Annotated in this window: 41 protein-coding genes and 6 pseudogenes; 15 read left to right on the forward strand and 32 right to left on the reverse strand. The window is 70.4% G+C overall.

The genetic code is table 11. The features are described from left to right. Positions 1-333: 333 nt before the first annotated feature. Complete coding sequence (locus ACWD6R_RS22330) at positions 334-1,332, reverse strand: Acg family FMN-binding oxidoreductase (protein WP_451820294.1); 999 nt, start codon at positions 1,330-1,332, stop codon at positions 334-336. A gap of 241 nt (positions 1,333-1,573) precedes the next feature. Here ACWD6R_RS22330 and ACWD6R_RS22335 point away from each other — a divergent pair, with 241 nt between their 5' ends. Continuing rightward, a complete protein-coding gene (locus ACWD6R_RS22335; RefSeq protein ID WP_451820336.1) occupies positions 1,574-2,062 on the forward strand; it encodes a sensor histidine kinase in 489 nt (162 codons plus the stop codon). A gap of 227 nt (positions 2,063-2,289) precedes the next feature. Here ACWD6R_RS22335 and ACWD6R_RS22340 read toward each other — a convergent pair whose 3' ends face one another. Both ACWD6R_RS22340 and ACWD6R_RS22345 read right to left on the reverse strand, forming a co-directional pair. Continuing rightward, on the reverse strand, positions 2,290-2,766 hold the full coding sequence (locus ACWD6R_RS22340) for a hemerythrin domain-containing protein (protein WP_451820295.1): 477 nt from the start codon (positions 2,764-2,766) through the stop codon (positions 2,290-2,292). 59 nt (positions 2,767-2,825) lie between these two features. Then, positions 2,826-4,103 (reverse strand): MFS transporter, encoded by a 1,278-nt coding sequence (locus tag ACWD6R_RS22345; RefSeq protein ID WP_451820296.1) that lies wholly within the window; start codon positions 4,101-4,103, stop codon positions 2,826-2,828. 324 nt (positions 4,104-4,427) lie between these two features. On the opposite strand from ACWD6R_RS22345, the gene ACWD6R_RS22350 reads away from it, so the two are divergent. Further along, complete coding sequence (locus ACWD6R_RS22350; protein ID WP_451820297.1) at positions 4,428-4,850, forward strand: pyridoxamine 5'-phosphate oxidase family protein; 423 nt, start codon at positions 4,428-4,430, stop codon at positions 4,848-4,850. Positions 4,851-5,358: 508 nt separating this feature from the next. Here the strand turns inward: ACWD6R_RS22350 and ACWD6R_RS22355 are convergent. The 6 genes from ACWD6R_RS22355 to ACWD6R_RS22380 form a co-directional block, all read right to left on the reverse strand. Then, a complete protein-coding gene (locus ACWD6R_RS22355; RefSeq protein WP_451820298.1) occupies positions 5,359-6,378 on the reverse strand; it encodes an Acg family FMN-binding oxidoreductase in 1,020 nt (339 codons plus the stop codon). A gap of 33 nt (positions 6,379-6,411) precedes the next feature. Then, positions 6,412-6,858: a hypothetical protein gene (locus tag ACWD6R_RS22360; protein ID WP_451820299.1), complete on the reverse strand. Its 447-nt coding sequence runs from the start codon at positions 6,856-6,858 to the stop codon at positions 6,412-6,414. Then, complete coding sequence (locus ACWD6R_RS22365; protein WP_451820300.1) at positions 6,858-9,473, reverse strand: multicopper oxidase domain-containing protein; 2,616 nt, start codon at positions 9,471-9,473, stop codon at positions 6,858-6,860. Before ACWD6R_RS22365 ends, ACWD6R_RS22360 begins: the two co-directional genes overlap by 1 nt. Then, a complete protein-coding gene (locus ACWD6R_RS22370; RefSeq protein WP_451820301.1) occupies positions 9,454-10,725 on the reverse strand; it encodes a TIGR04053 family radical SAM/SPASM domain-containing protein in 1,272 nt (423 codons plus the stop codon). The genes ACWD6R_RS22365 and ACWD6R_RS22370 overlap by 20 nt, the downstream gene beginning before the upstream one ends. Positions 10,726-11,479: 754 nt before the next feature. Beyond that, positions 11,480-11,980, reverse strand: coding sequence for a hypothetical protein (locus ACWD6R_RS22375; protein WP_451820302.1), 501 nt, complete (start codon positions 11,978-11,980; stop codon positions 11,480-11,482). Between the two features lie 46 nt (positions 11,981-12,026). Beyond that, positions 12,027-12,344: a DUF2249 domain-containing protein gene (locus ACWD6R_RS22380; RefSeq protein WP_451820303.1), complete on the reverse strand. Its 318-nt coding sequence runs from the start codon at positions 12,342-12,344 to the stop codon at positions 12,027-12,029. 454 nt (positions 12,345-12,798) lie between these two features. On the opposite strand from ACWD6R_RS22380, the gene ACWD6R_RS22385 reads away from it, so the two are divergent. The 6 genes and pseudogenes from ACWD6R_RS22385 to ACWD6R_RS22410 all read left to right on the forward strand — a co-directional run bounded on the left by ACWD6R_RS22385 (position 12,799) and on the right by ACWD6R_RS22410 (position 20,893). Then, positions 12,799-16,500 (forward strand): nitrate reductase subunit alpha, encoded by a 3,702-nt coding sequence (locus ACWD6R_RS22385; protein ID WP_451820304.1) that lies wholly within the window; start codon positions 12,799-12,801, stop codon positions 16,498-16,500. A 1-nt stretch (position 16,501) separates the two neighbouring features. Continuing rightward, a complete protein-coding gene (narH, locus tag ACWD6R_RS22390; protein ID WP_451820305.1) occupies positions 16,502-18,046 on the forward strand; it encodes a nitrate reductase subunit beta in 1,545 nt (514 codons plus the stop codon). Further along, positions 18,043-18,834 (forward strand): nitrate reductase molybdenum cofactor assembly chaperone, encoded by a 792-nt coding sequence (gene narJ / locus ACWD6R_RS22395; protein WP_451820306.1) that lies wholly within the window; start codon positions 18,043-18,045, stop codon positions 18,832-18,834. The genes narH and narJ overlap by 4 nt, the downstream gene beginning before the upstream one ends. Next, on the forward strand, positions 18,831-19,613 hold the full coding sequence (gene narI / locus ACWD6R_RS22400; RefSeq protein WP_451820307.1) for a respiratory nitrate reductase subunit gamma: 783 nt from the start codon (positions 18,831-18,833) through the stop codon (positions 19,611-19,613). Before narJ ends, narI begins: the two co-directional genes overlap by 4 nt. A 263-nt stretch (positions 19,614-19,876) precedes the next feature. After that, a pseudogene (locus ACWD6R_RS22405) lies at positions 19,877-20,143 on the forward strand (DUF6457 domain-containing protein); the annotation flags it as partial. Positions 20,144-20,308: 165 nt separating this feature from the next. After that, on the forward strand, positions 20,309-20,893 hold the full coding sequence (locus ACWD6R_RS22410) for an Rv1733c family protein (protein WP_451820308.1): 585 nt from the start codon (positions 20,309-20,311) through the stop codon (positions 20,891-20,893). Between the two features lie 141 nt (positions 20,894-21,034). On the opposite strand, the pseudogene ACWD6R_RS22415 reads toward ACWD6R_RS22410, so the two are convergent. From ACWD6R_RS22415 to ACWD6R_RS22430, 4 genes and pseudogenes are all read right to left on the reverse strand, one after another. After that, positions 21,035-21,295 (reverse strand): annotated as a pseudogene (locus ACWD6R_RS22415) (Acg family FMN-binding oxidoreductase); the annotation flags it as partial. 44 nt (positions 21,296-21,339) lie between these two features. Continuing rightward, a complete protein-coding gene (locus ACWD6R_RS22420) occupies positions 21,340-23,724 on the reverse strand; it encodes a phosphoketolase family protein (protein WP_451820309.1) in 2,385 nt (794 codons plus the stop codon). A gap of 1,184 nt (positions 23,725-24,908) precedes the next feature. Next, positions 24,909-26,270, reverse strand: a pseudogene (locus ACWD6R_RS22425) (NF041680 family putative transposase); the annotation flags it as partial. 504 nt (positions 26,271-26,774) lie between these two features. Continuing rightward, entirely contained in the window at positions 26,775-27,788 is a 1,014-nt protein-coding gene (locus ACWD6R_RS22430; protein WP_451820310.1) for a LacI family DNA-binding transcriptional regulator, read from the reverse strand. Positions 27,789-27,966: 178 nt separating this feature from the next. On the opposite strand from ACWD6R_RS22430, the gene ACWD6R_RS22435 reads away from it, so the two are divergent. Then, on the forward strand, positions 27,967-29,511 hold the full coding sequence (locus ACWD6R_RS22435) for an FAD-dependent oxidoreductase (protein WP_451820311.1): 1,545 nt from the start codon (positions 27,967-27,969) through the stop codon (positions 29,509-29,511). 121 nt (positions 29,512-29,632) lie between these two features. Here the strand turns inward: ACWD6R_RS22435 and ACWD6R_RS22440 are convergent, their stop codons facing one another. From ACWD6R_RS22440 to ACWD6R_RS22470, 7 genes are all read right to left on the reverse strand, one after another. Next, positions 29,633-30,163, reverse strand: coding sequence for a flavodoxin domain-containing protein (locus tag ACWD6R_RS22440; protein WP_451820312.1), 531 nt, complete (start codon positions 30,161-30,163; stop codon positions 29,633-29,635). A 27-nt stretch (positions 30,164-30,190) separates the two neighbouring features. Next, positions 30,191-30,913 carry a CBS domain-containing protein gene (locus tag ACWD6R_RS22445; protein ID WP_451820313.1) on the reverse strand — a complete coding sequence of 241 codons (723 nt, stop codon included), beginning with the start codon at positions 30,911-30,913 and terminating at the stop codon, positions 30,191-30,193. A gap of 13 nt (positions 30,914-30,926) precedes the next feature. Next, positions 30,927-33,617, reverse strand: coding sequence for a bifunctional acetate--CoA ligase family protein/GNAT family N-acetyltransferase (locus ACWD6R_RS22450; protein WP_451820314.1), 2,691 nt, complete (start codon positions 33,615-33,617; stop codon positions 30,927-30,929). 272 nt (positions 33,618-33,889) lie between these two features. Then, positions 33,890-34,759, reverse strand: coding sequence for a universal stress protein (locus ACWD6R_RS22455; RefSeq protein ID WP_451820315.1), 870 nt, complete (start codon positions 34,757-34,759; stop codon positions 33,890-33,892). 5 nt (positions 34,760-34,764) lie between these two features. Then, positions 34,765-35,787: a zinc-dependent alcohol dehydrogenase gene (locus ACWD6R_RS22460; RefSeq protein ID WP_451820316.1), complete on the reverse strand. Its 1,023-nt coding sequence runs from the start codon at positions 35,785-35,787 to the stop codon at positions 34,765-34,767. A 29-nt stretch (positions 35,788-35,816) separates the two neighbouring features. Beyond that, complete coding sequence (locus ACWD6R_RS22465) at positions 35,817-36,722, reverse strand: universal stress protein (protein WP_451820317.1); 906 nt, start codon at positions 36,720-36,722, stop codon at positions 35,817-35,819. A gap of 155 nt (positions 36,723-36,877) precedes the next feature. Then, a complete protein-coding gene (locus ACWD6R_RS22470; RefSeq protein WP_451820318.1) occupies positions 36,878-37,498 on the reverse strand; it encodes a hypothetical protein in 621 nt (206 codons plus the stop codon). 165 nt (positions 37,499-37,663) lie between these two features. On the opposite strand from ACWD6R_RS22470, the pseudogene ACWD6R_RS22475 reads away from it, so the two are divergent. After that, positions 37,664-38,293, forward strand: a pseudogene (locus tag ACWD6R_RS22475) (STAS domain-containing protein); the annotation flags it as partial. A gap of 13 nt (positions 38,294-38,306) precedes the next feature. Here the strand turns inward: ACWD6R_RS22475 and ACWD6R_RS22480 are convergent. From ACWD6R_RS22480 to ACWD6R_RS22505, 6 genes are all read right to left on the reverse strand, one after another. Beyond that, the gene (locus ACWD6R_RS22480) at positions 38,307-39,230 is read right to left on the reverse strand and encodes a carbamate kinase (RefSeq protein ID WP_451820319.1); all 924 of its coding nucleotides are present in this window, start codon (positions 39,228-39,230) and stop codon (positions 38,307-38,309) included. A 3-nt stretch (positions 39,231-39,233) separates the two neighbouring features. Next, on the reverse strand, positions 39,234-40,235 hold the full coding sequence (gene argF / locus ACWD6R_RS22485; RefSeq protein ID WP_451820320.1) for an ornithine carbamoyltransferase: 1,002 nt from the start codon (positions 40,233-40,235) through the stop codon (positions 39,234-39,236). Between the two features lie 21 nt (positions 40,236-40,256). Beyond that, positions 40,257-41,471, reverse strand: a complete 1,215-nt coding sequence (locus ACWD6R_RS22490; RefSeq protein WP_451820321.1) for an arginine deiminase — start codon at positions 41,469-41,471, stop codon at positions 40,257-40,259. Positions 41,472-41,519: 48 nt separating this feature from the next. Further along, complete coding sequence (locus ACWD6R_RS22495) at positions 41,520-43,010, reverse strand: APC family permease (RefSeq protein ID WP_451820322.1); 1,491 nt, start codon at positions 43,008-43,010, stop codon at positions 41,520-41,522. A gap of 167 nt (positions 43,011-43,177) precedes the next feature. Next, positions 43,178-44,929 (reverse strand): sensor histidine kinase, encoded by a 1,752-nt coding sequence (locus ACWD6R_RS22500; RefSeq protein WP_451820323.1) that lies wholly within the window; start codon positions 44,927-44,929, stop codon positions 43,178-43,180. Positions 44,930-45,092: 163 nt separating this feature from the next. After that, on the reverse strand, positions 45,093-45,785 hold the full coding sequence (locus tag ACWD6R_RS22505; RefSeq protein WP_451820324.1) for a response regulator: 693 nt from the start codon (positions 45,783-45,785) through the stop codon (positions 45,093-45,095). 369 nt (positions 45,786-46,154) lie between these two features. On the opposite strand from ACWD6R_RS22505, the gene ACWD6R_RS22510 reads away from it, so the two are divergent. The 4 genes and pseudogenes from ACWD6R_RS22510 to ACWD6R_RS22525 all read left to right on the forward strand — a co-directional run bounded on the left by ACWD6R_RS22510 (position 46,155) and on the right by ACWD6R_RS22525 (position 49,087). Further along, entirely contained in the window at positions 46,155-46,553 is a 399-nt protein-coding gene (locus ACWD6R_RS22510; protein ID WP_451820325.1) for a hypothetical protein, read from the forward strand. Positions 46,554-46,748: 195 nt separating this feature from the next. Beyond that, positions 46,749-47,366 (forward strand): CBS domain-containing protein, encoded by a 618-nt coding sequence (locus ACWD6R_RS22515; RefSeq protein ID WP_451820326.1) that lies wholly within the window; start codon positions 46,749-46,751, stop codon positions 47,364-47,366. 325 nt (positions 47,367-47,691) lie between these two features. Beyond that, positions 47,692-48,352, forward strand: a pseudogene (locus tag ACWD6R_RS22520) (bifunctional acetaldehyde-CoA/alcohol dehydrogenase); the annotation flags it as partial. Between the two features lie 282 nt (positions 48,353-48,634). After that, complete coding sequence (locus tag ACWD6R_RS22525; protein ID WP_451820337.1) at positions 48,635-49,087, forward strand: pyridoxamine 5'-phosphate oxidase family protein; 453 nt, start codon at positions 48,635-48,637, stop codon at positions 49,085-49,087. A 262-nt stretch (positions 49,088-49,349) separates the two neighbouring features. Here ACWD6R_RS22525 and pflA read toward each other — a convergent pair whose 3' ends face one another. The 3 genes from pflA to ACWD6R_RS22540 all read right to left on the reverse strand — a co-directional run bounded on the left by pflA (position 49,350) and on the right by ACWD6R_RS22540 (position 53,003). Continuing rightward, positions 49,350-50,129: a pyruvate formate-lyase-activating protein gene (gene pflA, locus ACWD6R_RS22530; protein WP_451820327.1), complete on the reverse strand. Its 780-nt coding sequence runs from the start codon at positions 50,127-50,129 to the stop codon at positions 49,350-49,352. Beyond that, the gene (pflB, locus tag ACWD6R_RS22535) at positions 50,126-52,387 is read right to left on the reverse strand and encodes a formate C-acetyltransferase (RefSeq protein ID WP_451820328.1); all 2,262 of its coding nucleotides are present in this window, start codon (positions 52,385-52,387) and stop codon (positions 50,126-50,128) included. Before pflB ends, pflA begins: the two co-directional genes overlap by 4 nt. 175 nt (positions 52,388-52,562) lie before the next feature. After that, complete coding sequence (locus ACWD6R_RS22540) at positions 52,563-53,003, reverse strand: pyridoxamine 5'-phosphate oxidase family protein (protein ID WP_451820329.1); 441 nt, start codon at positions 53,001-53,003, stop codon at positions 52,563-52,565. Between the two features lie 262 nt (positions 53,004-53,265). Between ACWD6R_RS22540 and ACWD6R_RS22545 the strand changes: the two genes are divergently transcribed. Next, positions 53,266-53,565: an STAS domain-containing protein gene (locus tag ACWD6R_RS22545; protein ID WP_451820338.1), complete on the forward strand. Its 300-nt coding sequence runs from the start codon at positions 53,266-53,268 to the stop codon at positions 53,563-53,565. A 470-nt stretch (positions 53,566-54,035) separates the two neighbouring features. Here ACWD6R_RS22545 and ACWD6R_RS22550 read toward each other — a convergent pair whose 3' ends face one another. The 3 genes and pseudogenes from ACWD6R_RS22550 to ACWD6R_RS22560 form a co-directional block, all read right to left on the reverse strand. After that, positions 54,036-55,109: a YVTN family beta-propeller repeat protein gene (locus ACWD6R_RS22550; protein ID WP_451820330.1), complete on the reverse strand. Its 1,074-nt coding sequence runs from the start codon at positions 55,107-55,109 to the stop codon at positions 54,036-54,038. A 63-nt stretch (positions 55,110-55,172) separates the two neighbouring features. After that, positions 55,173-56,672, reverse strand: a complete 1,500-nt coding sequence (locus ACWD6R_RS22555; RefSeq protein WP_451820331.1) for a Dyp-type peroxidase — start codon at positions 56,670-56,672, stop codon at positions 55,173-55,175. A 409-nt stretch (positions 56,673-57,081) separates the two neighbouring features. Continuing rightward, a pseudogene (locus ACWD6R_RS22560) lies at positions 57,082-57,291 on the reverse strand (hypothetical protein); the annotation flags it as partial. Positions 57,292-57,671 lie beyond the last annotated feature (380 nt).

Genomic DNA, 57,671 nt, shown 5'->3' on the forward strand with positions numbered 1-57,671 from the left:
CCCCGCGACGGGACAGGCCAGCGTAGAAGTCGTTCCGGAAGTCGGATAACACGGACAAGGGGTGGACAGGGACGGAGGAGACGGGAAAGCTCATGACAGCGGCCGTTCTGTGGCATCTCGACGCTCAACACTTCGAGCATCACAGGCGGCCGCGCCTGCTGTCCGGCGCATGACGAACCCCGACAAGACACGATCTTGCCGGGGTTAAACGTCAAGCTCAGCCGACGTGCCATGCCTGGGCGATCGACAGTCCAGCGTGCGCCCTGCCATCAGCCCTCATCCAGGCGTGTGTCGCATCGACGGCGGCGGCAAAGACCTCGTCCGTCTCGTCTTCTACTGGACGATGTCGAGAACATCCCGAACCGGACGGCGGGGCGTGGAAGGTCCCTGGGGCCCGTAGCCCAGGCGCAGCACCATCTGGACGTGGCCCCTGCCCTCCACCGGATCGCGGGCCAGCAGGCGCAGGTCCGGGTTCTCCAGGGCGTGGGAGGTCAGGGAGGTTGCAAGCCCGGCGATGGTCGCCTCCAGCAGGACGCGTTCCAGTGCCTGGCCCGCCCGCAGCCAGTCGACGGGTGTGTCGCCCGGTGTACTCAGCAGGGCCAGGTGGGGGTTCTTCTCGAAGGCGGTAGTGCCGCGGTCGGCCACCGGACGGCGGCCGGCGAAGTCACGCAGAGGGGCCTTGCCGTCCCGCATTCGCGGCCCGAACGCGTACTCGGGGACGCCGTCGGTGGCGATGTCCGCCTCCGGACCGAGCCGGGTCCAGCGGTGCAGATCCTCCATGCCTTCGGGGTTCAAGGCGTCACGGCTCTCCGCATCGTGGACCAGTTCCAATACGGTTTCCATGTGCCAGGGTCCGGGGAACAGCAGCTCGGCTCCCTCCCGGCCGGCTGCTTTCCGCAACGCGACCCGTACATCCTCCGGCAGGTCCTTCTCGTCGAAGGGGTGGCGGCTGGTGTGCCGCTGACGGATCGCGGGGTGCAGCCGCGACAGATCGTCCTCATCCGGCGCCGAGGAGCGCGCCTCGTCCAGCTGGATTGCGGCCAGTAGCCCCGGCTCCGCAGGCTCCGGCAGCAGCCGGACAACGGGGGCGAACCCGGTGTGCGCGGCGGCGACGCGGAGATTGAACAGCGCCGCTCCGCAGCCGATGTGCAACGCTCGGTTGCCAGGGTCGGAGTGAGGCATGGCCCGGTCGAGATCGGCAAGCAGCAGAAGGACACGCTCGCTCGCCACAAAACGGAAGCGCCACGGCTGCGCGTTGTGCATGGAAGGGGCGGCCACGGCCTCGGCGACCAGTGCGGCCACCTTCTTCGCGTCCAACAGCTGTGTATCCATCGCATCCTCCTCACACACCACGCAGTCCCGGCGCACGTAGGCGAGTACCTCAGCTCCGCACGTGCACGTTCAATAACAGCGACGAAGGCGGCCGTCCTGACGTCGCGACTCGAGCAGCCCCGCCCTCGGTCAGCCAGTTTCCAGTATCCGACGGGCCGCGGTGGGTAGCTGTGCGGACTTCCTGGTAACACTCATCGGCATGCTGGTCCAATAGGACGTACCCGCCGGCCATGCCGAGCACCTGCTGGCTGTCCTGCGCGAGACACTCTCGAATAACTCTCGGCATGCACACGCCACCACAGTCAAGGTCACCGCCGAGACGGACGGCACCCGGCTCCAACTGCGCGTCGCCGACAACGGGACCGGAATCGATCCTGCCGTCACCCGCCGCAGCGGCCTGGACAACCTCCGTCGGCGCGCCACTGACCTGGGCGGTAGCTTCATCCTCACGCCGAACGATCCCACCGGCACCACGGTGGAACGGACGCTGCGCCTCCCCACGCAGGCCGAAGCCTCAGCGCCACGATCGGGCAGCTGGGGCGCCGAGGAAGGCCCTGCGGCGTTGGGCACGGACGGATGGGACAAGCGACCTGCACGACGTGGTCGTCGGGCTGGGCGGTGGCCCCGTTGGGGTCGGGGCGCAGACCTCGACCGGGCCGTCGGAGTCCTCGCTGACCAGGCCGTGGTAGACGGCAAAGAGCGGTCCGGACAGGTCGGCTTCCACCTATGACCCGCCCCACACGGCAGCCCTGGCCTGTAGCGGTCCGGGCGCGAGGGAGCTTGCTCCCGACGACTCCGGTCGCACCCGGTGATCCCGGCCGTCGGAGGGACCGTCGCGCGCGCTGGGCGGGCAGTCTGCCGCCGTGATGCGCGCACCCCAGTGGTGTGCCGGGCAGACGAGCGGCGGACCAGCCGGGTGTAGCGACTGGTCCGCCGTGGTGAGCCGTGAGTGAGCGGTCAGGCAGTCGGCCGGGACAGGGCACTGCCTGCCTCTGCCCGCACCTTCTCGACCGCTTCCCACTCCTCGGTGCCGAGGTTGGCGAGCGCGGCCGGGAAGACGCCGTCCTGTTCCTTGAGGATGTGGTTGCGCAGCATCGCCATCACCTCCATCAGGCGGTCGGCCCAGACCGGGTCAGTGGGCGTGGCGCCGTCGGCGGCCTCGGCCAGAACCGACTCGATGCGGCGGTGCTCGGCCTCCAGAGCGGCAATCTGCTCGGAGAAGTCCCCGGCCATCGCCGGGAACAGGCCGTGCTCCTCGACCTGCGTGTGGGGGCCGAGCACGGTCGCGATCTCGCGGGCGAGCTCTGCCATCCGGGCCACGTCTCCATCATGGTGGGCGGGACGGAGGTGGCTGATCAGGCGGACGATCTCATCGTGCTCACGGGTCAGCTCGTCGATGGACGCCAGGGACTGGCAGCCGCAGTACTCGCACACCGGTGTATCTCCTTGCCCGTTCGAAACCCGTTCGATCCGTCGTTCTCAGCCGCTCGTTCTCACACCGTTGTGTGCGCGCCGTGGTGCCGCCCACGGCCGGCACGCGGAGCCCGGTCACCGCCCTGGACGGCGGCCCGGACACCGGTGAGGGTGTAGCCCAGCGCCGCGGCGGCCACAACCGCGAGGAGGACGAGTCCGACCGCGTACGACCCGTACTCCCCGTACAGCGAGCCCATCACCAGCGGTGGCACGAAGCCGCCCAGGCCGCCCGCGGCGCCGACCACGCCGGTGACCGAGCCGACCTTGTTCGCCGGGGTCAGCAGGGCCACCAGGGCGAAGGTCGCCCCGCTGCCCGCGCCGAGCGCGCCGGCCATGGCCAGGAAGGCGAGGGTGCCCACCGGGGCCAGCGACGGGGTGAACGACTGCACCACCGCCCCGGCGGCCACCACAGCCAGCGACGCGGCCAGCACCCGGACCGGGCCGATACGGTCGGACAACCAGCCGCCGACCGGACGCATCGCCACGGCCAGCAGCACGAACCCGGCCATGCGGTTCGCGGCGTCCGCCTGGGTCAGGCCGTAGCCGGTCTTGAGGTAGGTCGGCAGGTAAACGGAGAAGGCGACGTAGCCGCCGAAGGCCACCGCGTACAGCGCGGACGCCTGCCAGGTGATGCCCAGCCGGGCGGTGGCGGCCAGGCGGCGCACCAGCGGCTCGGTCGGCACCGTGCGTCCGGGCGCGTCGCGCAGCAGCAGCGCCGCGGCCACGGCGTACACGGCAAGCACCGCGGCGGTGATCAGGAAGGGTGTCGACATGCTGTGCGCGTTGACCAGCTTGACGGTGGTCAGGGCGCTGATGGCGGTTCCGCCCATGCCGGCGCCGAAGACGCCGATGGCCATGCCGCGCCGCTCGGGTGGGAACCAGGCGTTCACGAAGGGCACCCCGACGGCGAAGGCGGTGCCGCCGATGCCGAGGAAGAATCCGCCGACCAGCAGTGCGGCGAGGGAGGAGTGTCCGGCCAGGCCGAGGTAGAGCACCGGCACGATGGTGACCGCCGACACGATCGGGAACATGACCCGGCCACCAAACCGGTCGGTCAGCGCGCCGACCGGGATGCGGCCCAGGGAGCCGACCACGACCGGCACCGCCACCAGCAGCGACTGCTGGAACGAAGACAGGTCGAGGGAGTCCTTGAAGCGCGGACCGAGCGGGCTGAGCAGCGCCCATGCCCAGAAGTTGACGGCGAAACCGATGGTGGCCAGGGCCAGCATCAGCCATGCCCGGCCGGGCACCGGCGCGCCCGAGACCGGCCTCTCGCTCTCCGTCGTCGGCTGGTTCATGTTGTCCGTCCCTTCCCTCTCACGTTGGTTCGGTGGCGCGGGGGGCGCATGGGAACCACAGGTTCGCTGCCCCACAGATCGGACGCCTCGCAGCCACTGTCCGCATCCGGGCGCCCGAGCGACATGGGCCATGGGTCCCTACGGCCGGGCAAAGGGTCCTCAAGGTCAGATCCGACCGCCCGCACCTCCTTGGACCCGTGCCCCAGATCGCCCGCACGACTCACTCCTGCGTCCGCGCGGCTGAACCCCGCTCCTGCGGAGACACAACAAAAGAGGGCCGACCGGCCCTACCCCCTTCCCAGTGCCCACAGGGACGATGACGTGATGTCCCCGAACGACGCCTTTCGCGCCCTCGACCGGCAGGAGTGCCTGCGCCTCCTGGCCAAGGTGCCGGTCGGCCGCGTGGTCTACACCCGACAGGCACTGCCCGCGGTCCTTCCCATCAACTTCTCCCTGGACACGGACGCCTCCGTCCTGCTGCGCACATCGCCGGACTCGGACCTCGTACACGCCATCGACGGCGTCGTAGTCGCCTTCGAGGCGGACGAGTTCGACGCGGCAACCCGGTCCGGCTGGAGCGTGGTCGTCACCGGACGGGCCACCGTGTTGACCGATCCCGCCGAGCACGAGCGGCTGTCGCAGACCGGCCCCAGCTCCTGGATGCCCCTGCGGGATGCGGTGTTCGTACGGATCGAGTCCGAGATGGTCACCGGACGCGAGCTCAGCGGAGCGCTCGGCACGCACTGAGGCGCAGCCCGCAGCGACCGCGGGCTCTGACTCCGGCCGCACAGACACAGGCGCGTGCCGACGGCGCGGAGTCACTCCGTCGGCCCGGTACCCATATGACCGACCGCCGACTGCACCCCGTGAGGGAACCAGGTCGTGGGACGTCCACAGCAGGCCGCCTGGGCATGGCGTTCGAAGCGCAGGGCGGACAGCCGTGGTGCGGGTAGCGCACCGGTGAGTCCCGCACCGGTGTCCGCCCGGATGCTTCCCGCGGACCCATGGCTGTGATCATCACCGGTAGCGCCACGGTCTGAACGGTCTGGCGGCGGAGCACGAAACGGCTGTCACGGACAGTCCGCGCCCCTGGGTAACAGCAGCGGACACCATGTTCATACGGATCGAGGCGGAGCTCGTCACCCGGCGCGAGCTCGGGGCTGCCTGCGGCGCAGGCTGACGGGCCGTCTTTGCGGCGGACAGGTGCGGCCCTGTCCGCCGTGTTCCTTGGACGGCGCCGGCAGAGACCGCGTCCTCAGCTCGTTTCGGTATCGGTGGCGGGCGTTGCTGCGGGACGAACAGGGCAGTGCCTGGGCGTTCGCGGGGTGCGGCCGCCGTCCGGTCCGTAGCCGAATCTGATCAGTATGTGCGGATGACACCGCTTGTGTCCCGGGAGGCCGGTCGCCGCCCGCAGGTCGGGCCATTCCATGGCCTGGTGCAGGAGTGACGTGCGCAGCCCGTGGGCGGTCGCCGTGAGCAGGACGTACTGCAGGGCCTGGCCCGCCCGCAGCCAGTCCTCCCGCCGGTCGTGGGACGTTGACAGCAGGGCCACCTGGACGTGGCGTTCGAACCACAGGGCGGGCAGGCGGAGGGCGGGCAGCGCGCCGGTGAAGTCCCGCATCGGCATCCGCGCGGCCGCGTCGGGCGGGCCGAGGGCTGTGACCGGGATGCCGTAGGGGGTGTCTGCTCCCGGGGCGGTGATCCAGGTGCGGGTTTCGGCGGTGCGCTCCGGGTGGGCGTGGTTGCGTGCCTCGGCTGCGGCCGTCAGGCGCAGCAGCCGTCGTGTTCCGGCGATGTCCGGCACGTGCAGGCGTGCGCCGGCGGCGTGCGCGGCCGACGCCATCTCCCCCACGATCGGCTCGGGCACCGGTCGGCCGGTGAACGGCATCCGGCTGGTGTGCCGCCGCGCGATGGCCTCGTAGAGGCCAGGGTCCGACGGCTGGTCATCCGCGTCGAGTGGACCAGTCAGTCGTACGGTGGCCAGCAGCCCTGGTTCGTGCGGATCCGGCAGCAGTCTCACCTCCGGCCGCCGGCCCTGGTGGACGGCTGCGAGGCGGAGGTTGAAGACCGCGGCGCCCACGGACAGATACTGGGCGCGGTGCATCGGGTCGGTCAGCGGCAGTGTTCGCTCCGGCGCCGAACGGACCTGCAGTACCTGGCTGTCGGGGTCCAGGCGGAAGCGCCAGGGCTGTGTGTTGTGGATCGACGGGGCTGCCACGGCCGCCGTCAGGAGCGACTCCACGGTGGCGGCGTCCAGCGGGGCTTGGGTACGCATGATGCCTCCTCTTCTCTTCGTTGTGGCCACGGGTCAGGTGGCGGGCAGGGCGGTGGCCAGCAGGACGACGCCGAGCGAGCCGACGAGGGAGACGACCGCCAGGATCCGGGCAAGTTCGGAGTGGCCCTTGGCGTGGGCGATGCCGTGGCCGCCCGCGGCGAGCATCACCACCACGAAGAGGGCGAGTTTGGCCGCCAAGGTACGGCCGTAGCCGGGTTCGGCGAGCGAGGCCCAGGTGACGCCCTTGTGCCAGGCCATGGCCCAGCCGGTGGTCAGCTGGGCCGGCAGGAACACCGCCCCGGTCAGCAGGCCGAACCGGCGGCCCGCCGCGGCGGTGAAGCGGTCCTTGGCCTCTGGTGCGAGCAGGTGGCGGGCCAGCGGCAGGATCACCAGGGACAGGGCCAGTTGGCCGCCGACCCACAGGGCGGCGCCGGCCACGTGCACGAACCGCACCAGGGACCACAGGCCGACGGTGTCCATCAGTCGCTCACCTCCACCATGCCCATGGCCCCGGCTTCGGCGTGCCGCATGTCGTGGTCGACGAAGGAGTAGTGGCCGGCCTCGGGAAAGGTGGTCTCGACGAACCCGCCCTGGGCCGGGGCCAGGTCGAGCACCTGCGACCCTCCGGAGTCACCGGGTTTCAGTAGGTAGGCGCCTTCCTTGTACACGGTGTCGAAGACAGTACCGACGACATGGAAGGCAATGCCGTCGCTCGGTCCGGCGGCGACCACCCAGAAGCGGGCCCGTTCGCCGGCCTTCAGCGTCAACGGCGCCTTGGCGTACTGGGCGGCGATGCCGTTGAACACCCAGGCGTCCGGCATGTCCTGACGCATCTTCGCCACTTGGACCGCGCTGCCCGGCGTACCGAGGTAGAGCTCGGAGGAGACCAGCACATACTCGTGGTCGACCTTCTTCAGGCCGGGTGGGTCGATGATGACGGCGCCGTACATGCCGTTGCCCATGTGCTGGAGCATCGGTGCGGTGCTGCAGTGGTACAGCCACGCTCCGGCCTTCGCGGCGCGAAACCGGTAGACCAGTCGCCCGCCGGGCTGGATGGTGCGCATCGGACCGTCCGGGGCGAGGGAGCCGGCGTGGAAGTCGATGCCGTGGCCCATGGACGGGTCGTCGTTGACCAGGGTGACCTCGAAGACGTCACCGACCTTGCCGTGCAGGGTGGGGCCGGGTGCGGTGCCGCCGAAGGTCCACATCTGCTGCTTCACGCCCGGGGCCACTTCGACCTCGGTGTGCGCGGCGTGCAGTTCGACCTTGTGGACCGTCCCGCCGGGCGCGGTGGCCAGGTCGGCATCGCGTGGCTGCCAGCCCGCGGAGAAGTCGGCGGAGAGGTCCAGACCGCCGCTGATGATGGCGGTCATGGAGTGGTCATCGTGCGGGCCCGCGCCGTCGGTATCGCCGGTGACGACGATGTCCATCGTCATCCCGGCCGCCCGGTGGCCCGGCAGGGTGCACCACGCCTCGCGGTTCTTGGTGATCTGCCCGAGGTCGAGTACGCGGGTGTGGCCCTTGGCGAGCATCGGTGTGGCTGGACCGTCCTCGACCTCGAGGTCGTGGCGTTGGGCGTCGGTGTTGGTGACCTTCAGCCGCAGATCGGTGCCCGCGGTGACCTCGATCCGGGCCGGGCGGATGCGCATGTCGGCCAGGGTGACGGCGACCGTGCGGGTGGTCCCGGCGCCTGCGCCCGTCGTCCCGGCGGCGCTCACCCCGCCGCTCGTGTCCCCACCGCTGTTGGCCACGAGCACGGCCAGCACGGTCAGTACGGCCCCTGCTGCGGTGCCCCACACGACCGGGCGACGCGAGACGCCGCCCTTGTCCCCGTCCTGGAGAAGACCCCGTCCGCTGCGGACCAGGACGCGCACCACCAGGGCGAGGAACGCGGCCCCGGCCGCCCCGGCCGGCAGGATGCCCGCCGTGCCGACCGGGTCGGGCAGCGGAAGCGCGAGCAGGACCACGCCGAGGTTGAGCGCGACAAGCCGCGGCACCCAGCCCTGCTCAAGCACCGCCCGCAGCGCGGCCCGTTCCTTGGGACCACTGGCCAGCACGATGGGCAGCAGGTAGGTGAGGGCCCCGATGAGGACCTGCGCGACGAACCCGACGAGCAGCACCGGGACCAGCGACCCGATGTCATCCCGTACCTCGGCGAGCGGTCGTGCGGCCAGGAGCACGAGGTCCACGACGACGCCGACCAGCAGCCATCCCGCAGTGGCGGCCAGCATCCACGCGGCGGGTGCCGAGATCGCGGGCCGTCGGCGCACCGTACGGGCGAACAGCTGCGTCGCGACGGCGACGCCGGCAGCGTAGAGAGCGACGCCGAGTGCGGCGGTGGGGCGCCATTCGGCCGCCAGTCCGGCGACGGCGGTCAGCAGGCCGCCCCCGGTCATCATCAGCACCCAGCGCGCCAGCCGGGTGGTGCGCTCGGCCATGCGCACGCCCAGCACGGTGGGCCAGAGCATGAACAGCGTGCCCAGCACGGGCAGTCCGATCCAGCCGAGGAGCGTGACGTGCACGTGGGCCAGCTTCAGCCCGGTGTAGTGCTGCGGGCCCGCCCTGCCAGTGGCCAGCAGCCAGCCAAGTACCGCACCGACGATCAGAGCCGCAGCGCCGGCCCGGTAGTAGTCGGCGATCGGGGCGAGCCGCCCGCCCAGCGCGCCCCGGCCCATGCGGACCAGTACCACCAGGTGCGCGGCGACCGCGGTGACCAGCAGCGCGCACCCGGCACCGGTCAGGACGGGCAGGTCGGCCCACACGCCGGTGAGGATGCCCAGGACCCCGGTGTTGACGCCGGCCAGCCGGGCGTTGCTCCACCGCCGGTCGGGCAGCCGGGCGTGGAGCATGGCGACGGCGAAGTGCTCGCTCCATACCACGATGGCGGTGGTGGCGGCGCCGAGCAGGAACAGGTGGATGGCCAGCCAGCGGGCCACCGGCAGTGTCTGCTGGGCGCTCGCCGCCAGCAGCGCGAGCACCACCCAGGCCGCGACCAGGACGTGGGCGGCCAGATGTCGACTGCGCAGGCCGGACGCCTTGAACCTGCTGGGCGGGCGGCCACCGTCGACGGCCGGGTCATCGTTCTTGCTGTACACGGTGCTCCTTGCCGCCCGGGGCGGCGGTCGGGCAGGGACGAACAGGCGGTTCCTCGTGGGCGCCACCGGACAGCAGCGCGGCCAGTTCCCGCTGGTGCGGGAAGGAGCCGGGCTGGTAGCCGCACCACGGCTCCTCGGCGTAGGGGTCGCCGGTGACGCCGTAGGCCCGGGACCGCGAGCCGCCGCAGACCTGGCGGAACTCGCACCGCCCGCACCGGCCGCCCAGCCGTTCGGGGTCTCGCAGCCCGGTGAACAGTTCCGAGGTGCGGTAGATATCGGTCAGGGGTGTCTCGCGTACGTTGCCGGCGCCCAGCGGCAGGAAGCCGCTGGGGTGCACGGTGCCGGTGTGCGAGACGAAGACGAAGCCGCGGCCCGCGTTGACGTCCAGCGGCGGGCGCCGCACCCGGCGCGCTCCGGCGTCAAGGCCCAACTCGGCGGCTCGCTCACGCAGTTCCCGGTACAGCGGCCCGAGTCCGAGCACGGCCACGTGGTCGTCGCCGCGGTTCGCGAGGACCTGGCGCTGCAGGGCGACGCGGCGGAAGTGGTGGGCTTCGGTGGTCTTGGCGGGCACGGTCAGGCCGACGTCGTAGACGAAGTTGAGGACGTCCTCGACCTCGGCGGGAGTCAGTGCGCCGAGGGTGCGGCCGCGGCCGGTGGGCACCAGGAAGAAGGCACTCCACAGCATCGCCCCGTGCTCGGCGACCAGGCGGACGATGTCGGGGAGGTCGTAGAGGTTGTGCCGGGCGACCGTTGTGTTGATCTGCACCTTCATGCCGAGGCAACGCGCTGTGTCCCAGGCGTCCAGGGTCCAGCGGAACACCCCGGGCACCCCGCGGAAGGCGTCGTGCAGTTCGGCGGTGGAGCCGTCCAGGCTGAGCGAGAGCCCGGACGCGCCCGCAGCGTGCACGGCGCGCAATCGCTCATCGGTGAGCGTCGGGGTGCCAGAGGGGGAGACCGCGACCCGGACCCCCACTTCCCTGCCGTACGCGATGAGGTCGGTCAGGTTGGGGCGCTGGAACGGGTCACCGCCGGTGATCACGAACAGTGGGGCGGGCTGTCCGAAGGCGGCCACCTGGCGCAGCAGGTCCTGCGCGGCGGCGGTGTCCAGCTCCCGCGGGTCGCGGTCGGGCACGGCCTCGGCCCGGCAGTGCAGGCAGGCCAGCGGGCAGGCCCGCGTGGACTCCCAGATGACGATGAACGGCCGCTCCCCCGCGTCGTGCCGCTGGCGGCGGATGGCACGGGCGGCGCTCATCGCACAGCCCTTCCCAGCGCCCTGAGGCTGTGTCCGGCCGCCCTGGAGTCAGGGCAGACGAGGCGGGCGGCCGGACGGTGACCGGCCCGGACCGTGCGCAGCACCCGTGCCGGGGGACGGCGGTGGAGACAGTCGCATGGATGCTGGTTGCAGTAGTACACGGGATACCTCCAGATCGGTCGCTGATCAGCATGCGGAGTCGGGGCGTACCGGCGCGGCGGCCGATCAGTCCTTCCCGATGGGCCGACAGTCCCTTGATCCGGCACTCGTGCCAGGGCCGGACGGCCCGTCGGCACGCATGCATCGCGCCAGGTGCACGTTCATGCGTGAGAGTCGCCGTTCGTCGCAGAAATGCCCACCCCGGGCGGCTGACCCGGACGTCCCACCTGGGCACCCTTCCGATGGCATGATCACTGGTCGCCGATCACGCCCTACCCTGGTGTCGCCCTGTCAGCACTGCCACAGCCCGCAGCCCGAACTCTCGGCCCGACCAAGGAAGTTGGCAGCTACTACGGGAAATGACCACACGGCCTTCCCAGGCTTTCGCGCCCGGGCAGGCCGCCCAAACGGAATGTCAGGGGAAGCGTCGAAGGTCTGCGTTTGGTGTCGCTGATCGGACGGCTCGTCGCACTCGTCGGCTTCGCCACCTACGGTGCGGGATTCCTGAATCTCATGAGCGGCTGCACCTGGACGGAGCACACCGGTTCAAGGTCACGCCGGAGTGGGGACAGGCGTGTGCCGCGCGCCCGGGCGGTCAGGGGCGGCGCGTATCCGCTCCCAGGGCGTTCGCGGTGGCCACCAGGGCCGCTCCGGCCCCGGTCAGCAGAGCGCCCAGACCGGTGACGAGGGTGGTGAGGTGCCACGCCTGGTAGGCCGACAGCAGAGAGCCGCGCAGCGTCTCGCCCATGAAGGCGGTCTGGCGCAGCTGGGCGAGTTTCTCGTCGTCGCCTCCGCCGGCGTGCAACTCCTCGGTGACCTCCGCGTAGGTGCGGCCGCCGGTGGCCTTGGCGAGATGGTCCTTGATGAGCTCGGCGTACGCGTGGGCCTCCGGGCCGGTTTCCACGGGGCAGCCGGCGAAGCGGGCCAGGTGGGCGGGCAGGCCGTGGTCCGGGAACGTGATCTTCTGCGCGGCCAGTTCCGCTCGTATCTCTCTGCGGCCGCTGCGGCCCCGCAGCAGCATGACCGGCCCGGCGACTCCCAGGGCGATGCCGACCATTGCGATCAGGGCGCTGGTGCGGCGGGGCGCAGCGTTCATGAGGAGTCTTCCTTCGTTCTCGTGTGCGTGGCAGGGGATGTGGGTGTCAGTGGTGGCTGAGCTGGAGCCGCCAGGCTGCGGGGCCTCGCTCCAGGTACTCGACGGAGAAGATGCCGGGGCTTCGGTCTTCGATCTGCGCGAGCAGAGGCAGCGGGTCGTGCGGCGCGATCAGCACCATGGCGCTGCCCGCCGGGATGGCGTCGAGCGCGCCGAACACCGTGGCGTGGCGCAGGGCGTGCGGGACACCACGGACATCCAGTTCGGGAAGGGCCTCGTCCTCCGCACCACCGCAGCCGCAGACCCCGCCGCAGCCACCGGTCTCCTCGTTCTCCATGTCCTGGTTCTTCATGTCTTGTTCTTTCATGTCATCGTCCTTCTTTGTGTCCTTGGCGGGGTGGGCGTTGTCGGCCGGGGGTCCTCGGCGAGTCGACAGTCGGCGTGGCCGACCGGTGCGGGTATCGACGGCGTTGCGGGGTGCCGGCGCGGGGGAGGGCTGATGCCGCGTCCGGCCGCGCGGGGCGGCCGGACGCACGACCGAACCGGGCGACACGCGCCATACTCGCTGCGCCTGAGGTGGCCAGGGACGGGGGAATAGCCGCCGTCAGGTACGGGATGCGGTCCTACGGACAGATGGGCATCTGCGGTTCGATCAATGCCCAGGATGCAACTCCGGTCACACCCGACCCCCCGGCCGACCAGACCCCAGCGCGGGGGCCATTGGGCCCTATTGCGACCGTCCAGTCTGGGCCGGAAGGCCATCCGGCCAGGACCGCCGGCCCCAGGTGCACCAGGGCCCGCACCACCTAGCGTTCCCAGCCATGGAGAACGATCAGAACGCACGGTCTCAGGCGTCGAGCGCTGGTGAAGGCTGGCCGCTGGCCGCCCGGCGACTGCTCACCCGCCGTGAGGTGTCGGCCGACGGGCGCGCCGTGTTCGGCGAGAGCGACGGCAAGTGGGAGGGCTTCTACCGCGACCGCTGGGCGCACGACAAGGTGGTGCGCTCCACGCACGGGGTGAACTGCACCGGGTCCTGCTCGTGGATGGTGTACGTCAAGGACGGCATCATCACCTGGGAACACCAGGCCACCGACTACCCGTCCATCGGTACCGACTGCCCCGAGTACGAGCCACGCGGCTGCCCGCGCGGCGCCTCGTTCTCCTGGTACACCTACTCCCCCAGCCGGGTCCGCTACCCGTATGTACGCGGCGCGCTGCTGAAGCTGTGGCGCGAGGCCCGTAAGCGGCTCGGCGACCCGGTGGCAGCCTGGGCCGAGATCACCGGCGATCCGGCCAAGGCGCGCGCCTACAAGAAGGCCCGCGGCAAGGGCGGCCTGGTGCGCGCCGACTGGGACGAAGTCAGCGAGCTGGTTGCCGCCGCTCACGTGCACACCGTCAAGACGTACGGCCCGGATCGCGTCGCGGGCTTCTCCCCGATCCCGGCGATGTCGATGGCGTCCTTCGCGGCGGGGGCACGTTTCATGTCACTGATCGGCGGCACCCTGCTGTCGTTCTACGACTGGTACGCCGACCTGCCGATCGCCTCGCCGCAGGTCTTCGGCGACCAGACCGACGTGCCGGAGGCGGCCGACTGGTGGAACGCGGGCTATCTGATCATGTGGGGCTCCAACATCCCCGTCACCCGCACCCCGGACGCGCACTTCCTGACCGAGACCCGCTACAACGGCACCAAGGTCGTCGCGGTCAGCCCCGACTACGCCGACAACGTCAAGCACGCCGACGAGTGGCTCGCCCCGCACCCAGGCACGGACGGGGCCCTGGCGATGGCCATGGGCCATGTGATCCTGCGCGAGTTCTTCGTCGACCGCGAAGTGCCCTACTTCCAGGACTACATGCGCAAGTTCACCGACGCGCCGTTCCTGGTGGCCCTGCGCGAGCACACCGAGGGCGGCCTGGTCCCGGACGGGTTTTTGACCGCCGCCGACCTCGGACACGACACGGAACATGCCGGGTCCAAGACCGTTCTCCTCGACGCGGCCACGGGCGAACCGGTCGTGCCGGACGGCTCGCTCGGCTTCCGCTGGGGGAAAGCCGAGCAAGGCCGCTGGAACCTCGACCTCGGCGACGTGGTGCCCGAGTTGAGCCTGCTCGAGAGCGCGGAGGAGACGGTCGAGCTCGCGCTGCCCCGCTTCGACGAGGGCGCGACGGAGGGCGGCTCGGTGATGGTGCGCGGGGTGCCGGTCCGCAGGATCGGCGGGCGGATGGTCACCACGGTCTTCGACCTGATGCTCGCCCAGTACGGGGTGGAGCGGCCGGGCCTGCCGGGAAGTTGGCCGGCGTCGTACGAGGACGCGAGCGAGCCGTACACCCCGGCCTGGCAGGAGACGGTCACTTCGGTGCCGGCGGAGCAGGCGGCCCGGATCGCCCGGGAGTTCGCCCGCAACGCCGAGCGCACCAACGGCCGGTCCATGATCGCCCTCGGCGCGGGCACCAACCACTGGTTCCACTCCGACACCATCTACCGGGCCTTCCTGGCGCTGACGACGATGACCGGCTGCCAGGGCGTCAACGGCGGCGGCTGGGCCCACTACGTCGGCCAGGAGAAAGTCCGTCCCCTCACCGGACTGCAGCACCTGGCGTTCGCCTTCGACTGGCAGCGCCCCACCCGGCACATGGCGGGCACCTCGTACTGGTACCTGAACTCCGACCAGTGGCGCTACGAGGCGTTCGGGCCCGATGAGCTGGCCTCCCCGCTCGGGAACGGGCGGTTCCGGGGCAAGGCGTTCGCCGACTGCCTGACGCAGGCCGTGCGGCTGGGGTGGACGCCCGGTCACCCCGGCTTCAACCGCAACCCCCTCGACCTGACGGACGAGGCGGCGCGGGCGGGCCGGCCGGTCGCCGAGCACATCGTCGACGAACTGAAGTCCGGGCGGCTGCGGTTCGCCGCCGAGGACCCCGACGACCCCGCCAACTTCCCCCGCGTCCTGACGGTGTGGCGTGCCAACCTGCTCGGCTCCTCCGGCAAGGGCAACGAGTACTTCCTGCGGCACCTGCTGGGCACGGACGCGGCCGTCCGCTCCGAGGAGACCCCGCCCGAGGGACGCCCGCAGGAGGTGGTCTGGCGGGACGAGGCACCCGAGGGCAAGCTCGACCTGCTGGTCACCATGGACTTCCGGATGACCTCCACCAGCCTGCTCTCCGACGTGGTCCTGCCGGCCGCGACCTGGTACGAGAAGGACGACCTGTCCAGTACGGACATGCATCCCTTCGTACACGCCTTCACGCCGGCCATCGCCCCGCCCTGGCAGGCCCGCACCGACTACGACAGCTTCCTCACGATCGCCGACAAGTTCAGCGAACTGGCCGCCGAGCATCTGGGTACCCGTACCGACGTCCTGGCGGTGCCGCTGCTGCACGACACCCCCGACGAACTCGCCCAGCCGGGCGGCGTGGTGCGGGACTGGAAGACCGGGGAGTGCGAGCCGATCCCGGGGCGCACCATGCCGAAGCTCGTCGTCATCGAGCGGGACTATGCCGCGACCGCGCAGAAGATGCGTGCTGTCGGCCCGCTGCTGGACACCCTGGGCACCACCACCAAGGGTGTCACCGTCCACCCCGACCGGGAGATCGACGAACTGCGCCGTCGCTGCGGCACCGTCCGCGATGGCGTGGCCGCCGGCCGGCCCTCTCTGGCCACCGCCTCCGACATGTGCGAGGCGATCCTCGCCCTGTCCGGCACCACCAACGGGCGCCTGGCCACCGAGGGCTTCCGCGAACTGGAGCGGCAGACCGGCAGTGAGGGCCTGGTGGGACTCGCCTCCGAACGCGAGGCCGAGCGGATCACCTTCGCCGACACCCGCACCCAGCCCCGGTCGGTCATCACCTCGTACGAGTGGTCGGGCAGCGAGACCGGCGGTCGGCGCTACTCGCCGTTCGTCATCAACACCGAGCACAAGAAGCCCTGGCACACCCTCACCGGCCGCCAGCACTTCTTCGTCCAGCACGACTGGATGACCGAACTCGGCGAGCAACTCCCGGTCTACCGGCCGCCGCTGAACACCCCCCGGCACTACGGCGACGAGCATCTGCGCGAGGACGGCCGGGCGGAGGTCACGGTCCGCTATCTGACCCCTCACTCGAAGTGGTCCATCCACTCCAATTACCAGGACAACGCGCACATGCTCGCCCTGTCCCGGGGCGGCCCGGTGATCTGGATGTCTTTGGAGGACGCCGAGAAGATCGGCGTGAAGGACAACGAGTGGATCGAGGCGTACAACCGCAACGGCGTCGTCGCCTGCCGGGCTGTGGTCACGCACCGCATGCCCGAGGGCACGGTGTACATGTACCACGCCCAGGACCGCAACGTGAACGTGCCGAAGACCGAGGTCAGCGGCAAGCGTGGTGGCATCCACAACTCGCTCACCCGGCTGCTGCTCAAGCCCACCCATCTCGCGGGCGGCTACGCGCAGTTCACCTATGCCTTCAACTACTACGGCCCGACCGGCAACCAGCGCGACGAGGTCACCGTCATCCGCCGTCGCAGCCAGCAAGTGGAGTACTGACATGCGCGTGATGGCCCAGATCGCGATGGTGATGAACCTCGACAAGTGCATCGGCTGCCACACCTGCTCGGTCACCTGCAAGCAGACGTGGACCAACCGCACCGGAGTCGAGTACGCCTGGTTCAACAACGTGGAGACCAAGCCCGGCGTCGGCTACCCCCGCCGCTACGAGGACCAGGAGCAGTGGAAGGGCGGCTGGATGCTCGACAAGCGCGGACGCCTCGTCCTGCGCTCCGGCGGCCGGCTCAAGCGGCTGCTGTCCCTCTTCGCCAACCCCGACCTGCCGAGCATCGAGGACTACTACGAGCCGGTCACCTACGACTACGACAACCTGGTCAGCGCTCCCGCCGGGCCGGACATGCCAGTCGCCCGGCCCCGCTCCGTCCTCACCGGCAAGCCCACCGCCATCACCTGGGGCGCCAACTGGGAGGACGGCCTCGGCGGCGCGCCTGAACACGCAGGCGGCGACCCCAACCTGAGCGGCGAGTGGGCGGAGAAGGTGAAGTTCGAGTTCGAACAGACCTTCCTCTTCCACCTGCCGAGGCTGTGCGAACACTGCCTCAACCCCGCCTGCGTCTCCGCCTGCCCATCTGGTGCGATGTACAAGCGGGTCGAGGACGGCATCGTCCTGGTCGACCAGGACCGCTGCCGCGGCTGGCGGATGTGCGTGACGGCATGCCCGTACAAGAAGGTGTACGTCAACCACGCCACCGGCAAGGCCGAGAAGTGCACCTTCTGCTTCCCCCGCATCGAGGTCGGACAGCCCACCGTCTGCTCCGAGACTTGCGTGGGACGACTGCGCTACCTCGGGCTCCTGCTGTACGACGCCGACCGCGTCGGCGAGGCCGCAGCCACCCCGGACGAGAAGGACCTGCTGGACGCCCAGCGCGGCGTCTTCCTCGACCCGCACGACCCCGAAGTGATCGCGGCGGCACGGGAGTCCGGCATCCCCGAGGACTGGCTGGACGCCGCACGCCGCTCGCCGGTCTACGACCTGGTCATGCGGTACAAGGTGGCGTTGCCGCTGCACCCCGAGTACCGCACCCTGCCGATGGTCTGGTACGTGCCCCCGCTCTCCCCCGTCCTGGACGCCGTCGACGCGGCGGGCGGAAACCAGGACGACCCCGACCACGTCTTCGCCGCCGTCACCCGCCTGCGCATCCCGCTGGAGTACCTGGCGGAGCTGTTCACCGCCGGAGACACCGACGTCGTCGCCGGAGTGCTGATGAAGCTCACCGCGCTGCGCTCGTACATGCGGGAGCGCACCCTCGGTGAGACCGGTGACGAGGCCGTGCTCAAGGCCGTCGGGCTCACCGCCCGCGAGGCGCAGGACCTGCACCGCCTGCTCGCCATCGCCAAATACGCCGACCGCTATGTCGTCCCGGCCGCGCACAAGGAGGACACTGCCGCGCTGACCGCGATGGAGAACCGATGCCCGGTCGAATCGTCCGGCGACCCGACGGACGACGGCGGGCGACGGGTGATGCTCGGCATCCCCACCCTGCGCCGCCGTACGCCCGAAACCCCCGCCGGAGGCCACCTGTGAGCCCGCTGCCCGCAACAATTCCCGCCCTCGTCCGCACCCGCGTCCGGGCGGCCGTACGCCGCCCGGCCCGGCTCACGCCCGAGGAGAGCGAGGCGCGCATTCTGCTGCTGCGGCTGTGCTCGCTGCTGCTGCAATACCCGGACACCGAACTCACCACCGCCCGACCGGTATTGACGGCCACCGTCGAGGCGCTGCCGCCCTCGCCCGCCGCCGAGCACCTGGCGACCTTCGTCACCTGGTTCACCGGGCAGGAGCCCGAGGCGCTGGAGCGTACTTACGTCGAGATGTTCGACCTGCGCCGCAAGAGCAGCCTCTACCTGACCTACTACCTGCACGGCGACACCCGCCGCCGGGGCATGGCCCTGCTCACCTTGAACCAGCGTTACCGGGCCGCGGGCTGGGAAACCGACGGGGGAGAACTGCCCGACCACCTGCCGGTCGTACTGGAATTCGCCGCCTTGGCGGGTCCAGGTGGCGGTGAGGCACCACTGCGCCAGCACCGGCGCGGGCTGGAGCTGATCCACCGCGCCCTGACCGACGCCGATTCCCCCTACCGGCATGTGCTGGCCGCGCTGCTCACCCTGCTGCCACCGCCCACCGAGGCGGACCGCGCGGCGGTCGCCCAGCTCGTCGCCGAGGGCCCGCCGAACGAGGAGGTCGGCCTCGACCCCTACGGGACGTACGGGGACGGCGAGTTCGCCCCGCCGGGCACCTTCGTGCCGCCGGCGCCGGCCCCGCCGACCCGTGTGCCGCCCGCTTCGACCAGCCGTACGGAAGGCCCCCGATGAACGCCGTACCCACCCCCTTGGCCGCCGCGTCCACGAGCGGCGCCGACCTCCTCCTGTGGGTCGCCATCCCCTACATCTGCCTCGCCGTGTTCGTCGTCGGGCACGTCTGGCGCTACCGCCAGGACCAGTTCGGCTGGACCTCCCGCACCAGCCAGCTCCTCGAACACCGGTGGCTGCGCTGGGGCAGCCCGCTGTTCCACCTGGGCGCCTTCATGGTGATCGGCGGACATGTGGTGGGCCTGGCGGTCCCCGCCTCCTGGACCGAGGCCGCGGGGATCAGCGAGCACGCCTACCACACAACGGCCGTGTGGGCGGGTTCGGTGGCGGGCGTCGCCATGGTCGCGGGGCTTGGCATGCTGTGTGCCCGGCGGCTGCTGACCCGCCGGATCCGGCTGGGCACCGACCGAAGCGACAAGCTGCTCTTCCCCCTGCTGTCCGCCACCGTCCTGCTGGGCATCACCGCCACCGCCGCCCACAACGTCTTCGGCGGCGGCTACGACTACCGCTCCACCGTCTCCGTCTGGTTCCGCGGCCTGTTCACCCTCCAGCCGCAGCCCGAGGCGATCGCTGGAGCACCGCTGCTGTTCCAGCTGCACGCCCTGACCGCCTGCCTGCTCTTCGCGGCCTGGCCGTTCACTCGGCTGGTTCATGTGTGGAGCGCCCCGATCGGATACCTGGCCCGGCCGTATCTGGTCTACCGACGGCGGGCCACACCGGCCGCAGCCCCGACGGCAGGGGGCCGGCCACGGTCGCCCTCTGGCTCCCGGCGAGCGGCATGAGTCACAGCCCCGCTCTCGCGCCGGACGCCACGACCACCCGGCGCACGCACACAGTGGGCGCGAGCCGCCGAACGGGCCTGGTGATGCTCCTCACCGGGATCGTCGGCTAGTCCGAACTGGTTGCTGCTCGCCGCCTGGTACGGGGTCATGCTGCTCGTCCTCACCCGCTTCTGGCCGTACTGGAGCAGTCTGCTGTAACCGGCCCCCCTCCGCACAAGCCGCTCACAGGTCATACGGACGAAAGAACGACGATCATGAACGACGTACTGAAGGAATGGACGGCCGCAGTGCAGGCCGACCTGGGCATCGACCTCGAAGTCGACCGGACCCTCCTGCTCGCCCTCGCAGGCGATGCCGCGCACGGCGTCGCCCGGCCCGCCGCCCCGCTGACGACCTTCCTGGTCGGGTATGCGGCGGGGCGTGCGGGCGGCGGCCCTGACGCGGTGGCCGCCGCAGCCCGGCGCGCCGGAGAACTCGCCGCCCGGTGGGCCGGTGAAGCCGACCACGGCCCCGGCCCCGGGGCCGCATGACGAGCCACGCCACCGGTCACGCCCAGGACCCCACACCCGTTGGCTCCGCAATCAGGGCCGATCGGCCCTGCCACGACGGCCGAGTGGGCTCTGCGCCCGCAGATCGAAGATGCGTCACCGTAGCGAAATGGAGTTCACGCCGGTCGGACAGAGAGGGATGCACGCATGCTGAAACGGGACGGCAGAGTGTTGTGGTGGCGCTGGCGGCGCAACCAGCTCAAGCGCCGCTCGGACACCGCCGAAGCCTGGATCGGTGTGGCGGCGACGGCGATACTGCTGCTCGCCACGCCGGCTGTGGGCTTCGTGACGGCTGGTGTCGCCGAGCACTCGGCGCTCGACCGGGCCCTAGGACTGCACCGTGTCACCGCACACCTCATCGAGGACGCTCCCCCGGCGCTGTCACGGTTGTCCGGGGCGGTGACCGACAGCCGCGTGCGAGCGACCGTGAAGTGGACAACGCCCGGCGGCTCCCCCAGGTCCGACACCGCCTCAGTGGCAGCGGGCAGCAAGGCCGGCTCTCCCACCACGGTGTGGCTCGACAACGCCGGCCGTATCCAGCCCGCGCCGCCCACCCCCACCCAGGCCAAGTTGCAAGGCGCCACCCTCGGCGCGGCCGCGGCGGCGGGCACGGGCATGCTCGTGGTGGGCACCTGCTGGGCCGCCCGGCTACGCCTGGACAGGCGCCGCGGGATGCAGTGGGACCGTGCCTGGGCCGAGTTCGACGCACGCCGAGGCCACCGGCACGCGTGATACGGGTTTCGCTGACGAGGGTCGTTGAAGCCGCGCGGCGTCCGTGGCCTTCGTTCATCCCACACCGGAGCATCCCGGCTCCTCACCGAGCGGTCGCGGTCAGGAGGCCGGCATACCCGTGCGTCGGGACCTCGGATGGGCGGCGGCGAGCAGCAGCGGGTCCCGCGGCTCGGGCAGCAGCCGGACATCCGGGAGGAGTCCCGCATGCGCGGCGGCGACACGCAGGTTGAACAGGGCCGCCCCGCAGTCGATGTGCAGCGCCCGGTTGTCGGGATCGGACCGGGGCACGGCCCGTTCAGGGGCGGCGAGCAACAGCAGGAGACGTTCGCCGGTGAGGAATCGGCAGCGCCGTGGCTGCGGATTGCGCATGGACCGGGCCGCGGTGGCCTCGGCCACCAGCATGGTCGCCGCCTTCTCGCCGAGCTGCCGCAAACCATGCAATCCGGTCAGCCGTCCCAGGTCCAGTCGGCGACCTCGGGCAGGTCGGTGCCGTGCTCCCGGATCCAGTCGTGGTGGCGCAGCCGGGCGTCCTCCATCCGCTGGCGCACGACGGCGGCACGGACGGCGAGCCCCGGGACGCGGTCGATGACGTCCATGACCAGCCGGTAGCGGTCCAGGTCGTTGCGCACCACCATGTCGAACGGGGTGGTTGTGGTACCGATCTCCTTGTAGCCGCGCACGTGCAGGTTCCGGTGCCCGGTGCGCCGGTAGGCGAGCCGGTGGATCAGCCACGGGTAGCCGTGGTAGGCGAAAATCACCGGCTTGTCGGCGGTGAACAGGCCGTCGTACTCGAAGTCGCTCATCCCGTGCGGGTGTTCCTCGCTCGGCAGCAGGCGGGCGATGTCGACGACGTTCGCCACGCGCACCGCCAGCTCTGGCAGGTGCAGGCGCAGCAGTTGGGCGGCAGCCAGCACCTCCTGGGTCGGGACGTCGCCCGCGCAGGCGAGCACCACGTCCGGTTCACGGGTGCCGTCCTCGGTGCCGGCCCAGTCCCAGATGCCGGCGCCGCGCGCGCAGTGGACCTTGGCCTGGTCCATCGACAGCCAGTCGAAGCAGGGTTGCTTTCCGGCGACGATCACGTTCACGTAGTCGCGGCTGCGCAGCGCGTGGTCCGCGACGGACAGCAGGGTGTTGGCGTCCGGCGGCAGGTAGACCCGTACCGCCTCCGGGCTCTTGTTGAGGATGTGGTCGACGAAACCGGGGTCCTGGTGGGAGAAGCCGTTGTGGTCCTGCCGCCACACGTGCGAGGTGAGCAGGTAGTTGAGGGAGGCGATGGGGGCCCGCCAGGGCAGCCGTCGGGTGACGCGCAGCCATTTGATGTGCTGGTTGACCATCGAGTCGACGATGTGCACGAACGCCTCGTAGCAGGAGAACAGCCCGTGCCGGCCGGTCAGCAGGTAGCCCTCCAGCCAGCCCTGGCAGGTGTGTTCGGACAGGATCTCCATCACCCGGCCGTGCCGGTCCAGGTGTTCATCCACGGGCAGGGTCTCGGCCTGCCACGCCTTCCCGCTGGCCGCGTAGACGGCCTGGAGGCGGTTGGAGGCGGTCTCATCGGGGCCGACCAGGCGGAAGTCGCGCCGGTCGGCGGTGGATCGCATGACGTGTTCGAGCAGGTCGCCCAGGACGCGGGTGGGTTCGTGGAGGGTCGCGCCGGGCTTGTCGACTTCGACGGCGTACGTCTCAAGCGGCGGCAGGGGGAGTTCGCGCAGCAGCAGTCCGCCGTTGGCGTGCGGGGTGGCACCGAGCCTGCGGTCGCCTTCGGGAATGCAGGCCAGCACCTGGGGACGGGGGTGGCCGTGTTCGTCGAACAGTTCCTCCGGGCGGTAGGAACGCAGCCATGCCTCCAGCTGCCGCAGGTGGTCGGGGTTGTCGCGGACGGCAGCCAGCGGGACCTGGTGGGCGCGCCAGGTGCCTTCGACCGGCAGGCCGTCGACCTCGGCCGGGCCGGTCCAGCCCTTCGGGGTGCGCAGCACGATCACGGGCCAGCGGGGGCGCTCGGTGGCGCGGTCCTCGCGGGCGGCGCGCTGGATTGCGGCGATGCGGTGCAGCGCGCTGTCCATGGCGCCGGCCATGGAGCGGTGGACGGCGGCCGGGTCGTCGCCGGTGACGTGGATCGGGTCGTGGCCATACCCATTGAGGAGCGCGTCGAGTTCCGTTTCGGGGAGCCGGGCGAGCACCGTCGGGTTGGCGATCTTGTAGCCGTTGAGGTGGAGGATCGGCAGGACGGCGCCGTCGTGCACCGGGTCCAGGAACTTGTTGGAGTGCCACGAGGCGGCCAGCGGGCCGGTCTCCGCCTCGCCGTCGCCGACGACGCAGGCGACCAGCAGGTCGGGGTTGTCCAGGGCGGCGCCGTAGGCGTGCGACAGCGAGTAGCCCAGTTCGCCGCCCTCGTGGATGGATCCGGGTGTCTCGGGCGCTACGTGGCTGGGCACGCCGCCGGGGAACGAGAACTGCTTGAACAGTCGTCCCATGCCGGCCGCGTCCCGCGTGATGTCTGGGTAGGTCTCGGAGTACGAGCCCTCCAGCCAGGAGTTGGCGACCACGGCAGGCCCGCCGTGGCCCGGCCCCCAGATGCACAGGGCGTTCAGGTCGCGGGCCTTGATGACACGGTTGAGGTGGGTGTGCACCAGGTTCAGCCCGGGGGAGGTGCCCCAGTGGCCGAGCAGCCGCGGTTTGACGTGCTCGGGGCGCAGTGGCTCGGTCAGCAGGGGGTTGGCCATGAGGTAGATCTGGCCGACGGCCAGATAGTTCGCGGCGCGCCAGTGGGCGTCCAGCGTCCTCAGCTCTTCGTCGGAGAGCCGGGCGGGGGCCTGCTGCGTGTCGACGGACATGGGGAATCCCTTCTTCCACAACGAATGGTCCGGCGGGTCCGCAATGCCTTCCACCCTCCCCCACCCGACCGGCGCCCGCCAGAGGGCTCACCGCGACACGCCGGTTCACGGAAAAGGACCGCTCGCAAAGCTGAGAGAACTGAGGGCCTTTCGTCACGACACCGAGCCGGACGCGCGGCCGTCCTCCGGTCTTCATCGGATCCTGTGGCGGGCCGACGGCCGGCATTATTACACCAGGAAGCGCGCGGCCGCCGGGAGTGCTGTTCGACCCCACCGCGAGGGCCGCTCGCCGCGCGAGACGCCGCTGCCGTCCGCCACCGTGGATATGAAAGTTCGACCTCGGCCCGGTCAAGCATGTGGAGGAAGACCGGGCCCCACGTATGGGATGGCGAAGATGAGCCCCTTCCGGGACGCTGAAGGATCACCTGCCCGGTCTGCGCCGGGCGGCACCACGAGCACATCGATGGTCCCGCGCCACGGCCTCCAGCAGCGCGTCGTCGCCGGGGCGGTGTCGTCGGCCGGCACCCGGGCGCCCTCGCGCGACCAACTGTAGCCCTCGCGAGGGGTCCAGGTCGGCAAGGTCCATCAGGTCGGTGCGGGCCCCCGGTTCGTCGGCGGCGTTCCACTCGTACCAGAACTGTGGCAGCCGCCAGTTGTCACTGGAACCCGATCAAGGAGACCGGCGCAGTTCCCGGGCCACACGGGCCAGGTTCACCCCGTATCCGACGCCGAACGCGTGCGGCGTGAAGAAGACGTCGCCGTCTGGATCCCAGAACTCGCGGACGATCTTCTCTCGCTCACGACACCCGTGCGGCGCCGGGCCGGCCGTGTCCGGTGCGCGCCCATTCGGGCGGCGCCGATCGTGTCTGGGGTGGACCACGCAGAGCGCGCTGCGGACGCCCCTGATCCATCTCGCTGCCCAGGTCGACGAGGGATGCCTTCCAGCCTCGGAGCCGAGGCCGGAAATGACGAAAGATAGCAAGGAGGCTCACGCAGAATTGCGACCATGGTCCTCTGCTCCTGCATTCCATGTCGGCGGCGCATAAGCCCCGACCTCCGAGAAGTGCCCATGCCGCCGCCGGTGACGGAGGAACCCCCAGGGCACAAGTTCCTGCCACCGCTGGTATCGCGCGGCTCGTATGCCGTCAGTCCTCACACCGGCGTGTTCGTCCTCAGCTTGGCGTTTAACCTCGGCGGGCTTGGTGTTCCTTGATCGACTCGGCGCGTTTGACCGTCTTGCCGACGTCGTGGTGCCTGGCCCGTTGCTTGTTCTTCGAGCCGGGAGGCCGTCCGGGGCCTGGTCGGGACGGTTTCGGTGCGGCCGCCGGACGGGCCGTGGTCGCACGGACGTTGCGAAGCCCCCGCCGCACCCGGGCGGGGGTGAGGCGGCGGGGCCCGGCCGGTCTCTCCCAGGGGCGGCGAAGGTCCTCGGCGAGGGGACGGGCCAGGCGGAGCTGGGTGTGGGCGGCAACGATGAGCCAGGTCCACAGGTCGGCGGTGTCCGCGTGACGGACCTTCGGGGCCGTCCAGCCGAGGGTCTGTTTCATGAGCCGGAAGGTGTGCTCAAGATCGAACCTGCGGAGGAAGGACTGCCACCAGCGCTCCACGTCCGCCGGTGTGGCGGCGATGGCCGAGCACCAGAGCCAGACCGGCTTCGGGTCGCGATCGCCTGGCAGGCGCTCAACCTGGAGGGGGATCAACGTGCCGTGCAGGATGGGCAGTTCCTCGTCCGCGTGGTCCAGCCAGGGGCCGCGGTGGGTGAGCCGGGGGTGCATCCGGTCCCAGGCCATCGCCTCGGCCTTGCCGTAGCGGGTGGTGTCCGTGACCGTGGTGACCTCGGGTTCGTGCCAGCTGTCGGGCTTGGCGAAGGTCAGGACGCCGCCGTGCCGGCGCGGCCGTCCGCCCTTCGGCCCGGAGCGGGCGGGGCCGGGGTCGCGGAGCATGACGCGGTCCGAGCGCAGGCACCCGACCAGGACGACGGGCAGGTCCGCCAGGGCGTGGGAGAGGTAGGCGACGTCGTAGCCGGAGTCCATGACGATCCAGATCTCCGGATCACCCGCCTGCCACTGCTGGGCCTGGATCAACCGCTCGACGACATCGCGTAGTTGGGCAGCGGTGACGGCGGTCGCGTCGTCCGCCGGCCCGAGGCGCACGGCGTCCAGCAACGCGACCCACGAGGTCCGGCCGGTCTCCAGGGCGGCAACGAACGAGTACGGCCAGCCCGGCACGAACTGATCCGTCTTACGCTCACCACGCCCGTAGACGTGGCAGAACAGCCGGTCGCCGCTGGTCGGGGCATCAGGACGGAGCCAGTTGCTCACATCCACGGCCAGTACGATGCGCCCGTCGGCCGCCCTCGGCAGCGGCAGGCCGGCCAGCGCGCGGCGCAACCGTGCCGGCTCCAGCCAGCCACGGTCCAGGGCCGCGTACAGCTCGCCGTGCCCCCGCCGGTGCTCGACCGCCAAGGAGAGCTCGACCAGGGTTTTCACCGGCCCGTCCGCGCACAGCGCCGCGTCGGTCAACTCGAAGAGCGTATCCGCGCGGGAAGCCGACTTCCGCCACGAAGGCCACGCAACAGAGAGCGGCGAATCCGAGGACGGCCGTGGTCGCCCTGTCCCCTGTCTACCAGTGCCGTCTTCCGCTGTCCACGCGGACCGTCACCTATCTCGCCGACCTGCTGCGGCGCCATCTGAAGGCGATACGCTCCCGCTGGCGGGCCTTGCCGCCGGGCCGGATCGCGGTGATCGTCCTGGCCGTGCTCCGGCACGACCAGCGCCTGGCGCATCCTGACCAAGCTCCGCACCGATCCCGCCCGTGCCACCCACCTCCTGTGCGGCCTGGTCGTCCTGACGAACTCGAAGTGAACCGCTGACAGACGATCTACACCGCAGACAGCCGCCTACGACCAGCACGAGCATCCCGACAGACCGTCACACCAGTACCTTGACCTGCGACTTCAAGTTGGCGGTCTCTCCGTGAAGGACTGCTCTGATCCAGGCGCCGCCATCCACGAAGGGTCATTCGGGCCGGGCAAGGCATGGGACGGTCTGCTACCGGCGGTGGCCCAGAGGATGGGGTGGGCGGGTGGAGTCCCGTATGCGCAGCACCGCCGGTACGAGGCCGGGTGGTCGGGGCGTGCCGCGTCGGATGTGGCTCACCAGGGCGTCCACTGCCAGGCGTGCACTCGTGCGGGGGCCCAGGGAGATTGTGGTGACAGCAGAGCCTGCGGTCGCATCCCCCGGCTCCTCTCCGGTGGACGCCACGAGCAGATCCTCGGGCACACGCAGTCCGAGCGTGCGGGCCGCCGCCAGTGTGGTGCGCCCGCAGAAGCTGTACAACCCGTAGACGGCGTCCGGACGCTTGCGCGGCGGACGTCGCAGCAGCGCCTCGGCAGCCGCCAAGCCCTCGCGTGGATCGTCGGCGGGCGCGATGAGGGGTGGCTGCCTGTGCCAGGCGCACCATTGAAGGTAGGCGGCTTCCGACTGCAGGGTGTGGGCGTCTGTGCGCGTACCACTCAGCAGGGAGATGCGCCGTGCGCCCGCGTGGCTGAGGTGGTCGAGGATGCTTCGTGTGGTGGCGGCATGGTCGTTGTCCACCCAGTAATGAGTGCGGCCGGCCCGGTTGGGACGGCCGTCGAATGCCAACGGGAGCCCTGACTCGGCGAGTGCGTCGGCGACTGGATCATGGCGGGGTGAGTCCAGGAGCAATACGCCGTCGGCCTCCAGATGCCGCCATCCCGCATTGTCCGCCAGTGCCGGCACGAGGGTCAGCCCGAAACCGTGCGCATGGGCTGCCGCGGTCGCGGCGGCGATCGCCTGGGCGTAGTACGGGATGGCGGCGTAGTTCCAGATCCGGTCGGGGTGAGTGGTCGCTCCGAGGGCCAGCATGCGGGATTTGCCGCGCTGGACGGCCGAGGAGGGCGGGTAGTTCATGGACGCGGCCACGAACCGGACCCACGCACGGGTCCGGTCGGTCATCTTGCCGGTCCCGTTGAGGGCGTTGGAAACGGTGGCGGGGGACACCTCGGCCGCCCGCGCCACATCGACAAGTCGTACGCGTGTCATGCCCCGAGGATAGGAACCGGCTGGTGGTACGTCAGCCGGTTCAGGTAACGATCTGCGAAATTCGTGTCCAGGCGCGAGCGGGGCGCCGGATTTCGTCGAATCGACACCGTTGTGGTGAACATTTTCACCGCCGAGGATATGGGCCACCCAAGCCTTCCTCTCTTCCCAGGAGTCACTCATGCCTACTGGCGGCACCCCATGGATGCGGACCGTGCGTGCCCTGCGCGCCGATGCTCAGGCGACGGCGACCCTCGCCCCGGCCAACTCCCCGACCCGCCGCGGCGTGCTGCGCGGCGCGCTTGCCGCGGGCGGCGCCTTGGCCGCCACTTCGGTGCTTCCGGCGACCGCCGAGGCAATGGGACGCCAGACTCCACATGATCCGCGGATTGTGGTGGTCGGCGCCGGCCTGGCGGGGCTGACCTGTGCCTACCGGCTCGCTCAACAGGGAGTTCGGGTCCAGCTGTTCGAGGCGCGGGACGGGCGGGTAGGCGGCCGGTGCTGGACGGCCCGCGGCTTTGCAAGCAGCCAAGTTGCCGAGCACGGAGGCGAGTTCATCGACACTCGGCACGTGCACATCCGCAGGCTCGCCGCCGAACTCGACCTTGCCCTGGACGACCGCGAGGCTGGAGCACAGGAGGGCGACGGGGCGCTGTACCTGCAGGGCGCAGTGCGGGCCGAGCAGGACGTCTACCGTGACATGCCCGTGGTGCAGCGACGGATCGAGGCCGACGCCAAGCGGATCGGGAGTTATGTCGCCGGCCAAGCCGGGCGTGCGGCTCGGGCGTTCGATGAGATGTCCATGCGCGATTGGTTGGACGCCAATGTGCCCGGCGGCTCGTCGTCCCTGCTCGCCTCCGCGATCGGCAGCGGTGCTGCGGGCTACTGGGGCAGCGATCCCGAGGACCTCAGCGCCATCAACCTCATCGAGCAGTACGTCGCCCCCTATTCCGGCGCCGACGAGCGTTACCACACCCGGGGCGGCAACGACCTCATCCCGAACCGGGTCGCAACCCGACTGCCCAAGGGCACCGTGCGCTTCGACACGCCGCTGCTGGCCGTCCGACGTCGCGGCACGACGTACGAGCTGAAGTTCGGCGGCATCCCCAAGGCCGTCGTGGCAGATCGTGTGGTGTTCGCCCTGCCGTTCACCGCACTGCGTCGCACGGACCTGACTGCCTCTGGACTGAGTGCTCGCAAGCGGGATGCGATCGAACATCACGGCATGGGCACCAACGCCAAGCTGCTGCTTCAGTTCCGTGACCGGTTCGCCCGGCACGGCTGGAGTGGCTCCTTCCAATGCGACGTGCCGCAGCGAGGAAGTTGGGACAGCTCCAGCACCCAGAGCGGCCGGGAGGGACTTCTGACCATCTTCAACGGCGGCCACTCCGGAGCCAGTTACCCCGTGGCGCGTCCTCACGGAACCGCGCCGACGCAGGTGGTCAGGGAGTCGCTGGAGTTCATCGACCGCCTGATTCCTGGCATGGCAGCCGCGTACAACGGGCGTTCCTGGCTGGACTCATGGGTCGACGACCCCTGGACGCACGGCTCGTACGCCTCCTTTGCCCCGGGGCAGTACACCAAGTACTGGGGCTACTCCGGCATCGCGGAGGGCGCCCTCCACTTCGCTGGCGAGCACACGAGCACCCACAGCCAGGGCTTCCTCAACGGCGGTGTCGAAAGTGGGGAGCGCGTGGCCCAGGAAGTGCTGGCCGCACTGCACTAGCGGTAGCCGCCCGGTCGCGGCTACGGCGGGGCCAAGGAGGCGCGAGCCAGGTGCCCGCCCGGCGCGATCAAGGGCCGTGGGCGTCAACGGAAACCTTGACCGGTCGGGTGGCCCGGGGGAATCACGCCTCGGGCCACCCGACCGTATTGAGCCGTACCGGGACTTGTGGAGTCCCTTGGTGTGCCGCAGGTTCCGCGCAGTCGGGACACACCGCAGACCTACGAGAACCGTGGCAGCTCACCCGGTGGCTCCCCGCAACCTGTCCCTTCGCCCCCTCTTCGCGGCAGCCGCCGAAGGTGACGTGCTCCTTGACGCCCAGCCGTGCCATGGCCTGTTCCACACCCGGCACGGGCGGGATGGTCCGCTCGACAGCCGAGGCGTCGAGCGGACCGCTGCTGAAGAACCACACCGGGCACTCGGCCAGCGAGCGGCGGTGGCGGCGAACGAAGCGGCGGGCGTCCTTGTGCCAGGGGCCGGCGTACAACGCACCGCCGACCACCACGGCGTCGTACGACGCCACGCTCGCCACCAACCCCGCCGGCAGCGCCTCGACCGTCAGCCCGTCGTGACGCAGCGCGGCGGCCACGGCCTCGGCGATCTGTGCCGTCGATCCGTTCGTCGTTCCGCAGGCGACCAGGACCTTGCCGGTCATGGCGCTCCCCTTCCTCTTACGCGCCTGTCACAGCCTGCGCAGCCAGTCGTCGGCCACGCCGTGCAGGGCCTGCTCGGCGGGCTGGACGCGGCTGTCGTCCAGGCGGTAGGTGAGGTTGTCGACCACTCCGACGACGCCGCTGATTTGGCGGGTCATGGAGAGGGCGATCTCCGTCCGTTCCGTGTGGCCGGTGAGCGTGACGACGCCTTCGGTCACGGAGACGTCGACGCTTCGGGGCGCCAGCCACAGGGCGCGGACCAGCACCTCCTCGATCACCTCCTGGCGGATCTCCGTGTCGGGCCGCAGGAAGACCCGGAGCAGGTCCCGTCGCGTGACGATGCCGACGAGTCGGTCCTCGTCATCCACGACGGGCAGCCGCTCGATGCACCTGTGGGCCATGGTCCGGGCGGCCTCGACGACGGTGTCCTCGGCGTGCACGGTGACGGGTGGTTCGGTCATCAGCTGACCGGCGGTGCGAGCCGTCGCCTTCACGGCCTGCCGCCTGGCGCTTCGCGTCAGTGCCGCGAACCGGAAACGGTGCTTCGGCTCGTACGGGTCGGGTGTCTCCGCTTGACGGGCCATCAAGTCGGTCTCGGAGATGACGCCGATGACCTTCTCGTCCTCGTCGACCACCGGCAGTCCGCTGATGTCGTGGTCGGCGAGCAGCCGTGCCACTTCCTTGAACGGGGTGTCGTACGCGGCGCGGACGACGTCAGTGGTCATCACGGGGCCGACCTTGTCGTGCTTCATCACTGGTTCCTCCTCAGCGGAGTCGGCGCAGATAGGGGTCCTGGGGCCGGCGGGGCACCAGGCGTACCCGTGCGTCGAGCGCGGAGACCCCTTCCGCTGTCGCGAGCACGGGGTTGAAGTCGACCTCGGCGAGCTGCGGCAGGTCGGCCGCCATGCGGGACAGGCACAGGAGCAGCTGCTCCAGGCCTTCGAGATCGGCCGGCCCGCTGCCGTGGGCGCCGAACAGCAGCGGGGCGCTGCGCGGGGCGGTGATCAGGTCGTGTACGTCGTTGTCGGTGAGCGGGGCCAGTCGGCCGACGTGGTCGCCGAGGACCTCGGTGGCGGTGCCGCCGAGCCCGAACAGTACGAGTGGGCCGAAGACCTCGTCCTGGACGACGCCCGCGAACAGTTCGGTGCCACGTGCCGCGAGCGGCTGGACGACCACGCCGGTGAGCAGCCCATCGAACCGGGTCTCGAAGTCCCGGAAGGCGGCGCGCACTTGGAAGTCTCCCTGGAGGTCGAGGTGAACGGCACGTTGCTCGCTTTTGTGGAGCAGCCCCGGCCAGTGGGCCTTCATGACCACCCTGCCGTCCGGGCCGCGCAGCCGCTCGGCGGCGATGACGGCCTCGTCCTCGGTCTCCGCCCACGCCCACGGGAGCTGTGGGATGCGGTAGCAGGCCAGGAGGTCGGCGCAGGTGCGCGGGTCGAGCCAGCCGCCGTCCGGGTGCGCGGCCAGGAAGGTCTCGGTGACCTCCTGGGCAAGGGCCGTGTCGATGCCGTCGAGGTCCGGGACGGTGCCCGCGGGCCGGGCGAGCCAGGACGCGCGGCGGGCGCCATGGGCCAGCGCCCGTGCCGCTGCCTGGGGTTCGGCGTACGAGGGGATGGTGCCGCCGGCGGCGGCACGCAGCAGCTTGACGGGCAGGTCCTGTTCGAGGCGTACCGCGGCAACCGTCTTGGCCCGGGGTCCGGGGGCGTCGGTGAGGGCCCGGATCAGGTCGTCACCGGTCGCCGCGGCGACCGCGGTGGGGACGAGGGCCACGAGGACTGTGTCGATGCCGGGGTAGTTCATCAGCCGGTCTACGGAGTCCGCGAGCTGTTCTTCCGTGACGGCGGCGGTGGCGTCGACGGGGTTGCCGACTGCCGCTCCCTCGGGGAGCACGGCGAGCAGGTCGTCGATCACGTCGGGTGTGAGCGGTGGCAGGGCGAGTCCCGCCTCCGCGCAGGCGTCGGCCGCCAGGACCCCGGCGCCGCCCGCGTTGGTGACGATCGCGACGCGGGTGCCGGTCGGGAGCGGCTGGGAGTGCATCAGGGCTGCGGTTTCGAGGAGTTCGCCGACCGAGCGGGTGGCGGTGATGCCGGCCTGGGTGAACAGGGCCTGCCGGGTCATGGTGCGGGTGGCGGCCGCCGCGGTGTGCGAGGCGGCGGGTCGGCGGCCCGCGTCGGTGCGGCCGGCGTCCACGGTCAGGACAGGCATGTGGCGGGTCACGCGACGGGCGGTGCGGGAGAAGGCGCGCGGGCTGCCGAAGGACTCCAGGTGCAGCAGGGCGAGGTCGGTGCGGCCGTCGCTCTCCCACCACTGGAGCATGTCGTTGCCGCTGACATCGTACTTGTCGCCGAGGGACGCGAAGGAAGAGACACCGATGCCCAGCCGGGACAGCCCGTCGAGCAGGGCGATGCCCACCCCGCCGGAGTGCACGGCGACCCCGGCAGTGCCGGGCCGCGGATGGCGGGCAGCGAACGTGGCGTCCAGACGCAGCGCGGGGTCGGTGTTGGAAACACCGAGGCAGTTGGGGCCGACGAGCCGCATCCCGTAGGTGCGGCACGTGGCCAGCAGCGCCTGTCCCTGCTCCGCGTCGAGGCCGGCGGTGACGACGAGCAGCGCCCGGACGCCGGCCTTGCCGCACTCCTCGGCGGTGGCCGAAACAGCGGCGGCGGGCACGGCCACGACCACCAGGTCGGGGGTCTTGGGCAGGGCACTGACGGACGGATAGGACGGCACGCCGAGGATGTGGCTGACGCTCGGGTTCACCGCGAAAATGCGGCGCGTGTATCCGCCCGCCTTCAGGTGGTGCAGGATCGCCCGACCGACCGAGCCGGGTTTGCGTCCAGCTCCGACGACGGCAACGACCTCCGGGCGCAGCAGCGGCTCGAGGCTGGCCACATCGGCGCCCCGGCCCCTGGTCTCCACCGCGGACAGGTAGTCGTCGTCCTCGTCGAGCCGGATGGTGCAACGCACCTCGGGGCCCTCGAAGTGGCGGGCCGTGCGCAGGCCGAGGTCGGCGAAGAGCTGGAGAACCTCGCGGTTCTCGCTGAGCGCGTCGGCAGTGAAGGTGGTGATGCCGTCGGCCCGGGCGGCGGAAACCAGATGCTCGACGAGCAGGGTGCCCACCCCGCGGTGGTGCAGCCCGTCGCAGACGGCGATGGAGATCTCTGCCCCGTCCTCCCCCGCCGTGTCGTACTCGGCGAGGCCGATCACCCGGCCCTGTGTCTCCGCCAGCAGGGACCGGTAGCCGGAGTGTGCGGGAGCGCAGGCCCGGTCGGCGGCCAGCGCGGCGGAGCGCCGGCTGACGGAGAAGAACCGCAGTCGAAGGTTCTCCGGTGACATCTCCTCGTAGAGTCCCTGCAGTTGGTCGTGGTCGGCCGGGGTCACGGGGCGAATGCAGACGGTGGTGCCGTCCGCGAGCAGGGCGTGGACCGGGGGGCGGTTGAGCACGTCGTGCGGCATCAGGGATCTCCTCCTAGGCTCTCGATGGTCCGAGCATCCAGCGGATCGGAGGGCGGCTGTATGGGCTGTCCGGGGACGAGCCCTGGGCCGGTCAGCCCTAAGTTCATCGAGGGCTGTTCGCATGGGCGAGACAGCTGGGAACGGTGGACGGGGTTCGCTCGGCAGGGGAGACCCCATCCGAGGCCATTCCGGCGCCTTGGAATCGCACGCACCATGCCGCGTCCGCTCTCCGATCGAAGGTCACCCGACAGGCTCTAAGCCGGTCACGGCCCTCACGCCCGCTGCGGTACGACGGCAACCGGGCAGGCCGAGTGGTGCAGGACCGCGTGGGCGACGCCGCCGAGCTGGAGACCGTAGTGGCCCTCGCGGCGCCGGGCTCCCACGACGAGCAGGTCGGCGTCGGCCGAGGCGTCGAGCAGTACCCGGCGGGCGTGGCCCTCGACGGTGCGCCGGTGGACGTCGGCGTCGGCCGGGACGTCCTGCAGGGCCGCTTCCAGCTCCTCCACGGCCCGTTCCTTGTGCAGCCGGGCGGGTTCGCCGGCCATCAGGGGGTGGTCGGTGGTCTCGTGCGCGGGGCAGCGCCAGGCTCGTACGGCCTCCAGCGGCACGCCACGGCGTTGCGCCTCCTCCACGGCGAAGCGCACCGCCGCTGCGTCCGCCGGCTTCTCACCGACGCCCAGGACAATGCGGCGCGCCCCGGGGCGGACCCGGTTGTCGTGACTGCCGCGCAGCACGATCACCGGGCAGTGCGCGTGGCCGGCCACCGTGACACTGACCGACCCGAGAAGCGCCTCGGCCAAACTGCTGCGGCCACGCGAGCCCAGGACCATCGCGGAGGCGGTACGGCTCTCCCGCACCAGCGCGTACTCCGGTTCCTCGGGCAGTACGTCGGTGGTGACCTTCACGTCGGGCCGGCGGCTGTGCGCACGGCGCGCGGCGGTCGCGACGATGTCTTCCGCTGTCACCTGTTCCTCGGGCTTGCCGAGGTCCTGCGCGAGGGAGGTGCCCTCGTACCGCTCCCACAGCGAGGCGTACACCAGCCGTAGTGACGCCCCGCGCAGGGCGGCCTCGTCGACCGCCCAGTCGACGGCCTGCATGCTGGGCTCCGAGCCGTCGACACCGACGACGATCGGGAGGTCCATTGTCCTCACCGTCCCGCGCCGAGGTCGAAGACGACCCGGGCCTTGATCTCGCCGCGCAGCACCGCGTCGATCGACTCGTTCACGGAGGCGAGCGGACGGGTCTCGTAGATGACCTTCGTACGGCCGGCCGCGTGGAGTTGGAAGACCTCGGCGAGGTCCTGTCGCGTGCCGACGATGGAGCCGATCACCGAGGTGCCGTTCAGGACAGTGTCGAAGATGGGGACCTGGATGATGCCGTGTGCGGGCAGGGCCACCATGACGAGCTTTCCGCCGCGCCGCAGACCGGAGTTGACGGCCTCGAACGCGGTCGGGTTCACTGCGAGGGCGATCGCCGCGTGGGCACCGCCGTGCCTCTTCAGCTCCTTACCGACGTCCTGCTTGCGGGCGTCAATGACGATGTCGGCGCCGAGCTCGGTGGCGAGCTGGAGCTTGTCGTCGGTGACGTCGATCGCGGCGACCGTAGCTCCGGCGATCTTGGCGTACTGCAGGGCGAGGTGACCCAGGCCGCCGACGCCGGAGATCGCGACCAGCTGCGCGGGCTTGACGTCGGCGACCTTCAGGGCCTTGTAGGTGGTGGCGCCGGCGCAGGTCAGCGGGGCGGCCTCGAAGGCGGTGACGCCCTCGGGCACGGGCTGGGCGAAGTCGCCCCAGGCCAGCATCTTCTCGGCGTATCCGCCGTCGCAGCCGTACCCGGTGTTGATCTGCTGCTCGCACAACGTCTCCCAGCCGGACAGGCAGTGCTCGCACCGCCCGCACGCCCGGCCCAGCCACGGCACGGCAACCCGCTGACCGACGCTCAGATGCGTGACGCCCTCACCGAGCTTCTCGACGAGGCCGACGCCCTCGTGGCCCGGGACGAAAGGCGGGGTGGGCTTGACGGGCCAGTCACCGTGCGCGGCATGGATGTCGGTGTGGCACAGCCCGGAGGCCTCGACGCGGACGCGGACCTGGCCGGGACCGGGCTCGGGGTCGGGGCGCTCCTCGATGACCAGGGGCTCGCCGAAGGCTCGTACGACTGCTGCCTTCATGGTCTCTTCTCTCTTTCTGCAGTGGCGCGTCAGTCGTGTGCGACGACGGCGACGGGGGCGGTGGCGTGGTGCAGGACGGCGTGGGTGACGGTGCCGATGTGGGCGCCTACGGAAGAGCGGCGCATGCGCCGGCCGACGACGACCAGGGAGGCCTCCTGGGAGGCGTCGATCAGGAGGTTGGACGGGCTGCCGTAGCGGGACTCCGCGACGACCTCGACGTCGGGGAACTTCTGCCGCCAGGGGCGCAGTTCCTCGGTCAGGACGGTGGAGTCGATCTCCGCCAGCTCCCGCTGGACCGCGGCCTCCAGGGCCATGCCGTAGGCGTAGTAGGGCGGCGGGTTCCAGCCGTGCACGACGCGCAGCGGCACGTTCCGGCGCGTGGCGGCGTCGAAGGCGAACCCGATCAGCGTCTCGTCGGGGCTGCTGACGTCCAGTCCGAGGACGACGGGACGGAAGGGGGCGTCGGTGGACGGGATGCCGGCCTCGTCCATCTCGTGCTCGTCGGTGGCCTGCTCTCCGGCGCGGACCAGGACGACTGGCCGCTCGGTGGACGCCACGACCGCGCGGCCGACCGAGCCGACCAGGAAGCCGCGGAGCCCGCCCAGGCCGCGCGAGCCGAGGACGAGCAGTTCGGCGTCCTGCGCCGCGCGGGCCAGGGCCTCGGCGGGCCGTCCGGTGACGTGTTCGGTGGTCACCTCGACGCCGGGGTGGCGCAGCCGCAGCCCTTCGGCGGCCTCGCGCGGCACCCTCTCGGTCCAGTGCTGGTGGGTCTCGGCGCCCAGCAGCGGGGCCTGGTCCATGGGCTCCGGTACCGGTTCCCAGACCTGGACGAGCCTCACGGGTAGTCCGCGCAGCTTCGCCTCGCGGGCAGCCCATTCGGCGGCAGCCCGGCTCTCGGGCGAGCCGTCGAGACCTACGGTGATGGTGCGGGGCATGATCTCCACCTCTCTGAATCGGGGACCCGAAGGGACCCGATTCCAGCGTCGTGTTCAGGGGGTCTTTCGGGGCAGGGGCCACTGGTCCTTCAGCGGGACCGATGGACCCTGGCGCGACGGGTCCCAGGGCGAGGGGCTGTCGCGCCGTGAGGTTTTCAGCGCAGCCAGGTGTGGTCGCGGACGATCGGGAGCCGCGCCCACAGCCGGCCCAGGCCCCAGGTGGCACCCGCGCCCGCGGTCGCCACGGCGATCAGCGCCACCGCGTAGATGACGTGGTAGTCGGCGAAGGGATTTGTCGACATGCTCGGCGACCCGTCCGACAGGTGCTTGGCCGGCGGCCACTCGGCGATCCACATGAACGCCATCATCGCCGTGCCCGCCACCGCCGCCGGCCGCAACGCCACACCGGCTATGACGGCCACGCCGATGCCGAGCAGGCCCAGCATGAACAGCCAGTCCGCCCAGGCGGCACCGGCCCACGAGTGGAACGTCGACTCCATCGGCCCGGCGGCAACGGAACCGAGGAAGCCCCTCGTCGGCGACCCGCCGTCGATCCAGCCCTTGCCGGACGCGGTCGCGTAGCCTAAGCCGAAAGTCTTGTCCAGGAACGCCCACAGGAAGACGAAACCGGTGAGCAGACGCAGGGACGCCAGGGCGCAGGCCCCCACGGAGTGGGTGTCGGTGCGTGCCGACACGGCGATCGCGGAGCCGGTGCGGTTCCTGCGGAAGGACGGGTGGAAGCCCGGGCTCCGGTGAGGGTGCTCGTGCACGGCCATGGCGGTGATCCCTTCGGGGATGTCTGGTCGTTGTCCTGACGCTCCTCACTCTTGTCGCTGACGCCACACGCCGCCGGAGGCCGAAGGTCTGCGGCCGTTGGGCTGAAGGTCCCTTTCTACGGGGCCTGTTGGGGCGAACGCGTTGCGCACGGTACGCGTGGGACCCTGGGCGTGCTCGTCGTCCACGCCGCCGTGCGGATGATCGACCTCGCGGGCTTCCGCCGCCTGGCGTCCTTCCGCCGCCGCGAACTGCTGCTCGCGCTCGGCTGCCTGGCCGGGGTGCTCGCCCTGGACATCCTGTACGGCGTGATCGTGGTCGTGGGCCTGTCGGTGGCCGAGTTGCTGACCCGGGTGGCGCGACCGCACGACGCGGTGGAGGGGCTGGTGCCCGGGGTGGCGGGCATGCACGACGTGGACGACTACCCGCAGGCCCGTACGATCCCCGGTCTGCTGGTCCACCGCTACGACTCGCCGCTGTTCTTCGCCAACGCGGAGGACTTCCGGAGCCGTGCGCTGGCCGCGGTCGCCCAACAGACCGATCCCGTCCACTGGTTCGTCCTCAACACCGAGGCGAACGTGGAGGTCGACCTCACCGCCCTCGACGCGGTCCACGAACTGCGCCGCGAACTGAGCGGCCGCGGCATCGTGTTCGCCCTCGCCCGGGTCAAGCAGGACCTGCCGGACGGCCTGGAGGAGTACGGTCTCGCGGGCTCGGTCGGGACGGATCTCATCTTCCCGACGCTGCCGACGGCGGTTGCCGCCTACCGTCGGCTGCTCGAGGCCCGGCCCGGCTGACTCCGGTCGCAGGTCAGCCGCCCGTGGGGTTCGGACGGATCAGCGTGCCCGACCTGCCGTGAATGATCTCGTACGCCGCGTCCAGAGCACCGATCGCGGCCAGGCCTCCGGTGCGCTCGACGAACCGGGCCGCCGCCTCGGCCTTGGGCCCCATGGAGCCGTCGGGGAAGCCGCCGCGTCGCAGGTCGTCGGGTGTCGCGTCGAGAACGGGCCGCTGGTCGGGTGTCCCGTAGCCCTCGTACACGTTGGGTACGTCGGTCAGGATGAGCAGGAAGTCCGCCTTCAGGTCCTCGGCGAGCAGGGCCGCGGTGAGGTCCTTGTCGATGACGGCTTCCACCCCGGTCAGTGCTCCGGTGTCGCGGTCGGCGGTGACGGGGACGCCCCCGCCGCCGGCGCAGACCACGAGCGTGCCGCTGCCCAGCAGGTCGTGGATCGTGTCGGTTTCCACGATGTGTTCGGGCACTGGGGAGGGCACGACCCGGCGCCAGCCGCCCGTGTCCTGTGCGATGTGCCAGCCGCGCTTACGGGCGAGGGACTTCGCCACGTCCCGGTCGTAGAGCTGGCCGACGAACTTCGTGGGCCGTTCGAAGGCGGGGTCGTCGGTCCGCACGACGGTGTGGGTGACAAGGGTGGCGATCCGGCGCCCGGGCAGGACATCGTGCAAGGTGCAGGCCAGCAGAGAGCCGATCATGCCCTGGGTCTGCGCGCCGAGCAGATGCAGCGGGTAGGGGGCGCTGAGCGCGGGGTCGGCCGCGCTCTCCATGGCGAGCAGGCCGATCTGCGGGCCGTTGCCGTGAGTGATGACGAGCTCGTGTTCGTGGGCGAGGGCGGCCAGGGCGGTGGCGACCCGGTCGATGTTGTTCTGCTGGACCTCCGCGTCGGGGCGTTCGCCGCGGTGCAGCAGGGCGTTGCCGCCGAGGGCGACGACGATGCGCATGGTTCAGTCCTCCAGGGTGGCGACGAGCACGGCCTTGATGGTGTGCAGCCGGTTCTCCGCCTGGTCGAAGACGATCGAGGCGGGCGAGGTGAAGACGTCGTCGGTGACTTCCAGCCCGTCCAGGCCGTAGGAGTCGAAGAGGTCTTGGCCCAGGTGGGTGCTGCGGTCGTGCAGGGACGGCAGGCAGTGCATGAACTTCACGTCCGGGTTGCCGGTGAGGGCGAGCGTCTTGTCGTTGACTTGGTACGGGAGCAGCAGTTCGATCCGTTCGCGCCAGGTGTCGGCGGGCTCGCCCATGGAGACCCAGACGTCGGTGTGCAGGAAGTCGGCGCCGCGTACGGCGGTCTCGACGTCTTCGGTGAGCGTGATGCGGGCTCCGCTGCGCTCGGCGAGGGCCCGGCAGGAGGACACCAGGGCGGGGTCGGGCCAGAGCGCGGCGGGGGCGGCGATGCGTACGTCCATGCCGAGCAGGGCTCCCATCGACAGCAGGGAGTTGCCCATGTTGTTGCGGGCGTCGCCCAGGTAGCAGTAGACGATGTCCTGAAGCGGCTTGGCGCTGTGCTCGTGCATGGTGAGGACGTCGCACAGACTCTGGGTGGGGTGCACGGTGTCGGTCAGGCCGTTGTAGACGGGCACGCCGGAGTGGGTGGCGAGTTGGGTGACGAGGGACTGGGCGGAGCCCCGGTACTCGATGGCGTCGAACATCCGGCCGAGGACGCGGGCGGTGTCGGCGATGGATTCCTTCTGGCCGATGTGAGTGTCGCGGGGGCCGAGGTAGGTGGTGGCGGCGCCCTGGTCGGCGGCAGCGACCTCGAAGGCGCAACGGGTACGGGTGGAGGTCTTCTCGAAGATCAAGGCGAGGTGCCGACCGGTCAGCCGGGGCCGTTCGGTGCCGGCGCGCTTGGCTGCCTTCAACTCGGCGGCGAGGTCGAGGAGGTGGTGGATCTCGGTGGGGGTGAAGTCGAGTTCGCTCAGGTAGGAGCGGCCTCGCAGGTCGACGGTCATGGTGTTGTTCTCCTTGCTGGGTCAGGCGGCCGGGTCGCGTTCGATGGGGCAGCTCATGCAGCGAGGGCCGCCGCGGCCGCGGCCGAGTTCGGCGCCGGCGATGGTGACGATCTCGATGCCCTGCTTGCGCAGGTAGGTATTGGTGGTGACGTTGCGCTCGTAGCCGACGACGACGCCGGGGGCGAGGGCGAGGAAGTTGCTGCCGTCGTCCCACTGCTCGCGCTCGGCGCCCCGGATGTCCTGCGGTGCGGACAACATGCGGACCTTGTCCAGGTCGAGGGCCTCGGCAAGGGCGGTCGCCAGGTCGGAGTTCGCCGCGACGTCGAAGCCGGTCTCCCGGGTATCGCTGGGACGCAGGGTCCACGAGCGCAGGGAGTCGGCCAGGCCCGGGTAGATGGTGAAGGCGTCGCGGTCGACCATGGTCAGCACCGTGTCCAGGTGCATGTAGGCGCGGGCGGCAGGAAGCTGGACGGCGATCAGGCGGTTCGCGGTGCCGGTGGCGAAGAGCCGGCGGGCGAGGTTCTCCACGGCCTGGGCGGTAGTGCGCTCCCCCATGCCGACCATGACGGCACCGTTGCCGAGGACGTGCACGTCGCCGCCCTCCAGGGTGCCCACCTCTCCGGCGAGGAGCGGTTCGGTCGCGGCTGAGGCGAACATCGGGTGGAAGCGGTAGATGACCTCGGCATGCAGGCTCTCGCGCCGCCGGGCGGTCTTGGCCATCGGGTTGACCGACAACCGGTCGTACATCCAGCAGGAGTTGTCGCGCGGGAAGAGGTGGTTGGGCAGCGGTGCGAGCGCGAAGTCGTCCGCGTCGAACGCGTTCCAGACCAGGCTGTGCGGGGTGGCGAGCGGCAGGTCGCTCTTGAGGAGCCCGCCGATGAGGTATCCGGCGAGGGTCTCCCCATCGAGTCCGGCGCACAGCTCGCGCACCGGGTCGAGCAGGGCCGGGCCGACAGTGGCCGCAGTGACCACCCGGTCGAGCAGCCAGTCGCGGGCGTCGGGGATGTCAAGGGTCTGGGCCAGCAGGTCGGCGAAGTAGTGCACGCGGGCGCCGTGATCGCGCAGCACCTGGGCGAAGGCGTCGTGTTCCTCGCGGGCGCGCTTGGCCCACAGGATGTCGTCGAAGAGCAGGGCGTCGACGTTGCGCGGGGTGAGGCGGGAGAGTTCAAGGCCGGGGCGGTGCAGGATCACCTGGCGCAGGCGGCCGACTTCGGAGTCGACGTGGAACGTGTTCATGGTGGGCTTCCTCAGTGGTGGGGTGTGGTCAGTCGTGGTGGGGTGTGGTCAGTCGTGGTGGCGGAGGATGTTCCGCTGCCGGAGCCCGTCGGTGGGGCCGGGGCGCGGTCCGCGGGAGGGCCGCTGGGCCGGTGCCGACGTCTCGGGTGCCCGCTGCTCGTCCTCGGCCCGGGGGCCGGGGATCACCGCTTCGGTGCCGCCGTACACGCCCTGGCCCCGCTTCAGCCACACGTAGACCGGCAGGCCGAGCAGCAGCACGAACAGCCCGTAGTAGACGGTCTGGTAGCCGCTTCCCTGGATCGACCAGTACGAGAAGGCGAGTGCCAGCGCGACGACGGTGACGTCCCGGGCCAGCCGCCGCGGAGTGAGGCTCTCGCGCCCGCGCACCAGCAGCCAGTACAGCTGGGCGGCGGCGGAGAACAGGTACGGGATCACGGCGGTGAGCACGCTCAGCAGCACGATCTTGGTGAAGACGTCCTCGAAGCGCGTGTAGCTGAACACGGTGATCAGCGAGGCCAGCACGGTCGAGGCGACGATACCGAAGACAGGGACGTCGTTCTCGCCGCGCAGCCTGGCGAACGCGCGGGGGAAGAGTCCGTCGCGGGCTGCGGCGTACGGCATCTCGGCGCACAGCATGGTCCAGCCGTTGAGAGCGCCGATGCCGGAAATGATCGCGGCGACAGCCACGATGTCACCGGCCCAGGTGCCACCGAAGATGTTGTTCGCGGCGTCGGTGAACGGCGCGGTCGAGTCAACCAACGTGCCGTGCGAGACGGTGCCGAAGACCGCGAGGGTACCCAGAATGTAGATCACGGCGCAGATGAGCGTGCCGTACACGGTGGCACGCGGCACGTTCCGCCCGGGCTCCCTCACTCGGCCGGCGACCACCGAGGCGGCCTCCAGACCGAGGTAGCTGAACAGCGCGATGGCGGCCGCGGCCGAGATCGCACCCAGCGCCGACTGCCCGCTGGCGTTGAAGGCGCCGAAGTTGTGGGAGTCGATGAACAACAGTCCGACGGTGGCCATGAAGATCAGCGGAACGAACTTCACCACGGTCGTGATCATCTGGAACGCGCCCATGTTCCGGACACCGGTGAGGTTGATCGCGGCGGGAATCCAGAGCCCGATCAGCGCGATCAGCACCGAGCCCCCGGTCCTGTGCCCGGTGTTGACGAACACCTCGACGTAGCCGACCCACGCCACCACGATCGCTGCGTTACCGGCCCACGCGGTGATCCAGTAGGACCAGGCGTTGAGGAACCCGGCGAACTCGCCGAAGGCCTCGCGGGCGTAGACGTAAGGCCCGCCGCTCGCGGGAACACGCTTCGACAACGCCCCGAAGGTCAGGGCCAGCGCGAGCGCGCCGAGGGTCACGACGACGAACGCGACGAGGGAGATCGGCCCGTACGGGGCGAGGGCGGAGGGGAGGGCAAAGACTCCTGTGCCGATGATGCTGCCGATCACGAGCGCGGAGGCGGCGGGAAGGCCGAGCGCCGCTGTGGGCGCCCTCCCCTTTCCGTCTCCTGTGGTTCGGGGCATGGTCGTACTCCTTACGCAGGTCGCTACACGGGTGGGTCGATCCGTGAACGATCTTTCCGCGTCGGCACCGGGCACGGTCAGTGGCCACACGTCCCGTTGACGGCCCGATGGTCCCGGTGCTGGAGGCCCGCCCAGCCCAAGCGGAGAGCGGATCCGCGGAGCGCCCCCTAGCCTTCCTCTACGGGCGCCCGCCAGGTCAGCGTGGTGCCGCCGCCGTCGGCCGGGCTGGACAACTCCAGCGTTCCGCCCAGTTGTTGGGCCCGTTCGGCCATGTTGCGCAGACCGCTGCGTCGGCCGCCGGGCGGGATACCCACGCCGTTGTCGGACACCGTGAGCCGCACCTCGCGCCCGTCGGTCTCGAGTCCGACATCGGCCCGATCGGCGCGCGCATGCCGGGCGATGTTGGTCAGGGACTCGGAGAGGACGGCCACCACGTGGTCGGCGATCTCCTTCGGCACGTCCGTGTCGAGCAGGCCCTCCATGCGCACGCTCGGGGCGAAGCCCAGCACCGGCGCGGCCTCGCCGACCGCCCGCACCACGCGGGCCCGCAGGCCGGCGCCGGCGGCGCCGTCGTCGCGCGACCGCAGACCGAAGATCGTCGACCTGATGATCTTGATCGTCTCGTCCAGGTCGCCCACCGCTCGCAGCACGCGCTCCGAGGCCTCCGTGTGCTCGATGAAACGGCCGGCGCTCTGCAGCGTCATACCGGTGGCGAACAACCGCTGGATGGCCAGGTCGTGCAGGTCCCGGGCGATGCGGTCCCGGTCCTGGAGCACCGCGATCTGCTCTGCGTCCCTGCGCCGTTCCGCCAGCTCCATGGCGACCGCGGCCTGCGCGGCGAACCCCTGCAGCGGCTCGGTCTCCTTCTCGGAGAACACCGTCTGGCCCTCCGCTCGGACCAGCAGCACCACGCCTCGCACACCGTCGCCGGAGCCAATGGGAACAGCCACGGCCGGTCCCATCCCGGTGAAGCGCGGCGCGATGGCGGAATCCTCCAGTGAGACCCCTGTCTCACCGCGCTCGGCGCGGGAGACGTCCGGGTTGGTGACCGGCACGGCGCCGGCGAAGGCCTGTCCGATCAGCTTGTCGTTCCTGGGCACGACGAGCCCGCGATGTGCCTCCGCCTCGCGTCCGATGGCCAGTTCGACCATCAGCGCGTCGGTGTCCTCCATGGGCACCGCGACCACCGCGAGGGCCGCGGAGGTGATCTCCCGGGCCCGTTCGGCGATCAGCCCGAGGACCTCCCCGCGGTCACTGCCGGACATCAGACTGTGGGTGATCTCGGCGCTCGCCTGCAGCCAGCGTTCGCGCAGCCGGGACTCCTCGTACAGGCGGGCGTTGTCGATGGCCACGCCGGCCGCCACGGCCAGCGTGGACAGGACCGACTCGTCGTCCTCGTCGAACTGTGCTCCGCCGCGCTTCTCGGTCAGGTACAGGTTGCCGAATACCTGGTCGCGCACGCGGATCGGTACACCGAGAAACGTGTTCATCGGCGGGTGGTGTGCCGGGAAGCCGTACGAAACGGGATGCGCGGAGAGCTTGGGCAGCCGCAGCGGCTCGGGGTGCCGGATCAGCTCGCCCAGGATGCCATGGCCCTCCGGGTAGGGACCGATTCGGGCGATCTGCTCCTCGCTCACACCGACCGTGAGGAACTCCGACAGCCGCGTGCCGTCCGGGCCGATCACGCCCAGGGCCGCGTACTCCGCCTCGACCAGGACCGCCGCGGCCTCCACGATGCTGCGCAGCGCCTGCTCCAGGTCCAGCTCGCGGCCGACCGAGAGCACCGCCTCCAGCAGGCTGTGCACCCGGTCCCGGGTGCCACGGGCCGCGTCCAGGCGGGCCTGCAGCTCCTCCAGCAGCTCATCCAGCCGCAACTGCGGCAGCCGGACCCGGGCACCCTCGGGGCCTCGCGCCAGCAATTATTCCAAAGCCCCTCACCCTGCCGACGGCCGATCATTCTAGTCGAGGCCACGTTATCGGCCCGCGGCAGACGGCGGTATGAGATCAGACTCACTGCCGGGGCGGAAGGCATGCCAGGCGGTGCGGGCAGCGGCGATTACAGGTCCTTCCGGCCCCGGGACTTCAGCGCCCTTCCTGCCTCTGCCGGCCCTGGACCTGGGTGGCTATGACCGCGGCCTGGACACGGCGCTCCACGCCGAGCTTGGCGAGCAGGCGGGAGATGTGGTTCTTCACCGTCTTCTCGGCGAGGTACAGCCGCTGGCCGATCTGGCGGTTGGTGAGGCCCTCGCCGATCAGGGCGAGGATCTCCCGCTCCCGCTCGGTAAGACCGGGCAGGGCGTCCGGCTCTTCTTCCTGCTGCTGCCCGTCCCGAAGACGGGCCATCAGCCTGGTAGTGGCGCTCGGATCCAGCAGGGACTGGCCGCGGGCCACGGTGCGTACTGCGGACACCAGGTCTGATCCTTGGATCTGCTTCAGAACGTATCCGGACGCGCCCGCCATGATCGAGTCCAGCAGCGCCTCCTCGTCGTCGAAGGAGGTCAGCATCAGGCAGGCCAGCTCCGGCATACGCGAGCGCAGCTCCCGGCACACGGTCACGCCGTCACCGTCGGGCAGCCGGACGTCCAGGACCGCCACCTGCGGGCGCAGTGCGGGGACGCGCACCAGGGCCTGCTCCACGGTGCCGGCCTCGCCGATCACATCGATGTCCGGCTCGTCGTTCAGCAGGTCGCGCACTCCACGTCGTACCACCTCGTGGTCGTCCAGCAGGAAAACCCGGATCGGGCTGTCGGGGCCGGGCTGCTTGCTGTCCGCCATCAATTTCTCCCTGGTTCCGCGTTACTCGTCGATGTCCACTTGGACCGTATCGGTCTCCGTACCGGGATCTTTTCCGGATCCGGGCCGAAGGGCCAGGGCCGGTCGGCCCTGTTTCCACAGAGTCTCCCGCAGCCAGAAGCAGTGGTGCCGTGCGGGGACGAACTGGCGGGCCGGACACGTCCACGTCGAGGACCACGCCCCCCTGGCGGCTCCCGGCAGCCGGTCGGACCCACACTGCCGAAGGGCGAGTCCGGCGGCCCTGTAGGGGGAGGCCCTATGGCCCCGTTCCTGGGGCCTGACGGCCCTGGGCCCACGCCGGTCCTCGCAGAAGTCTGAAGCCGCTGCCCAACGATCGAAGGAGCGAAGCAGATGACTGCGAAGGACACCGGCACCCACGTCACCTCCACCGTCGCAGTACAGGTGCGAGCGGAAGGCGATGTGGACGAAGAGGCACTCGCGTACGTTCGGACCAAGGTCGACACGGCCCTCAACCGGCCCGGAGTTCCAGACGTCAGCGGCAAGGTGAGGATCGCGAAGGCAGCGGCGCACCACGTCGAGCAGCCCTGGTCTGCCGGGGCCGAGCTCGTCGTGGGGAACACTCTTGTGGTCGTGCACGCCCAGGAGGCGACGGCACATGAACTGGCGGACCGGCTGCAGGACCGCCTCCGTAGCCAGATGACTCGGGTCCTGCACCGCAAGGAGGCGGCCCGCAGGTCGGCCACTCCCCCACCGTGGCGTGGTGGCCAGGCCATCAGCGGGCGGGATTAGAGTCTCCCGGCCCTCCGGTGCGAGGCGGGTCGGTCCTCCACCAGGTACGTCTGGGCCCTGCACCGCGGCGCAGGGTGGCTGCGAGGCTGAAGGGGCGGCGAGGCGGCCGGCAGGTGCCTCGAGGGAGAGGCACTGCACCCAGCGGGGAGCAAGGCCTGCCCGCCTCCCGCTCGCACCGTGAAGGAGGGAAGCACCATGAAGACGCGCACCGTCGGCGAAGTCATGACCAGCGAGGTCGTCTGCGCAAGCCGGCAGACGCCGTTGGACGACGTGGTGCGGTTGCTGGATCGGCACCGTATCCGCGCACTGCCGGTCGTCGACCACGATGACAAGGTGGTCGGGGTGGTCTCCGGCGCCGATCTCGCGCACGGCTCTGTGGTCACGACCGCGGGAGAGCTGATGACGACCCCGGCGGTCACCATCCATCCGGAGCAACGTGTTTCGGATGCCGCACGGCTGATGGAACGTCAGGACGTCGACCGTCTGCCCGTGGTGGATGAGGAGGACCGCCTCATCGGTATCGCCACCCGCCGCGACCTGTTGCGGGTCTTCCTGCGTACGGACGAGGAGATCCGTCAGCAGGTGGTGGAGGAGGTCCTGGTCAGCGCGCTGGGCCTGCCACCCGGCGCCGTCGCCGTTTCCGTCCGGGACGGCATGGTCATGCTGGAGGGACGCCTCCACCACCGTAGTGACGTCCCTCTGGCCGTTCGGTCGACCTGGCGTTTGGAAGGTGTCGTCGGTGTGGTCAGCAGGCTCGGGTTTGACATCGACGACTGCCGCCCTGCGCAGCCGGCCGCGCCTGAATCATCCTGAACCGGCCACCCGAGCGGCGCGGGTCACGCCGCGATGAACCCTAGGGCCGACCCCTTGTCCGAACGCTCCCAGCCTGTCCGAAGCGGTACCGGTCAGCCCCCGGAAGGGACCATCGGCACCTGGGAGTGGGGGCGAGGCAGGGCGAGAGTGAAGACGGGAGCGGCACCGGTCCCTCGCGGCGCCGCTCCCGTCCGCACGCCGCCAGCCCCATGGCGGCTCTCGTCAACGGAGGCGCATCCCATGACCCGTCACGACGCCGGAACCGAGGCAACGGCCACCGCCGGCGCGCCGTCCGACGTCGCCATCGCCGTGGGCCAACTGCGCGGACCTGCCCCCTGCGCTGGCCGCCGACAGCGCCTTCGACGCGCTCACCCACGCCATCGAGGCGTACGTGTCCGTGTACGCCAACGACTTCACCCACGGCCTCGCCCTGCACGCGATCCGCCTGATCTTCGGCAACATCGAGGCGGCGGTGAACGACCGCACGGGCCGCCCCGACGCGCGGGAGAAGATGCACAACGCGGGCACCATCGCGGGCCTTCGGCAACGCCTTCCTCGGCATCGTCCACGCCATGTCGCACACCCTCGGCGCCGCCTTCCACATCGCACACGGGCACACCAACGCCGTCCTGCTGCCGCACGTCATCCGCTACAACGGCACCGTTCCGACCAAGCTGACGGGCTGGCCCAAGTACGAGAACTACCGGGCTCCGGAACGCTTCCAGGACATCGCCCGCGCCCTCGGCCTGCCCGCCGCCACCCCGCAGGAGGGCGTGGAGTCGCTGGTCTGCGCGGTGGAGCGGCTGCGCAACGCCGTGGGCATCGAGCCGTCCTTCCAGGCCCTCGGCATCGACGAGCGATCCTTCCTCGACGCACTGCCCCAGCAGGCCCTGAACGCCTACGAGGACCAGTGCGCGCCCGCCAACCCGCGGATGCCCATGCTCGACGACATGCAGGACATCATGCGCACCGCCTACTACTGGGGTGGGCAGGCTACTGGGGTGGGCAGGGCCGGCCGGACGAGGGCCGAACGGCCCTGGTATGAGGAGCTCCGGTGCGGTTCCAATGACCTGATCGAGCCTGCCCGTGGGGCCCACTTCACCCGGGGTGCACGGACAGGCAGCCGTCCACGCCTCGACTCGAAGGGACGACTTACATGCCGTAGCGGCGCGCCCCGGCCGTCACCACGGCGACCGGCCACGCGACAGCATCCGCGCAGGGGCCGAAGACACACCACAGTGAGCAACGAAACCGTACGGAAGCCTGCCATGACCATCGACCACACCCAGCCCCTTCCTGCCGGACCGCGCCGGAGCGTCGAGCTCGACAGCGACGAAGCCTTGCGGCTGCTGGGCAGCGTGTCCTTCGGGAGGATCGTCTTCACTCGTCACGCGCTGCCGACCATCCGCCCAGTGAACCACGTCTTGGACAACGGCGACATCGTCATCCGCACTCACGAGGGCGCGGCGCTGACCTCGCGCGCGCAGCAGGCCGACGGCCAGGGCGTGGTCGTCGCCTACGAGGCCGACGCCATCGACCCGGACATGCACCTCGGTTGGAGCGTGATGGTCACCGGTTACGCCCACCTGGTGACCGAGCCGGGTGAACTGGCCCGCTACCGCGCACTGCTCAACCCCTGGGTGAACCAGACCATGGACTATGCGGTCCGTATCCGCCCGGACTTGATCACCGGCATCCGACTCACCGCCGCGAACACCTGATCACGGTCACGAACCGCCGAAGACCAGCCGTATGGCTCCTCACCGCGTAGGCAGCTCATGCCGGCGCATCGGCGACCACACGCTCGTCGACATTCCTCCCAGAACTCGCCGAACTCGGCCGCCCGGTATGGCCGAGTCCGAACGCGAGTACATCCGGGAGAAGTGCCTCGAAGGCCAAGACGCCGCCCGGGAGCGGCCGGCACGGCGGATGCCCCAAGGTCTTCGACTGCATGATCGCCTACGCCTGCCCCGATCGGTCGGCTCACAGCGCCCGCAGACCGTGCTCTCGGAACTGTTCGCGCACCCGTTCCGTCAGCTCCGGATCGGGAACAGGGGTGTCGCGGAGCGGGAAGTCGATGCCAAGGGCGTCGTATTTGTGGGCGCCGAGTTTGTGGAACGGCAGAACGTCCACCCGGTCGACATTGCCCAGGCCGGCCAGGAAGGCGCCGAGGCCGTCCACGGCGGATGGGTCGTCGGTCCAGCCGGGAACGAGGACGTAGCGGATGTACACGGGGATGCCCAGCCCGTCCAGGCGGGTCGCGAAACTGAGCGTGGGGGCGAGGGCGCCGCCGGTCAGTCGTCGGTAGGTGCCGATGTCGAAGGACTTGATGTCGAGCAGCACCAGGTCGGTGTCGGCGAGCAGCGCGTCGTCGGCGCGGGCTCCCAGGAGGCCGGAGGTGTCCAGCGCTGTGTGCAGACCCAGCTCCTTGCAACGGCGGAGCACAGCGCCGGTGAAGCCGGGCTGGAGCAGCGGCTCGCCACCCGTGATGGTCACTCCCCCGCCCGCTGTGGTGATGAACGCCCGGTACTTCGCGATCTCCGCCATCACCTCGTCGACGGTGGCCTCCCGTCCGTCCCGCATGTGCCAGGTGTCGGGGTTGGCGCAGTACAGGCAGCGCAGCGGGCAGCCGCTGACGAACAGCACGAACCGGGTCCCGGGACCGTCCACGCCGGTGGACAGGTCCCAGGAGTGCACCCGGCCGGCGAGCTGCCCTGCCGCCGGGACCGCATGGCCTGTCACCGGCTTCGCCGCGGTGTTCACAGCGATCCGTGGAAGGTGCGGCTGATCACGTCGAGCTGCTGCTCGCGCGTCAGGCGGACGAAGTTGACGGCGTACCCGGAGACTCGGATCGTCAGCTCCGGGTACTTCTCCGGGTGTTCCATGGCGTCCTCGAGCGTCGCCCGGTTCAGGACGTTGACGTTCATATGGAAACCACCGAAGGCCATGTACCCGTCGAGGATGCCGACCAGGTTGCCGGCCCGCTCCGTGGGATTGTGGCCGAGCCCCTCGGGGGTGATGGTCGTGGTCAGCGATATCCCGTCGCGCGCCTCCTCGTACGGCAGCTTCGCCACCGACAGCGCCGATGCGACCACCCCGTGCCGGTCCCGACCGTTCATCGGGTTGGCGCCGGGCGCGAAGGGCTGTCCGGCGCGCCGGCCGTCGGGCGTGTTGCCGGTGTGCTTGCCGTAGACCACGTTCGAGGTGATCGTCAGCACCGACTGGGTGTGCTCGGCACCCCGGTAGGCGGGGTGCTGGCGCACCTTGGCCATGAAGGACTCCACCAGGTCGACGGCGAACCCGTCGGCGCGGTCGTCGTTGTTGCCGTACGCCGGGAACTCGCCCTCGGTCCCGTAGTCCACGGCGAGCCCGGTCTCGTCCCGAATCACCTTCACCCGGCCGTACTTGACAGCGGACAAGCTGTCGACGGCCACCGAAAGCCCCGCGATCCCGCACGCCATGAAGCGGTGCACGGGGTAGTCGTGCAGCGCCATCTCGATGCGCTCGTAGGCGTACTTGTCGTGCATGTAGTGGATGACGTTGAGCGCGTCGACGTACGTCTGCGCCAGCCAGTCCAGCATCCGGTCGTACGCCGCCGACAGCTCGTCGTAGTCCAGGTACTCGCCGGTCAGTGCGGGCATCTCGGGTGCGACCTGCTCGCCGGTCACCTCGTCCCGGCCGCCGTTGATCGCGTACAGCAGCGCCTTGGCGAGGTTGACCCGGGCGCCGAAGAACTGCATCTGCTTGCCGACCGCCATGGCGGACACACAGCAGGCGATCGCGGTGTCGTCGCCCGTACGGGGGCGCATGAGATCGTCGGACTCGTACTGAATGGAGCTGGTGTCGATCGAACCCTGGGCGCAGAACCGCTTGAATCCCTCCGGCAGCTGCGGCGACCACAACACCGTGAGATTCGGCTCCGGGGCCGGCCCGAGGTTGTAGAGGGTCTGCAGGAAGCGGAAGGAGGTACGGGTGACCAGCGGGCGGCCGTCGGCGCCGATGCCTCCGATGGACTCCGTCACCCAGGTTGGGTCGCCGGAGAACAGCGCGTCGTACTCGGGCGTGCGCAGGAACCGCACGATCCGCAGCTTGATCACGAAGTCGTCGATCAGCTCCTGGGCCCGGGTCTCGTCGATGGTCCCCTCGTCCAGGTCACGCTGAAGGTAGACGTCAAGGAACGTCGACGTGCGGCCCAGTGACATCGCGGCGCCGTTCTGCTCCTTCACCGCGGCCAGGAAGCCGAGGTAGAGCCACTGCACGGCCTCGCGGGCGGTGGCGGCGGGACGGGAGACGTTGCAGCCGTACGAGGCGGCCATCCGCGTCAGCTCGCCCAGCGCACGGATCTGTTCGGCCAGCTCCTCCCGGTCACGGATCACGTCCGGGGTGGAGGGCTGTACGTCCAGCAGGGCCCGCTCCACGCGCTTGGCCTGGATCAGCCGGTCGGTGCCGTACAGCGCCACGCGCCGGTAGTCGCCGATGATCCGGCCGCGGCCGTAGGCGTCGGGCAGCCCGGTGATGATCCCGGCCTTGCGCGCGGCCCGCATCTCGGGGGTGTAGGCGTCGAAAACGCCGTCGTTGTGGGTCTTGCGGTAGGTGCCGAAGACCTTGGTGACGAAGGGGTCGGGCTCGTAGCCGTACGCCTTCAGGCCGTTCTCCACCATGCGCAGGCCGCCGCCCGGCATGATCGCCCGCTTCAGCGGGGCGTCGGTCTGCAGCCCGGCGATCAGCTCGCGGTCCTGGTCGATGTACCCGGGGGCGTGCGAGGTGATCGTGGAAGGGATGGCGGTGTCCACGTCAAGGATGCCCTTGCGCCGCTCCTCGGGGAACAAGGCACTGACCTTCCGCCAGACGGCGAGTGTGCGCTCAGTCGGGCCGGCCAGGAACTCGGAACCGCCTTCATACGGCATGTAGTTGGCCTGAATGAAGTCACGCACGTCGACCGATCCGCGCCAGCGCCGGCCGGCGAAACCGCGCCAGGCCTCGGCGGGAGCATCCACGTCTGCGCGGGTTGCCACGGTCATCACTGCCTCCGCATCGTTCGCGACACCGCTCACGGAGGATCCCGTGGGCGGCTCCGCTGTCGATGCTTGTCTGTCATCGCTGCCCCGCACAGGGCCTGCGGGAACCCGTTGCCGCGCTGTCCGGCCCCTCTCGATGGGGCCGATCGGTCCGTGGCGCGGGCGACGACACCGGTGCTCAGGCGGAGAGGCGCACGCCGTACATCGTGCGGCCGCGGACGAGTTCACGCCCGGTGACAAGTTCCGGCTCAATACGCACGAAGACCTCCTCGGGCGAGGGAGCCCAGGAACGAGGGCCTGCCCGGTCCAGGCGGTTCATCTCGGCCTGGTCGGTCACGACAGCCGCCCGGCCGGTGAGGACGACACTCCATCCGGAGTGCGCCGCTGCATCGACCGCGTCCGCCTCGAAGGCGACGACCGCGCCGCCGACCGCGCGGGCCGGCTCCGAGTCCGCCGAGATGCGCAGCAGCACCGCTCCGTCGCTGTCCAGGGCGAAGTTGACGGGCAGGACCGCGGGCAGGGCCTGGCGCGTGTAGACGATCCGGCCGACGGGCGCCGTCGCCAGCAGGCTCAGGCACTCCTGACGACCGAGTTCGCGGAATCCATCGTTCGGGTACATGAGTCAGTCCGTCTTTCGCCCGGTGGAGGGAATTACGCTCCATGCTGAGCCCACCGGCAGCCACGGGTGAGGGGCCACCGGTCCCACCCTCGCCGGAGAGCGGCCCGAGGAAGCGTGGCGGCAAAGGGGGGCCGACCGGCCCTTCCGGCGCGCCCATCGGTCCGTATTTCTTCCATGGCCGAAACCCTCATCAGGTCCGCGCCCCCACACCGAACGTACCGTCGGCGGGACGACCGTCCTGGAGCTGCGCGGCGAGATCGACATCCTCACGGCACCTCCCCTAATGGCGCGCCTCGACAACCTGACGGCCGCCGTCCACCCCGACCTCGTGGTGGACCTTCGCGCCGTGTCCTTCATCGACTGCGCCGGGCTACGGCTGCTGTGTCGGGCTCGGAACCGGGTCCTGGAACGGCATGGCCGGCTGCGGCTCGTCACGGACAGCGGCTGCTTCCTGCGGATACTGAGCGGAGCCGGCCTGGACGGCGTCTTCGAGATCTACGACCGCCTGCCCGAAGCCCTCGCGCCCACGCCCGGCAGGAGCCTCTCTTGCGCAGCGGGCTGACGAGCGAGACCAGCGCTTGCATCCCGAAACCTTGGCTGGTTCGCGTGACTGCGTGACCCTGCAGGCCCCCGCAACCCAAGCGATCTCGGGACCCGACCGGGACCGATGCTGAGTACTTGCTGACCTGGGTCCCGAAAGCATCGCTCTGACCTGCGCAAATGTCCAGATGCTAGATCTTGGACTTGAACGATGTACGCATCATGGAGGTACTCCCGGGCTAGGCTCCCTGCCTGCGTTTTTGCAGGTCAAGGGCGGTTTCCTTACCCTACAACCAGTCGCATGTCCGGTCAGCTCTCCCCGGGTTTTTGAGGACTGATGCTGAACACGGTTCGCCGTCGGCGCCCTCGGCCCTGGCGTCGTTCGGGCAGCACTGCTGTCCCTATCCGTCGAACTGGGGGGAGCGGCTGAGGAGCTATCACCAGGCGCCCAGGACGCTTACCTTGATGGTGACGATGCAGTGCGTCGCCGGCTCAGCTCACTGCGACGCCGTAGGGGCTGGCGCCGAGGGTGACAGTGGCGACCACCTTTTGGGATGTCGGGTCGATGACCGTGAGGGTGCCCGCTCCCTGGTTCGTGACGTAGACAGCGCGGCTGGTGACTTCCACGTTGAACGGGTCGGTGCCGGGAGGGCCCAGGGAGATGGTTGCCGAGACGCGGTGGTTGCCGGTGTCGATCACGGATACGTTGCCCGGGCCGAGATCGGCGGAGTAGGCGAAGCGGCCGTCGGGCCCAATAGCCACGTCAAAGGGGCCCTCGCCGACCTGCACGGCAGTCGCCTTGCCGGTACGGGTTGCGACGGCAAGGACCTGCCGTCCCACTTCGTCGGCAACGTAGGCCGACTCGCCGTCCGGGGTGAGGGCTACGCCCACCGGGGAGCGCCCCGCGGGAAGTTTCCGGGCGACCCGGCGCGTGCGGGTGTCGATGACCGACAGGTTGCCCGACCCTGCGTTCGCCACGTAGGCCCTGCCACCGTCGCGACTGAACGCCACGTTCACCGGAGATTTTCCGACCGGGATGGTCGCGGCCACCCGGCTGGTTCGGGTGTCGATCACCGAGACGGTGTTGGACCTGCCGTTGGTGACGTAGAGGGATTTGCCATCGGGACTGAGGCCGACACCGGTGGGGCTCTTCCCGACCGGCACGGTTGTGACGATCTTGTTGTTCCGGGTGTCGAGGACCGAGACCCGGGCAGAGCCACTGTTGGCGATGTACACGTGCTTGCCGTCCTTGGCGACCGCGACACCTTCGGGCGCCACGCCGGCCGGCACGGTTGCGACGACCTTGTAGGTCCGGGCGTCGATCACCGAGAGTGTGTTGTCCTGCTGGTTCGTGACATACACGCGGCCACTGGCGCCGGCAACGGGCGCGGTCGGCGCAGTCGGCGCAGGAGCCGATTCCTTTTTGGCCGAGGGGCTGGGCGTACAGGAGATCAACAGGATCCCCATGCCCGCGGCGAGTGCCGACCGGAGCGTCCTGCCGGGTCGCCGGCGGCCGCTGCCGGCTCGGGTCCGCAGGGCAGAGAACATCTCGCCTCCTGTGCGCATTGCGATGGTTCGGTCCGGGACCGGGCGACATCCCGCCGACGGCTGCCCGGCAGCGGGATCGGATCAGGTCAGGAGCCGGCGGGCGTAGTAGTCCTTCTCGTCCTGGACGCCAGGAAGTGCGAAGAAATAGCCCCCGCCCCGTGGGCTGATGAACGGCACCAGTGCTTCGCCTTCCAGCCGGGTCTGCATGGCGATGTAGGAGTTGAGTTCTTGCTGGAAGCAGACGAACGCATGCCCCATGTCAAGTTCCGGCAGGTTGGGGCTCCGGTCGTAGTCGTAACTGCGACGCAGAATGGTGCTGGTTGCCGCGGTCTGCGGAGTCTGGGGATTGGCAAGGCGGATGTGAGAGTTCAGCGGGGTGATCAGGCCCTGCGGATCGTTGGTGTAGATGGGGTCGAAAAGCTCCGGGACGTTCTCGCCCACTGCGTACATGGGGGCGCCGCTCGCCTTGCGGCGGCCGAAGATCCGCTCTTGTTGGGCAACGGGCACCTTCTGCCATGCCTCGATAAAGAAATGCACGATACGCACCACGTGGTACGTGCCACCCGCGGCCCAGGCCGGTTCGGCGCTCTTCGGCTGGACCCAGACCACCTCATTCATCTGGGCGTCGTCGGAGACGGATGGGTTGGAGATGCCGTCCTTGAAGCCGAACCAGTCGCGCCGGACACCGACCGGACGCTCCGGATTGCGCTGGCCGTCGATGCGCCAGCGCAGCTTCATCGCGGACCTGGTGTGGGTCAGGATGTCGATCAGTGCGTGCACCGTCGTGTCGCGGTGATCGGCGCAGATCTGGATCAGCAGGTCCCCCTGGCTCAGCGCGGGGTCCAGGTCGTCATGGCGGAAGGGAGTCATCTTGACGAGCTGGACCGGCTTGCGCGCGCTGAGTCCGTAACGGTCGTCGAAGAGGGATGCGCCCACTCCGACGGTCATGGTGAGACCGTCCGCCACGACCGTGGGTCCCAGGATGCCGTTGTCCGTCGGCGGTGCGGTCGGGGGCGCCTTCGGTGGTCTGCCGCCCGCCGTGAGGAAACGGGCTCGCGAGGTCAGCGTGCGGAACAGGTCGGTGAGTTTTGCTCGGTTGGAGGCGGTCACGTCGAACGAGACGAAAATCGCGTCCTGCTGGGGCAGAGTGGCGATGCCTGCCTGGTGATAGCCGTGGAAGGGGATCTCACGAGATGTCGGTCCCGTCTTGGGAACAGCCACTGTGTCGGCGAGCGCCGCACCGCTGCCCAAGGCGACACCGCCCGCCGCTCCGGCCAGGCCCGCGGCAGCACCGTGAAGAAACGACCGCCGGGCAAACGCACTCGCCGGACACCCTTCGCCGCTCCACCCTTCATCCAGGGTCGCGAACATCTCGTCAGTCATCGTTCCCCTCAGACAGGAGCCAGGTGGCAAGCCGTACGGCTTCGCCGCGATCGGATTCCGTGAGTCGGCCCGCCCAGCAGGGCACGCCCGTAGACGGCAGTTCCCAACCAGCGGCTGAAGAACCGCCAGCCGCACGGCCGCCCATAAAACGGAATATATGCGACATCCCTGCTCGCGCCACTGGGAAGTGTGGCGCAAGGTAAGGGGTTTGGATCGCGTGCGGCGGCATCGACCGTGCCCGTGTGCTGTCACTGTGAGGCTGGCGGCACGGCGGCTTCCCGGCGACCGGATCGCAGACCGTCGGCGGTCCCGGGGGAGCTCCCCCGGACGGCCGACGGGCAGACCGGTGACTTCCGGAAACAGCCCAGGCGCGCCCGCAGGGCGGCTTGAGCTCCTTGAGGCGGGCCGGCAGGCCGTTGACGAAGGCTGGCGACTCGTCCGTGGAGAGTTCTTTGGCGCGCTGCACTGTCTCGTCCGGGACGGCGACGTCCGGCACCGAAGGATCCGGGCAGAGCTCCGTTTCAAGCTCAGGTGATCAGGGAGCGCAGTTCGCCAGGTGGCCCGGCACATGCGCTACGCCCAAGCCGGCCCACTGTCTGACGCGTCATCGGATGGTGTGGTCCGAGCAGCCGGGGCCGGCGATCCGTTCGTAGCCGGAACCGTGGACCAGGACGAGCAGGATGTGTTCGAACACGGTGGGGTCGGGAATCCGGCGGCGGTGGCAGCCGAGCCCGTGGCCGGGATCGAACGCCTCGCGCACCGGCAGGAGCGTCGCGAACTGCTCCCACCCCTCTGGCCGCGAGCGCCGGCCCCGCACGGAAGGCGCGCCGCCTCGGCAGGGGCGGTTCGACCCGAGTTCGCCGGGCGCGGCGCCCGGTGCAGCAATCGCTTTCCGTCAATCCGTGTCGCACCGTCCGGCAGGTGACGCCAGGCGTGCTTCACCTCGCCATCGAGCGGGGCGAGACGTCGCCCGACGACTTATGGACCGTCACGATCGGCGTGGGCACCACGGAGTACGAGGTCCAAGCGCTCAGGCAGCGGGTGCGCGACGCCGGCTTCGTGCCGCGCCGCGACCCGATGGCGGGACCCGACCCGAGCGGCCCGGCCGACAGGCCCCTCGGCTGTCTGGTGCGCGTCGGGCGCTACGCCGACCAGACGTCCGCGAACGCAGCCCGCGCACAGGTCGCCGCCAAAGGC

The sequence above is a fragment of the Streptomyces sp. NPDC005151 genome, assembly GCF_053599875.1.

Coding starts and splice junctions, on each gene's coding strand:
- ACWD6R_RS22455 (WP_451820315.1), bottom strand. CDS start 34,759: ATGGACCTCCCGATCGTCGTCGGTGTCGACGGCTCGGAGCCCAGCATG.
- ACWD6R_RS22430 (WP_451820310.1), bottom strand. CDS start 27,788: ATGACACGCGTACGACTTGTCGATGTGGCGCGGGCGGCCGAGGTGTCC.
- ACWD6R_RS22480 (WP_451820319.1), bottom strand. CDS start 39,230: ATGCGCATCGTCGTCGCCCTCGGCGGCAACGCCCTGCTGCACCGCGGC.
- ACWD6R_RS22525 (WP_451820337.1), top strand. CDS start 48,635: ATGACCATCGACCACACCCAGCCCCTTCCTGCCGGACCGCGCCGGAGC.
- ACWD6R_RS22345 (WP_451820296.1), bottom strand. CDS start 4,103: ATGAACCAGCCGACGACGGAGAGCGAGAGGCCGGTCTCGGGCGCGCCG.
- ACWD6R_RS22510 (WP_451820325.1), top strand. CDS start 46,155: ATGACTGCGAAGGACACCGGCACCCACGTCACCTCCACCGTCGCAGTA.
- ACWD6R_RS22470 (WP_451820318.1), bottom strand. CDS start 37,498: ATGGCCGTGCACGAGCACCCTCACCGGAGCCCGGGCTTCCACCCGTCC.
- ACWD6R_RS22360 (WP_451820299.1), bottom strand. CDS start 6,858: ATGGACACCGTCGGCCTGTGGTCCCTGGTGCGGTTCGTGCACGTGGCC.
- ACWD6R_RS22440 (WP_451820312.1), bottom strand. CDS start 30,163: ATGACCGGCAAGGTCCTGGTCGCCTGCGGAACGACGAACGGATCGACG.
- ACWD6R_RS22460 (WP_451820316.1), bottom strand. CDS start 35,787: ATGAAGGCAGCAGTCGTACGAGCCTTCGGCGAGCCCCTGGTCATCGAG.
- ACWD6R_RS22385 (WP_451820304.1), top strand. CDS start 12,799: ATGGAGAACGATCAGAACGCACGGTCTCAGGCGTCGAGCGCTGGTGAA.
- ACWD6R_RS22550 (WP_451820330.1), bottom strand. CDS start 55,109: ATGCGCACAGGAGGCGAGATGTTCTCTGCCCTGCGGACCCGAGCCGGC.
- ACWD6R_RS22540 (WP_451820329.1), bottom strand. CDS start 53,003: ATGTACCCGAACGATGGATTCCGCGAACTCGGTCGTCAGGAGTGCCTG.
- ACWD6R_RS22375 (WP_451820302.1), bottom strand. CDS start 11,980: ATGAACGCTGCGCCCCGCCGCACCAGCGCCCTGATCGCAATGGTCGGC.
- narI (WP_451820307.1), top strand. CDS start 18,831: ATGAACGCCGTACCCACCCCCTTGGCCGCCGCGTCCACGAGCGGCGCC.
- ACWD6R_RS22515 (WP_451820326.1), top strand. CDS start 46,749: ATGAAGACGCGCACCGTCGGCGAAGTCATGACCAGCGAGGTCGTCTGC.
- ACWD6R_RS22445 (WP_451820313.1), bottom strand. CDS start 30,913: ATGAAGCACGACAAGGTCGGCCCCGTGATGACCACTGACGTCGTCCGC.
- ACWD6R_RS22410 (WP_451820308.1), top strand. CDS start 20,309: ATGCTGAAACGGGACGGCAGAGTGTTGTGGTGGCGCTGGCGGCGCAAC.
- pflB (WP_451820328.1), bottom strand. CDS start 52,387: ATGACCGTGGCAACCCGCGCAGACGTGGATGCTCCCGCCGAGGCCTGG.
- ACWD6R_RS22505 (WP_451820324.1), bottom strand. CDS start 45,785: ATGGCGGACAGCAAGCAGCCCGGCCCCGACAGCCCGATCCGGGTTTTC.
- ACWD6R_RS22490 (WP_451820321.1), bottom strand. CDS start 41,471: ATGAACACGTTCCACGTCGACTCCGAAGTCGGCCGCCTGCGCCAGGTG.
- ACWD6R_RS22450 (WP_451820314.1), bottom strand. CDS start 33,617: ATGCCGCACGACGTGCTCAACCGCCCCCCGGTCCACGCCCTGCTCGCG.
- ACWD6R_RS22435 (WP_451820311.1), top strand. CDS start 27,967: ATGCCTACTGGCGGCACCCCATGGATGCGGACCGTGCGTGCCCTGCGC.
- ACWD6R_RS22465 (WP_451820317.1), bottom strand. CDS start 36,722: ATGCCCCGCACCATCACCGTAGGTCTCGACGGCTCGCCCGAGAGCCGG.
- ACWD6R_RS22420 (WP_451820309.1), bottom strand. CDS start 23,724: ATGTCCGTCGACACGCAGCAGGCCCCCGCCCGGCTCTCCGACGAAGAG.
- narH (WP_451820305.1), top strand. CDS start 16,502: ATGCGCGTGATGGCCCAGATCGCGATGGTGATGAACCTCGACAAGTGC.
- ACWD6R_RS22350 (WP_451820297.1), top strand. CDS start 4,428: ATGTCCCCGAACGACGCCTTTCGCGCCCTCGACCGGCAGGAGTGCCTG.
- ACWD6R_RS22330 (WP_451820294.1), bottom strand. CDS start 1,332: ATGGATACACAGCTGTTGGACGCGAAGAAGGTGGCCGCACTGGTCGCC.
- ACWD6R_RS22355 (WP_451820298.1), bottom strand. CDS start 6,378: ATGCGTACCCAAGCCCCGCTGGACGCCGCCACCGTGGAGTCGCTCCTG.
- ACWD6R_RS22380 (WP_451820303.1), bottom strand. CDS start 12,344: ATGAAAGAACAAGACATGAAGAACCAGGACATGGAGAACGAGGAGACC.
- ACWD6R_RS22495 (WP_451820322.1), bottom strand. CDS start 43,010: ATGCCCCGAACCACAGGAGACGGAAAGGGGAGGGCGCCCACAGCGGCG.
- argF (WP_451820320.1), bottom strand. CDS start 40,235: ATGACCGTCGACCTGCGAGGCCGCTCCTACCTGAGCGAACTCGACTTC.
- ACWD6R_RS22370 (WP_451820301.1), bottom strand. CDS start 10,725: ATGAGCGCCGCCCGTGCCATCCGCCGCCAGCGGCACGACGCGGGGGAG.